The sequence below is a fragment of the Nisaea denitrificans DSM 18348 genome (genome assembly GCF_000426505.1).
GTDB classification, from domain to species: Bacteria; Pseudomonadota; Alphaproteobacteria; order Thalassobaculales; family Thalassobaculaceae; genus Nisaea; species Nisaea denitrificans.
The window spans coordinates 288358-346028 of the sequence record NZ_AUFM01000011.1 but is presented as its reverse complement, the minus strand read 5'-3'; the positions used below and the strand labels follow the sequence as shown (position 1 = coordinate 346028).

54 protein-coding genes (2 of these 54 only partly in view) are annotated in these 57671 nt (G+C 59.6%); 12 read left to right on the top strand and 42 right to left on the bottom strand.

Annotation, left to right across the window (positions count from 1 at the left end; genetic code table 11):
- Positions 1–204 carry the 5' end (the start) of a molybdenum cofactor guanylyltransferase MobA gene (gene mobA, locus K328_RS0102355; RefSeq protein ID WP_245577375.1) on the bottom strand. Its footprint begins 468 nt before the window's first position, so 204 of the gene's 672 nt are visible here — the first part of the coding sequence; it begins with the start codon at positions 202–204; its stop codon lies off the left edge, out of view.
- Complete coding sequence (gene fdhD, locus K328_RS0102350) at positions 152–1045, bottom strand: formate dehydrogenase accessory sulfurtransferase FdhD (RefSeq protein ID WP_028464587.1); 894 nt, start codon at positions 1043–1045, stop codon at positions 152–154. The genes mobA and fdhD overlap by 53 nt, the downstream gene beginning before the upstream one ends.
- Before the next feature lie 169 nt (positions 1046–1214).
- Between fdhD and moaA the strand changes: the two genes are divergently transcribed.
- Positions 1215–2207 (top strand): GTP 3',8-cyclase MoaA, encoded by a 993-nt coding sequence (gene moaA / locus K328_RS0102345; RefSeq protein WP_028464586.1) that lies wholly within the window; start codon positions 1215–1217, stop codon positions 2205–2207.
- A gap of 38 nt (positions 2208–2245) precedes the next feature.
- Here moaA and K328_RS0102340 read toward each other — a convergent pair whose 3' ends face one another.
- The gene (locus K328_RS0102340; RefSeq protein ID WP_051284339.1) at positions 2246–2749 is read right to left on the bottom strand and encodes a hypothetical protein; all 504 of its coding nucleotides are present in this window, start codon (positions 2747–2749) and stop codon (positions 2246–2248) included.
- 155 nt (positions 2750–2904) lie between these two features.
- Here K328_RS0102340 and K328_RS0102335 point away from each other — a divergent pair, with 155 nt between their 5' ends.
- The 3 genes from K328_RS0102335 to K328_RS0102325 all read left to right on the top strand — a co-directional run bounded on the left by K328_RS0102335 (position 2905) and on the right by K328_RS0102325 (position 5042).
- Positions 2905–3663 carry an NAD kinase gene (locus K328_RS0102335; RefSeq protein ID WP_036553066.1) on the top strand — a complete coding sequence of 253 codons (759 nt, stop codon included), beginning with the start codon at positions 2905–2907 and terminating at the stop codon, positions 3661–3663.
- Positions 3664–3704: 41 nt separating this feature from the next.
- Positions 3705–4670, top strand: coding sequence for an arginase family protein (locus K328_RS0102330; protein WP_051284337.1), 966 nt, complete (start codon positions 3705–3707; stop codon positions 4668–4670).
- Between the two features lie 189 nt (positions 4671–4859).
- Positions 4860–5042 carry a hypothetical protein gene (locus K328_RS0102325; protein ID WP_028464582.1) on the top strand — a complete coding sequence of 61 codons (183 nt, stop codon included), beginning with the start codon at positions 4860–4862 and terminating at the stop codon, positions 5040–5042.
- Positions 5043–5072: 30 nt separating this feature from the next.
- Here K328_RS0102325 and K328_RS0102320 read toward each other — a convergent pair whose 3' ends face one another.
- The 6 genes from K328_RS0102320 to K328_RS0102295 form a co-directional block, all read right to left on the bottom strand.
- Positions 5073–5954 carry an N-formylglutamate amidohydrolase gene (locus K328_RS0102320; protein ID WP_028464581.1) on the bottom strand — a complete coding sequence of 294 codons (882 nt, stop codon included), beginning with the start codon at positions 5952–5954 and terminating at the stop codon, positions 5073–5075.
- The gene (locus K328_RS0102315; RefSeq protein ID WP_051284334.1) at positions 5941–6972 is read right to left on the bottom strand and encodes an ABC transporter ATP-binding protein; all 1032 of its coding nucleotides are present in this window, start codon (positions 6970–6972) and stop codon (positions 5941–5943) included. The genes K328_RS0102320 and K328_RS0102315 overlap by 14 nt, the downstream gene beginning before the upstream one ends.
- 4 nt (positions 6973–6976) lie before the next feature.
- Positions 6977–7957, bottom strand: coding sequence for an ABC transporter ATP-binding protein (locus tag K328_RS0102310; protein ID WP_028464579.1), 981 nt, complete (start codon positions 7955–7957; stop codon positions 6977–6979).
- 11 nt (positions 7958–7968) lie between these two features.
- Entirely contained in the window at positions 7969–8904 is a 936-nt protein-coding gene (locus K328_RS0102305; RefSeq protein WP_028464578.1) for an ABC transporter permease, read from the bottom strand.
- Positions 8901–9878, bottom strand: a complete 978-nt coding sequence (locus tag K328_RS0102300) for an ABC transporter permease (protein ID WP_028464577.1) — start codon at positions 9876–9878, stop codon at positions 8901–8903. Before K328_RS0102300 ends, K328_RS0102305 begins: the two co-directional genes overlap by 4 nt.
- Positions 9879–9948: 70 nt before the next feature.
- On the bottom strand, positions 9949–11556 hold the full coding sequence (locus K328_RS0102295; RefSeq protein ID WP_028464576.1) for an ABC transporter substrate-binding protein: 1608 nt from the start codon (positions 11554–11556) through the stop codon (positions 9949–9951).
- 221 nt (positions 11557–11777) lie between these two features.
- Here K328_RS0102295 and K328_RS0102290 point away from each other — a divergent pair, with 221 nt between their 5' ends.
- Positions 11778–12752, top strand: coding sequence for a M14 family metallopeptidase (locus K328_RS0102290; RefSeq protein ID WP_036553064.1), 975 nt, complete (start codon positions 11778–11780; stop codon positions 12750–12752).
- An 84-nt stretch (positions 12753–12836) separates the two neighbouring features.
- The gene (locus K328_RS0102285) at positions 12837–13958 is read left to right on the top strand and encodes an AbrB family transcriptional regulator (protein WP_205620568.1); all 1122 of its coding nucleotides are present in this window, start codon (positions 12837–12839) and stop codon (positions 13956–13958) included.
- Positions 13959–14017: 59 nt separating this feature from the next.
- Here K328_RS0102285 and K328_RS0102280 read toward each other — a convergent pair whose 3' ends face one another.
- The 3 genes from K328_RS0102280 to K328_RS0102270 form a co-directional block, all read right to left on the bottom strand.
- Positions 14018–14200, bottom strand: coding sequence for a hypothetical protein (locus K328_RS0102280; protein WP_028464573.1), 183 nt, complete (start codon positions 14198–14200; stop codon positions 14018–14020).
- Between the two features lie 116 nt (positions 14201–14316).
- Positions 14317–15270, bottom strand: a complete 954-nt coding sequence (locus K328_RS22235; protein ID WP_028464572.1) for an alpha/beta hydrolase — start codon at positions 15268–15270, stop codon at positions 14317–14319.
- Entirely contained in the window at positions 15263–16606 is a 1344-nt protein-coding gene (locus tag K328_RS0102270) for a glutamine synthetase family protein (RefSeq protein WP_028464571.1), read from the bottom strand. Before K328_RS0102270 ends, K328_RS22235 begins: the two co-directional genes overlap by 8 nt.
- A 93-nt stretch (positions 16607–16699) precedes the next feature.
- Here K328_RS0102270 and K328_RS0102265 point away from each other — a divergent pair, with 93 nt between their 5' ends.
- Positions 16700–17977, top strand: a complete 1278-nt coding sequence (locus K328_RS0102265; protein ID WP_036553062.1) for an NAD(P)/FAD-dependent oxidoreductase — start codon at positions 16700–16702, stop codon at positions 17975–17977.
- A 13-nt stretch (positions 17978–17990) separates the two neighbouring features.
- Here the strand turns inward: K328_RS0102265 and ald are convergent, their stop codons facing one another.
- Positions 17991–19109 (bottom strand): alanine dehydrogenase, encoded by a 1119-nt coding sequence (ald, locus tag K328_RS0102260; RefSeq protein WP_028464569.1) that lies wholly within the window; start codon positions 19107–19109, stop codon positions 17991–17993.
- Positions 19110–19288: 179 nt separating this feature from the next.
- On the opposite strand from ald, the gene K328_RS26900 reads away from it, so the two are divergent.
- Entirely contained in the window at positions 19289–19453 is a 165-nt protein-coding gene (locus K328_RS26900) for a hypothetical protein (RefSeq protein ID WP_205620567.1), read from the top strand.
- A gap of 132 nt (positions 19454–19585) precedes the next feature.
- Positions 19586–20752 carry an NAD(P)/FAD-dependent oxidoreductase gene (locus K328_RS22230; protein WP_051284330.1) on the top strand — a complete coding sequence of 389 codons (1167 nt, stop codon included), beginning with the start codon at positions 19586–19588 and terminating at the stop codon, positions 20750–20752.
- Positions 20753–20755: 3 nt separating this feature from the next.
- Here K328_RS22230 and K328_RS22225 read toward each other — a convergent pair whose 3' ends face one another.
- The 11 genes from K328_RS22225 to K328_RS22205 all read right to left on the bottom strand — a co-directional run bounded on the left by K328_RS22225 (position 20756) and on the right by K328_RS22205 (position 35257).
- A complete protein-coding gene (locus K328_RS22225) occupies positions 20756–23131 on the bottom strand; it encodes a transketolase-like TK C-terminal-containing protein (RefSeq protein ID WP_036553061.1) in 2376 nt (791 codons plus the stop codon).
- A 199-nt stretch (positions 23132–23330) separates the two neighbouring features.
- Entirely contained in the window at positions 23331–23954 is a 624-nt protein-coding gene (locus K328_RS22220) for a class I SAM-dependent methyltransferase (protein WP_051284328.1), read from the bottom strand.
- 37 nt (positions 23955–23991) lie between these two features.
- Positions 23992–25845: an ABCB family ABC transporter ATP-binding protein/permease gene (locus tag K328_RS22215; protein WP_051284326.1), complete on the bottom strand. Its 1854-nt coding sequence runs from the start codon at positions 25843–25845 to the stop codon at positions 23992–23994.
- A gap of 222 nt (positions 25846–26067) precedes the next feature.
- Positions 26068–28890 carry a phosphoenolpyruvate carboxylase gene (gene ppc / locus K328_RS0102230; RefSeq protein ID WP_028464568.1) on the bottom strand — a complete coding sequence of 941 codons (2823 nt, stop codon included), beginning with the start codon at positions 28888–28890 and terminating at the stop codon, positions 26068–26070.
- A gap of 198 nt (positions 28891–29088) precedes the next feature.
- The gene (locus K328_RS0102225) at positions 29089–29442 is read right to left on the bottom strand and encodes a HesB/IscA family protein (protein ID WP_028464567.1); all 354 of its coding nucleotides are present in this window, start codon (positions 29440–29442) and stop codon (positions 29089–29091) included.
- 59 nt (positions 29443–29501) lie between these two features.
- On the bottom strand, positions 29502–29903 hold the full coding sequence (locus tag K328_RS0102220) for an SUF system Fe-S cluster assembly protein (protein ID WP_028464566.1): 402 nt from the start codon (positions 29901–29903) through the stop codon (positions 29502–29504).
- Entirely contained in the window at positions 29903–31132 is a 1230-nt protein-coding gene (locus K328_RS0102215; RefSeq protein ID WP_028464565.1) for a cysteine desulfurase, read from the bottom strand. Before K328_RS0102215 ends, K328_RS0102220 begins: the two co-directional genes overlap by 1 nt.
- On the bottom strand, positions 31129–32457 hold the full coding sequence (gene sufD, locus K328_RS22210) for a Fe-S cluster assembly protein SufD (RefSeq protein ID WP_051284324.1): 1329 nt from the start codon (positions 32455–32457) through the stop codon (positions 31129–31131). The genes K328_RS0102215 and sufD overlap by 4 nt, the downstream gene beginning before the upstream one ends.
- A 20-nt stretch (positions 32458–32477) precedes the next feature.
- Positions 32478–33239: a Fe-S cluster assembly ATPase SufC gene (gene sufC, locus K328_RS0102205; protein ID WP_416366111.1), complete on the bottom strand. Its 762-nt coding sequence runs from the start codon at positions 33237–33239 to the stop codon at positions 32478–32480.
- A gap of 37 nt (positions 33240–33276) precedes the next feature.
- Entirely contained in the window at positions 33277–34734 is a 1458-nt protein-coding gene (gene sufB, locus K328_RS0102200; RefSeq protein ID WP_028464563.1) for a Fe-S cluster assembly protein SufB, read from the bottom strand.
- 55 nt (positions 34735–34789) lie between these two features.
- Positions 34790–35257: an SUF system Fe-S cluster assembly regulator gene (locus tag K328_RS22205; protein WP_036553357.1), complete on the bottom strand. Its 468-nt coding sequence runs from the start codon at positions 35255–35257 to the stop codon at positions 34790–34792.
- Positions 35258–35499: 242 nt separating this feature from the next.
- On the opposite strand from K328_RS22205, the gene K328_RS0102190 reads away from it, so the two are divergent.
- Both K328_RS0102190 and K328_RS0102185 read left to right on the top strand, forming a co-directional pair.
- Complete coding sequence (locus K328_RS0102190) at positions 35500–36381, top strand: DMT family transporter (RefSeq protein WP_028464562.1); 882 nt, start codon at positions 35500–35502, stop codon at positions 36379–36381.
- A gap of 131 nt (positions 36382–36512) precedes the next feature.
- Positions 36513–38240, top strand: coding sequence for a hypothetical protein (locus K328_RS0102185; RefSeq protein WP_028464561.1), 1728 nt, complete (start codon positions 36513–36515; stop codon positions 38238–38240).
- Here the strand turns inward: K328_RS0102185 and K328_RS22200 are convergent.
- The 17 genes from K328_RS22200 to pcaF form a co-directional block, all read right to left on the bottom strand.
- A complete protein-coding gene (locus K328_RS22200) occupies positions 38237–39085 on the bottom strand; it encodes a DUF1194 domain-containing protein (protein WP_156901149.1) in 849 nt (282 codons plus the stop codon). The two genes, K328_RS0102185 and K328_RS22200, sit on opposite strands and share 4 nt — an antisense overlap.
- A 52-nt stretch (positions 39086–39137) precedes the next feature.
- Positions 39138–39944, bottom strand: a complete 807-nt coding sequence (locus tag K328_RS0102175) for an alpha/beta fold hydrolase (protein WP_028464560.1) — start codon at positions 39942–39944, stop codon at positions 39138–39140.
- 15 nt (positions 39945–39959) lie between these two features.
- A complete protein-coding gene (locus tag K328_RS0102170; RefSeq protein WP_084608053.1) occupies positions 39960–40544 on the bottom strand; it encodes a peroxidase-related enzyme in 585 nt (194 codons plus the stop codon).
- Positions 40545–40558: 14 nt separating this feature from the next.
- Positions 40559–41962, bottom strand: a complete 1404-nt coding sequence (locus tag K328_RS0102165; RefSeq protein ID WP_028464558.1) for an NAD(P)/FAD-dependent oxidoreductase — start codon at positions 41960–41962, stop codon at positions 40559–40561.
- Positions 41959–42279, bottom strand: a complete 321-nt coding sequence (locus K328_RS0102160; RefSeq protein ID WP_036553057.1) for a (2Fe-2S)-binding protein — start codon at positions 42277–42279, stop codon at positions 41959–41961. The genes K328_RS0102165 and K328_RS0102160 overlap by 4 nt, the downstream gene beginning before the upstream one ends.
- The gene (locus K328_RS0102155) at positions 42260–43378 is read right to left on the bottom strand and encodes an NAD(P)/FAD-dependent oxidoreductase (protein WP_028464556.1); all 1119 of its coding nucleotides are present in this window, start codon (positions 43376–43378) and stop codon (positions 42260–42262) included. Before K328_RS0102155 ends, K328_RS0102160 begins: the two co-directional genes overlap by 20 nt.
- A gap of 6 nt (positions 43379–43384) precedes the next feature.
- Positions 43385–43741 carry an arsenate reductase gene (locus K328_RS0102150; protein ID WP_028464555.1) on the bottom strand — a complete coding sequence of 119 codons (357 nt, stop codon included), beginning with the start codon at positions 43739–43741 and terminating at the stop codon, positions 43385–43387.
- Positions 43742–43744: 3 nt separating this feature from the next.
- Entirely contained in the window at positions 43745–44893 is a 1149-nt protein-coding gene (locus tag K328_RS0102145) for a M14 family metallopeptidase (RefSeq protein WP_028464554.1), read from the bottom strand.
- Positions 44894–45081: 188 nt separating this feature from the next.
- Positions 45082–45384, bottom strand: coding sequence for an alkylphosphonate utilization protein (locus K328_RS0102140; protein ID WP_028464553.1), 303 nt, complete (start codon positions 45382–45384; stop codon positions 45082–45084).
- A gap of 226 nt (positions 45385–45610) precedes the next feature.
- Positions 45611–46243: a LysE family translocator gene (locus tag K328_RS0102135; protein WP_028464552.1), complete on the bottom strand. Its 633-nt coding sequence runs from the start codon at positions 46241–46243 to the stop codon at positions 45611–45613.
- Positions 46244–46264: 21 nt separating this feature from the next.
- Entirely contained in the window at positions 46265–46819 is a 555-nt protein-coding gene (locus K328_RS0102130) for a PAS domain-containing protein (RefSeq protein WP_028464551.1), read from the bottom strand.
- Between the two features lie 747 nt (positions 46820–47566).
- Positions 47567–50359, bottom strand: a complete 2793-nt coding sequence (locus tag K328_RS0102125; RefSeq protein WP_028464550.1) for a bifunctional aconitate hydratase 2/2-methylisocitrate dehydratase — start codon at positions 50357–50359, stop codon at positions 47567–47569.
- 991 nt (positions 50360–51350) lie between these two features.
- Positions 51351–52190 (bottom strand): hypothetical protein, encoded by an 840-nt coding sequence (locus tag K328_RS26555; protein ID WP_156901148.1) that lies wholly within the window; start codon positions 52188–52190, stop codon positions 51351–51353.
- Between the two features lie 66 nt (positions 52191–52256).
- Positions 52257–52667 carry a tautomerase family protein gene (locus tag K328_RS0102110; RefSeq protein ID WP_028464548.1) on the bottom strand — a complete coding sequence of 137 codons (411 nt, stop codon included), beginning with the start codon at positions 52665–52667 and terminating at the stop codon, positions 52257–52259.
- A 42-nt stretch (positions 52668–52709) separates the two neighbouring features.
- Positions 52710–53042: a hypothetical protein gene (locus tag K328_RS0102105; RefSeq protein ID WP_028464547.1), complete on the bottom strand. Its 333-nt coding sequence runs from the start codon at positions 53040–53042 to the stop codon at positions 52710–52712.
- 18 nt (positions 53043–53060) lie between these two features.
- Positions 53061–54569: a 3-hydroxyacyl-CoA dehydrogenase gene (locus tag K328_RS0102100; protein ID WP_028464546.1), complete on the bottom strand. Its 1509-nt coding sequence runs from the start codon at positions 54567–54569 to the stop codon at positions 53061–53063.
- A 5-nt stretch (positions 54570–54574) separates the two neighbouring features.
- Positions 54575–55783: a 3-oxoadipyl-CoA thiolase gene (gene pcaF / locus K328_RS0102095; protein WP_028464545.1), complete on the bottom strand. Its 1209-nt coding sequence runs from the start codon at positions 55781–55783 to the stop codon at positions 54575–54577.
- Between the two features lie 159 nt (positions 55784–55942).
- Here pcaF and K328_RS0102090 point away from each other — a divergent pair, with 159 nt between their 5' ends.
- Positions 55943–56728, top strand: coding sequence for an enoyl-CoA hydratase-related protein (locus K328_RS0102090; protein ID WP_205620566.1), 786 nt, complete (start codon positions 55943–55945; stop codon positions 56726–56728).
- Positions 56729–56765: 37 nt separating this feature from the next.
- Here the strand turns inward: K328_RS0102090 and K328_RS0102085 are convergent, their stop codons facing one another.
- On the bottom strand, positions 56766–57671 hold the end of the coding sequence (locus tag K328_RS0102085) for a patatin-like phospholipase family protein (RefSeq protein WP_028464543.1). 1554 nt of this gene lie beyond the right edge of the window; only the last 906 of its 2460 coding nucleotides appear in the window; its start codon lies beyond the right edge, outside the window; its stop codon occupies positions 56766–56768.

Below are 57671 nucleotides of genomic sequence, written 5' to 3'. Positions count from 1 at the left end.
ATTCAATACCAAACGGCCAACCTGCTCTCTTACACGCTCCAGGACATGCTCGAGGATCGGACGCCCCGCGAGGCACTTCAACGACTTGTCGCCGCCGCCCATGCGTCGGGACTGACCACCGGCCAGCAGCACGCCAACGACATCCCCGCTATCAATTGCCATCGGACACCACACTAGCCTTTCGGCCACTTCTGCGTGGCTCATCCGCAATCGCCGACCAATCGGCATCGTAGATCAGTCGGTCGTCACCGGAGAGAGCGATGAACCGCTTGCCCTTTGCCCGACCGATCAAGGTCAGCCCGGCCTCGCGAGCCAGATCCACCCCCCAGGCGGTAAAGCCGGAGCGGGAAATCAGGATCGGGATTCCCATCTGTACGGTCTTGATTACCATTTCGCTGGTCAGCCGCCCGGTCGTGTAGAAGATCTTGTCGCCGGGCTCGATATTGTTCAGGAACATGTAGCCGGCGATCTTGTCTATGGCATTGTGCCGGCCGACATCTTCCATATAAATCAGAGGCTTGCCTTCCTTGCAGAGGACACAGCCATGAATCGCCCCGGCTTCGAGATACAGACTGGGGGTATTGTTTATCTGCCGGGAGAGGCTGTAGATCCAGGAGGTGCGGAGCACCGCATCGCGCGGCAGGGCGATATCCTCGAACTTTTCCATAAGGTCTCCGAAGACGGTGCCCTGGGCGCAGCCCGACGTCCGAATCTTCTTTTGAAGTTTCTCCTCGTAATTCGTTTCGCGCTCGGTACGAACCACCACAACCTCGAGATCCTCGTCATACTCGATGCCGGTGATCCTGTCGTCCTGGCGCAGCATGTTCTGATTGAGCAAAAAGCCGACGGCGAGATAATCGGGAAAGTCCCCAATGGTCATGGCTGTGACGATTTCCTGTCCGTTCAGGAAGATCGTCAGCGGCCGCTCCATGATCACGGAAATCTCCTGCTCCCGGCCTTCATGATCGAGTCCGGAAACCCGCCGCGTCAGACGCGGGTCCGCGGGTTGCGGGCGGATGAGGTAGTCTGGGATTTCATCGGTCATGCATTAACTATGGGCAGACAGCCGCGCTCAAGCAATCCACATCGCGGTAAATCAGACAGTCGACGCGGGAGAATTTCGGCGCGATATTGAAGCCGGGAACGCCGAGCGCTATATCAGAGTGGATATATCGGTCTCCGAAAATGATCTTGGCGACCTCGAGGGAGAACCAATGCTCGATCCGTTTGGGCGTGACATCAGCTATCTTCGGGTTTCAGTGACGGATCGCTGCGACTTCCGCTGCGTCTATTGCATGTCCGAAAACATGACCTTCCTGCCCAAATCGGACATTCTGAGTCTGGAAGAGCTGGACCGGATGTGCTCGGCCTTTGTCGGCCTTGGTGTCCGCAAATTGCGTTTCACCGGTGGCGAGCCGCTGGTCCGCCGGAACATCATGAGCCTGTTCCGCAGCATGAAGCGTCACCTCGACAGCGGCACGCTGGAAGAGGTCACGGTCACCACGAACGGTAGCCAGCTCGGCCGCTTCGCGCATGAACTCTACGATTGCGGCGTGCGCCGGGTGAATGTCTCGATCGACACGCTCGACCCGGAGAAATTCAAGGCCATCACCCGCTGGGGCAGGCTGGATCAGGTGCTGGAAGGCATCGAGACCGCCAAGCGGGCCGGCCTGAAAATCAAGATCAATGCCGTTGCACTCAAGGGCGTGAACGACGTCGAACTCGGCGACATGCTGCAATGGTGCGGCGATAACGGCTACGACATGACCGTGATCGAGGTCATGCCGATGGGCGATATCGGCGGCGAGGATCGCGTCGATCAGTACCTGCCGCTCTCCATGGTCCGGGCCAAGCTGGCCGAGCGCTTCACGCTGACGGATAACAACTACAAAACCGGCGGCCCGGCGCGCTATGTCGATGTCGGCGAGACCGGCGGCCAGCTCGGTTTCATCACGCCACTGACCCATAATTTCTGCGAAAGCTGCAACCGGGTCCGCCTGACTTGCACCGGCACGCTTTATATGTGTCTCGGCCAGGACGACGCCGCCGACCTGCGCGCACCTCTACGTGCGAGCGAAAGTGACGAGCCTCTGGTCGCCGCGATCGAGGAAGCCATCGGCCGCAAGCCGAAGGGCCACGATTTCATCATCGACCGGCGGCACAACGGCCCGGCCGTCAGCCGCCATATGAGCGTGACCGGCGGATAAACCGGCTCAATACGTGACGAAGCCCTCACTGCAGCTGCTCACTCCAGAACGAAACGGTGCGCGTATGTGCGTCCGTCACTGATCGTCAGTTCAGTGAATCCGAGCATCTTGCAGAAATCGAGGAAATTGAAGATCGACTCGACCTGCAGGTCACGCAGGATCTTGGTGGTCCTCGCCACCCCGGTCATCATCGCCAGAATGGCACGCGCCTGAGCGAGCGTGGTCATGTGATTATCGTAAAGACTGACAATGATGAGCTTGTTGGCGTCATCCCCCTTGGCAAACATTGCCCGTTGCGGCGGATAAGGACGCTCGCTGGCGCTCTTCGCCACGCCCGAGACAAAGGCCAGACGGCTTTCCCTCGTGGCAGCGGGGATCTTTTGTGCGTGCGAGATGTAATGCTCTTCAGTCACGCTTTCCGGATAATAGTATCCTGCGTGCCTCTCCGAGGCACTTGCACCGTGCCCGAGCAGGGTTACAAAAGGCAGCGCCACGACGAGCCAGAAGGCGGCCGAGAAGCAAAAGTGTCGGCGGCGTTTCATGCCATTTTTCCTTATTATTCTTTCTTGCGGCGCCCCATCTTTCCATGGCCGCGCATGGTCGGATCATGCATAGTCCGGCCGGATGAATAAAGCTCGAAGCGAGTTTTCCACTCGCTTATCGCCGCTTTGACCGGCTTTCAATCGGATTGGCCCGGATGAAAATCTGCTTCACCGCCTCTAAAGCACCAGATGCGCAGGACGCGTTCGCCACGCTGACCAAGCGTTACGGTAACCATCCCGCCGGAGATGCCGATGTCATTGTCGCGCTTGGTGGCGACGGCCTCATGCTGGAAACCTTGCGGGATAATTTTGAGAGACCGCTGAAAGTCTTCGGCATGAACCGCGGCACGGTTGGCTTCCTGATGAACGAGTATCTGGAAGAGGATCTGGAGCAGCGCATCGCAGTGGCACAGCAGGTCACGCTGCATCCTCTCCGCATGGATGCCGAAGCCTTGGACGGAACTGTGACCCGGGCCCTGGCGATCAACGAAGTATCGCTGCTCAGACAGAAAGCCCAGGCCGCGAAGATAAGGATCACCATCGACGGGATTGTTCGGCTGGAAGAGCTGGTCTGTGACGGCGTGCTCATCGCAACGCCGGCCGGCAGTACTGCCTATAATCTCTCCGCCCACGGCCCGATCGTGCCGCTCGGCGCCGGCGTCCTTGCCCTCACCCCGATCAGCGCCTTCCGACCCCGGCGCTGGCGCGGCGCATTGTTGCCGCACGAGGCGAAAATCGAGTTCGAGGTCCTGGATCCCGAGAAGCGCCCGACCAGCGCCACAGCGGACTCGACCGAGGTGCGGGATATCGTCCGCGTCCGCGTCCGCGAGGACCGGACCGTTGCCTTGACCTTGCTCTACGATCCCCAGCACAATCTGGAAGAACGGGTTCTGAAGGAGCAGTTCGCTCCCTGAAGCTCGGCCACCCACTGCCTCCTGCCTGACGGAACAATGACATGACCGGAAAACCCGATCTCGGCGCCCTGTTCGGTGCGACGCCCGCTTCTACCTTTCTCGGGCTGGAGCAATGCGACGATCTCGACCGGATTGACGCATCCTCGGCCTTCATCGGCGCACCTGGTGCTACGCCCTATGGCAGCGTCGGTGCCTATTGCCGAAACGCGCCAGACGCGCTGCGGAAAGCCACGTCATCACTGACCGCAAATGTCGACCGGCATAATTTCGATCTGGGTGGACCGGTCTTTCCGGCCGGCACCCGCCGCGCCGTCGATTGTGGCGATCTGCCATTCGATGAAACTGACTTCGCGCGGAACCGGGCAGTCATCCAGGACGCAATCAGGAAGATCGTCGGCAAAAGCGCGGTGCCAATTCTGGTCGGCGGCGACGATTCCGTGCCGATCCCCATGCTGGAGGCTCTTTCGGCCACCGGGCAGACCTATAGCGTGCTGCAGATCGACGCCCATATCGATTGGCGCAAATCCCATATGGATGAGGAATTCGGTCTCTCCTCGACGATGCGCCGCGCATCGGAGATGCCCCATATCGAGCGTATCGTGCAGGTCGGCGCCCGCGGCATCGGCTCCGCCCATTCCGACGACCATGCTGATGCTGTCGCCTGGGGCGCCGCATTCGTGACGGCACACGACATCCACCGGTCAGGTGTCGAGCCTGCGTTGGCATGCATTCCCGATGGCGCGAACATCATCGTCTGCATCGATGTCGATGCCCTCGACCCGTCCATCGTACCGGGTGTAATTGGAAGAACTCCCGGCGGCCTCGCCTATCATCACGTTCTGGATCTGATGACCGGAGCCGCCAGGAAAGGCCGTATCGCAGCAATGGATTTCGTCGAATACGTTCCAGAAGCGGATATTGACGGCCTTGGCGGCCTGGCAACCGCAGGCTTGATTTCAGCAGCCATGGGCATCCTTGCACGACAGGACGCCAGACTCCCCATATAGGCAACATTAACACCAATTATTGCAAATTTTATATAAGCATTTCAGATAGCTGAAAGATAACACCCACGTTTCTTTCGTTGTCGAAATGCATACATCCGAGGTAAATTAACGAATTGGTTACCGAATAGCCCGAATGATGTAGCGGCTAGACTTAAAAATAATATGGCATGAACCTCCTGGGAAAGAGTCATGACCGACTATTGGGACAGTTACGAAACTACGCAGACCAGCGAAGACGATCTCAAGGCCTATGTCGAGGAACGCAAAAAGCGCGCAGCGCAATATCTGCGGACTGCTAAAAAGGCTCAGGAGCACATCGAAAATCTTCAGCGGATCGAAGAAGCGCACCGCAAAGCGCTAGGCGAGAAATAGCCTCCGGACTGGCATTGGTTCGACCGCCTTTTAAACGGGTAGCACATGCCCGCTAAGCCATGCCGAGAATGCATCCAGATCCTCTTTCAAACGGATGAATCCTTCAGTCTTCCTCATCCGGTCCGGGTCCAGATAAAGCCGCCGGTTGATCTCTACCTGAATGGAATGGCGTCCTTCCGACGGCGCGCCATAGCGGCGGATCATTTCCGCGCCCTTGTAGGGATCATTGACTGAAACATCATACCCTCGCGCCCCGAGCCAGCTTGCGACGGCTTCGACGAGATCGGCATCCGCCGTCTCGCCCTCACTATCGCTGACCACGAAGTCCGGCCGCGCTTGGCCGTCATCCACATTCATCGGATTGCCGTAAGGCTTCATGGAATGCCAGTCGACATGCCAGACCGCACCATGCCGTGCATGCAGCCGGTCGAGGCTTTCCCGGACGGCATCATGGTAGGGCTGATAAAAGACCGCGATCCGTGCGGCAACCTCTTCGATAGACAGCGCTTCTGAATAGAGCGGCACATCGCGCAGGATATGCTTGCGGATGAGCCCCATGCCCCGCGCGCTCTTGTCCGTCGGATTGGCTCCATCGGGCCACGGGCCGGCCAGCAGTTCCTCGTCGATATCGTCGACGGCGCGGTTGGCATCTATATAAGTGCGGGGGAACTCTGCCTGCACCAGTCCGATGCCGTGGTCGAGGCATCCTGAAACCAGCTCGTCCACAAATGCGTCCTCGCCGGTCCTGAGCTCCGCCAGGCTGACCGCTGTCACGAAGTCATGCGGGATGGTGCGCCCTGAATGGGGCGAGTCGAACAGGATCGGCACCGCGCCGGAAACCGGGTGGCGTTCTGTCAGAACGCCGTCTACCCGGCGGGTCCGGATCGCGTTCGACGTCTCAGAGGCCATCATTCAGGTGGCAGGCGGAAATCCGCCCGGGCGCAATCTCCCGGAGTGCCGGTTGTTCGACACGACAGCGCTCGATCGCATGCGGGCAACGCGGGTGGAAATGGCATCCCGGCGGCGGATCGATCGGCGACGGGATCTCGCCCTTGACCGGAACGAACTTGCGCTTCCGTGTGTCCAGCCGCGGCACTTCACTGAGAAGGGCTTTGGTGTAGGGGTGGTTCGGCTCGCGGAACAGCTCTTCCGTCGGCGCGCTCTCGACCACGCGGCCGAGATACATGATGACGACCCTGTCACTCAGATGCTCGACGACTCCCAGATCGTGGCTGATGAAGAGATAGGTGAGGTTGAGATCCTCGCGCAGATCCATGAACAGGTTCAGGACCTGCGCCTGGATCGAGACATCGAGGGCGGCGACAGACTCGTCGCAAACCAGGAAATCCGGTTTCACCGCAAGCGCCCGGGCGATGCCGATGCGCTGCCGCTGCCCGCCGGAGAACTGGTGCGGATAGCGCTTTATATAGCTCGGGTCGAGACCGACCCGCAGCATCACGCTCTCGACGTACTCATCAAGCTCTGCTTTCGAGACGATGCCATGCACAAGCGGCGCCTCGCCAATGATATCGCGTACCCGCAGCCGCGGGTTGAGTGAACTCATCGGGTCCTGAAAGATCATCTGGATCTTGAGCTGCACTTCACGGGCGTCGGCCCCTCTCAGCTGCGTCACGTCCTGACCGCGATAGAACATGTGGCCTTCACTCGGCTCATGTACTCCCGCGACGACGCGGCCGAGCGTGGACTTGCCACAGCCGGACTCGCCGACCAGACCGACCACCTCACCGTCGGCAATGGACAGCGATACACTGTCCACCGCGTGCACGGTTTCGTCGCGCACATTGGCTCCCAGCTTCTGGCCGATCCTGCCGGCAAGATCGAGATGCTTCACGAAGCGCTTGGAAATGCCGTCCAACTGGAGGATCGGTGTATCGGTCGCGGCGACGGGCTTGTTCATTTGTGTTGTCATGGGTCTAGACCGCCTCAGTCGCGAGCGGATGATGGCACCGGACCTGTCGGCCCCCGGCAACCTCGGACAGAACCGGCGCGGTCTCGCAAACCGGAGTGGAATAGCTGCAGCGTGTCTTGAAGGCACAACCGACCGGCAGATTGAGCAGTGACGGCGTCATGCCCGGAATTTGCTGCAGGCGCTTGCCGCGCGCGTTCCGGCTCGGTACGGACCCAATCAGGCCCGCCGTGTAAGGGTGTTGTGGCGCGTCCAGCACGCCGTCCACCTCACCGGACTCGACCACGCGGCCGGCATACATCACCGCCACCTCATCCGCGAGCCCGGCAACGACGGAAAGATCGTGGGTAATCCAGATCATCGCCGTGCCTGTCTCCGCACAGAGCTTCTGCACCTCATAAAGGATCTGGCCCTGGATCGTCACATCGAGCGCCGTGGTCGGCTCGTCCGCAACAATCAGTTCCGGCTTGTTCAGCAACGCGATGGCAATCGCAACGCGCTGACGCATGCCGCCGGAGAACTGGTGCGGATAACTCTTCAGCCGCTCTTCCGGTGCAGGAATGCCAACCTGGCCGAGCGCATCGCGGCAGCGCTGGCGCGCTTCGTCGTCGCTCACCTTCTGGTGCGCCTTGATGGCCTCGATCATCTGCGTGTCGATACGCAGGACCGGGTTCAGCGTCATCATCGGATCCTGGAAGATCATGGCGATATTGTTGCCACGCAACTGCCGCATCCGCTCCTGGCTGGCACCGACGAGATTTTCCCCGCGGTAGAGGATTTCCCCCCCGACCACGCGGCCCGGCTCGTCCACCAGTCCAAGAATTGAAAACCCAGTCACCGTCTTGCCGGAGCCGGACTCGCCCACGAGACCGAGAATCTTGCCCTTGCCAACGGAGAAACTGACGTCGTCGACCGCTTTGACTACACCGGCTTTGGTGAAAAAATGGGTCTGGAGATTACGGACCTCGAGGGTCGCCTGATCGCTCATCTGACCTGGACCTACTTCTGAAGACGGGGATTGAGAACGTCGCGCAGACGATCGCCGACGAGATTGATCGTAACGATCGTGAACAGCAGAGCCAGCCCCGGATAGACGCTGATCCAGTATAAACCGCTCATGATGTACTCAAACCCGTTCGCGATCAGCAAACCCAGCGACGGTTCGGTAACAGGCAGGCCGAGACCAAGGAAGGACAGCGTCGCTTCCAGCGAGATCGCATGCGCAACCTGCATGGTGGCGACCACGATCAGCGGCGGCAGACAGTTCGGCAACATATGCCGGAATATGACACGGCGCTTGGACAGGCCTAGACAAGTCGCCGCCTCGATATACTCACGCCGACGCTCAACCAGAGCCGATCCACGCACCGTTCGCGCGTAATAGGCCCATTGCACCACGACGAGCGCGATGATGATCTTGTCGATGCCCTTGCCCAAAGTCGCGAGTAATACCAGAGCCACGAGGATGGCAGGAAAACTCAGCTGTATATCGACGATGCGCATGATCACGGTGTCGACCTTGCCACCGAAATAGGCCGCGCAGAGCCCGAAGGTCACACCGATCAGCAGCGCAATGATACCGCTGCCGATACCGACGCCCAGGCTGATCCGCAATCCGTAGATCATGGCACTCACCATGTCCCGGCCAAGACCGTCGGTGCCCAGCACGGCAGTCACGCCATTCCCCATCTGCTCGCCCGGTTCAAGCTTGTTGTCCATGAACGTGACGGACGCGAGGTCATACGGGTCGGTCGGTGCAATGAGCGGTCCGAATAACGCTATCAAGACCACAACAAAAACGCTGATCGCTCCGAACACGGCGATCTTGTTTTCCATATAATCGGCGACGAAACGGCGGAAGGGCGTTTCGACTTCCACAGCGGACTGGCTGTGTCCCGCTCTACCGTGATCTGCATTTTCCTGAACGGCGCTCATGACTTCATCTCCTGAAGACGAACACGCGGGTCAAGCACCGAATAGAGGACATCGACGATGAGATTGATCACGACGAACAGCACCACGACGAACATCAAATAAGCGACGATCACCGGCCGATCGAGGAAATTGATTGAGTCGATCAACAACTTGCCCATACCAGGCCAGGCGAAAACCGTTTCGGTCACAACCGAAAACGCAACCAGACCGCCGAACTCAAGCCCGAGCACCGTCACCACCGGGATCATGATGTTCTTGAACAAATGAACCCCGATGATCCGTGTATCGCTGAGCCCTTTGGCCCGGGCAAACTTGATATAATCCTGATGCACCACTTCTCTGGTTCCAGCACGGGCCAAGCGAATAACCATCGAGAGTTTGAAAAGCGCGAGATTAACTGCCGGCAAACAAACGTGTGACAGGCCGTCAAGCGTGAACAAGCTCAACTGAATACCGAAGACGTCCACAGTTTCGCCCCGGCCGGAGGATGGCAACCACCCCATGATCACAGCAAAGAACAGGATCATCATGATGCCGACCCAGAAAGTCGGCAGACTGAAGCCGAGTATCGAGGTGGTCATGATGGTCTTGGAAATCCAGGAATTGGCGTTCAGGCCGGCATAAATGCCGAGCGGAATACCGAACACCACCGCGATGAAAAGCGCGGCGAATGCCAGCTCAAACGTGGCCGGCATGCGCTCTGCGATCAGGTGCATCGCGGACTCCTGGAACACGAATGAGTTCCCCATGTCCCCTTGCAGGGCGTTCCCGATGAAGCGCAAATATTGTATGTAGAACGGCAAATCCAGTCCCATGGACTTGATGATTGCCTCACGTTCGGCCTGATCCGCGTCATCCGCGACCAGCATCTCGACGGGGTCGCCCACAAGAAACACGCCGCCGAACACAAGCAGCGACATGATAAGTACAACCAGAGCCGCCTGCATGAGGCGGCGAATGACGAAGACGGTCATTCTTTATCCCAACACCAGCATGTTGAAGAACGCAGCCGGGCTAAAAAGCCCGGCTGCAATCCACATTTCTTTATTCCGGCACGTAGTCAGATGCGAGCGTACGCTCGTCAGTGCGCGGATTGTATTTCAGGCCCTTCTTCGTGGCCCAAGTATTGACCTGGTAGTGGAGAGGAATGATGCCCTGATCTTCTCCAATGCCCATGTCCGTTGCTTTCGCGAGAAGTCCAGCGCGCTTGGTATCATCCACTGTCGCGAGAGCTTCAAGCAACATGGCATCCATTTCGGGGTTGGAGTGACGGCCGCGGTTGGACGCCCCCATACCCTTGGACTTGTCGTGTGTTGCGAGAAGCGACTTCAGCGGCGAGGACGCCTCACCCGTGCCAGAGCCCCAGCCTACCAGCACGAGGCTGAATTCCGGCAGACCCTCCGCACCAGAGGAGGCGCGCTTGAAGAAGATGTTCTTGGTCATGGTCTCGACCTTGGTCGGGATACCATTACCGGTAAACAGCTGACCGATCGCTTCCAGGATCTTCGCGTCGTTGATGTAACGATCGTTCGGACCATGGATGGTTAGAGCAAAGCCATCGGGGTAGCCCGCTTCCGCCAGCAATTTTTTGGCACCGGCCGGATCATAGGCTTCGACCTCGAGATTAGGTGAAACGCCGAAAAATCCTTCCGGCAGCAACTGTCCTGCAGGAATGGCAACGCCTTCCATCACCCGCTTCACGATCGCTTCACGGTTGATCATTTTGGACAGAGCCTTGCGGACACGCGGGTCCAGCAGCGGGTTTTTAATCTTGCTGCCGTCCTTGGCCGTCACAAAAGGTGAGTCCTCGCGGAACTGATCCAGGTGGAGGTAGATCACGCGGTTTGAGATACCGGAGCTAAGAGTAACCCGTGGGTCCTTCTTCAGACGCTCCACATCGATCGTCGGCACGTTGTCGATGGCGTCAACATCACCGGCAAGCAATGCCGCCACGCGGGCCGGCTCTGACTTGATAAACTTGAAGGTCACCTTGTCCCAGGGCTGAGCAATCTCGCCGATATATCCATCGAATTTCTCGAGGATGATATGCTCACCCTTCTTCCATTCAACGAACTTGTAGGGACCCGAACCGATTGTCGCGGTGCCGTCATTGAAGTCCTTCGCCGAGATCCCTTTGTTCTTGCCGGAGCTATCCGTGCCTTTGGCTTCCGATGACATGATCATGACTGTCGTCATGTCGTTTGCCATCAGCGGATACGGCCTTTCGGTGACGATATGCAGAGTCAGATCATCGACCTTCACCAGCTTCTTACCCTTGGTGTAGGTCCGGAAGCTGGAATTGCCGCCTTCATAGCCATCAGCGCGCTCGAAGGAATAAATAACGTCATCAACCGTCAGGTCGGAACCATCGTGGAATTTCAGCCCCTTACGCAGCTTGAATTCCCAAGTGGTGTCGTTGACCGTTTTCCACGACTCGGCAATGCTGCCAAAAATCTGCTGCTTCGAATCGAAGTCGACCAAACGAGAAAAAACCTGTCCGATCATAGCATTGTTCGGTGTCAGGTTGTGGAAATACGGGTCCATTGAGGACGGCTCGGACCGGATACCAATAACGATATCGGCCGCCATCACATTTGCGGTCATCGCGGACAACGCCACGGCCGCCAGGCCTAGCTTGCGCAGTGCCTTCATCCCTGCCTCCTGTTCAATAATCACAATTTGATTTTGCCCCGGCTTGATACCTGCCCGGTGCCATTTTGATCACGGGAGAATGGCCGATAAAATGAGGCGCGGCAAGAGCTCTGGACACGCCAGACCGGGTCCAGGCAACTTGCCGCCGGGAAAGTCTTCGGTTTACCATCATAGATTAATCCGGTTGCCTGCTCGGAGCGCACCGATCAAGGAAGTCGCGTATGTCTGACATCGTCCGGGCAACCGCCCCGATCCACTATCCCGTGGAAATAGAGGCTCCGGACATTTCGGCCTATCGCGACGGCAATCGCGGCGTACCCTATTTCACCACATTCGACTCCGGCATCCCTGGCCCGAAAGTCCTAATCACCGCCCTCGTCCATGGAAACGAGCTTTGCGGCGCAATCGCATTGGATGACCTGTTCCGGAACAACGTTCGACCACGTGTCGGATCGCTTACGCTCGGTTTTTGCAACGTGGCGGCCAACGCTGAATTCCGGACTGATTATCCGGCATTCTCGAGATTCATCGATGAGGATTTCAACCGGGTCTGGGATCTCGATATCCTAGATAGCGATACCCATAGTCTTGAACGGGCAAGAGCGCGCGAAATCCGTCCTATCGTGGATGAAGCGGACTTCCTTCTCGACATCCACTCCATGCAGAACGCAACCGAACCACTTGTCCTGGCCGGACGCCACGAGAAAGGCCGGCTGCTCGCCGAGAGGGTCGGCGCACCGGGCCTGATCGTTCAAGACGCGGGCCATGCTTCCGGCCGCAGAATGCGCGATTACAGCTTCTTCAACGATCCCGAGGACCCTCGCAGCTCCCTGCTTGTCGAATGTGGTCAGCACTGGTCTCGTTCCGCCGCCGATGTCGCAATAGACGTCACCTATCGCTTCCTGCACGCCGTGGAAATGATCGACGACGATCTCCTGGAGCGCCATGTCGGCCTGCCCGCAGCCCCAGCGCAAACCGTCATCGAGATCACGGATGCGATCACTGTCACGACGGATTCCTTCTTTTTTCACGATGACTATGTCGGCATGGAAGTTATCCCGAAGGCGGGCACTGAAATCGGCATCGACGGGGATAAACCCATACAAACGCCGCACGACAATTGCGTCCTCGTCATGCCATCCCGGCGCCTGAGCCTCGGCCTGACAGCTGTCAGACTCGGTCGATTTGTTGAATAGGGACAATGAACTGCTCTAGGATCGCGGTCCTGCCCCGGTATGCAAGTGCCCCGACCTGCGAGAAAGCGTTCGGCGATCGCCGAAGTGAATCAAGAATTGACCGATACCAAGGCGTCCGACACACCTGAATCCGAATCCACAATCAGCACCAGTCCGAAAGAAAAAAAGCCCGGCGGAATCCAGCGCGCTCTTCTTGCGCTCGCCATCGGCAGCGCGGGCGGTTTCCTCTTTGCCTATCTGAAGCTGCCCCTGCCCTGGATGATGGGGGCAATGGTCGCGACGACGGTATGCTCTATTGCCGGTCTGAATATCGGCCTGCCGTCCACCGTGCGCATGGCCATGGTCGCCATTCTCGGGGTGATGCTCGGCAGCGCTTTCTCGCCGGCTTTGCTTGACCATATCGGCAAATGGGCCATCTCGGTGACCGGCCTGCTGGTCTACGGCGTCGTCGCTCTGGTTCTGGTCCTGGTCTTTCTTCGGCGCTTTGCCCGGTACGACCCGGTCACCGCCTATTTCTCATCATCTCCCGGCGGCCTGAACGAGATGGTGATCGTCGGCAAGGCCATGGGCGGCGATGAAAGGGTCATTGCCCTGACCCATGCCTCCCGCATCCTGATCGTGGTGATGATTATCCCGTTCATGTTCCGCATGTTTGGCGACTACCACCCGCAACCCGGCATGCTACCGCCCGGCTCCGGCTTTGACCTGCCGATGCATGAATGGGCACTGATGGCGGGTTGCGCGGTGATCGGACCGATCATCGCCATGCGTCTGAAGCTACCAGCCGCGCCGCTCCTTGGCGCCATGGTGCTGAGCATGGCCGTCCATTTGACCGGCCTGAGCAAGAGCGCGCCGCCCAGCATGCTCATAGCCGCGGCACAGGTCGTGCTCGGCACCGGCGTCGGCTGCCGCTTCGCCGGCACGGCCGTCAGCGAAGTCCTGAAGATCATCCGCACCTCTTTCGGTGCCTCGGTGATTCTGCTGGTTACCGCCGTTGGCGCCGGTTTTCTGTTGCAGGACATCACCGGCCTGCCCTGGTACGTACTGGTGCTCGCCTACGCCCCTGGCGGTCTTGCAGAGATGAGCATGGTGGCGCTCGGCATCGGCCAGGATGTGGCGTTCGTTGCCACCCACCATCTGTTCCGCATCGCCTTCATCGTCATCCTGGCGCCAATCGCCTTCCGGCTGATCCGGCGCTGGTTCTGATCCGCCTGTCGGGACACCCTCCCGACGGGCCGAGTACATCGTGCAATCTGGGGTCAGGTCTACCCCCGGAAACGCACCACGATCTGGGCACGCCGCGCGGCCTCCTCATTCTCGGCATGTTGCGGCGTTGCCTTGAGCCCAAGCTCACGTTGCTTGTACCGGTCAATATCGACCTGGGTCAGATCCATCAGGTCACAAAGCCAGATCGTGAAATTGGCGAAGAGCCGTTCGATCAAAAGCACGGGTTTCCTCCGGAAGCGGCACTCTGGATGTCCTTCATGGATATCTAAGCACCGGCCAATCCCTGAGAAAACCATTCATTCAATTCCAAATCGAGACGGCCCAGCCGTCAAACGAGTCAGGCCTGGCGTTCCAGGAAGCCATCGATCTCGGCCCAGACGGCATGCCGCACCGCATCGCATTCCAGCAGAAGCTCATGCTCGCCCTCGGCAAAACTGACGAGCCGCGCATCCGGCAGCATCGCGGCGACTTCCCGCTGCCCCGCATTGCTGACGATCCGCTCGCGTCCGGCGCTCAGGATCAGCACCGGGATGCGGATGCGCGAAAGATAAGATGGACGCTTGACCAGCCGGATCGACCGAAACGCCGAATAGACCCAGGCGAAAGTCGGCCCGCCTAGGGCAACATCCGGGTTGATCTCGATCTGCTCATGAATGCGATCGAAGCGGGCCCGGTCCGTTGTCAGCGGATTGTTCTCGTATCGCATCTGGCCCGGCACATAAGGCCCTGCTCCGGGAATGAAACAATCCCCCAGACCGAGGCGCACCATCGTCTTTGCCAGACCATAGGCCGCCATTCGCGGCCAGGTTCCGGTGAGGATGTCAGCCATTGGCGCGCACAGGACCGCGCGCTCGAACAGATCCGGATGATCGTGTGCCGCACGCAAGGCCAGGTGCCCGCCCATGGAATGCCCCATGATGACGTGTGGTCCCGGCAAATCCGCGAACCGGGTTATCCGCAGTACTTCCTCGAGATCGTTGAGAAAGTGCTGCATGTCGGGGATATGACCCTTGCGGCGATGCGGCAATAACCGGTCGGAAAGACCCTGCCCGCGCCAGTCGAACGTGATGACGCCATAACCACGGGCACGGAGGGCCGCAATACTCTCCAGCCCCTTCTCGATAAACTCGGTGAAACCGGCCAGCATCAGCACCGTACCCGCCGCCTTCCCCGCTGGGGCGGGAAACCGGGCAATGCGGAGACGGACCCCGTCCGCCATCTCTGGAAACTCGGCAGAGCCGCCGGTGCTTTCGATGGTCGGGACCGGGCCCAGATCACTCACATCAGACATTGAGGAGCAAATACTCCCGCTCCCAGGCACTGATAACCTTCTGATAGGCAGCTGATTCCGCGAGCTTCACCGAGGTGAAGACATCGACGAAGCGCTGCCCCATGATTTCCTTCAGCGGCTTGGCCCGGTTCAGCCGCAACAGGGCGTCTTCCAGATGACGCGGCAGCTTCGCGGCAAGCGCATAGGCGCTTGTATCGATCGGTGCCGAAGGCTCGATCCTCTCTTCCAGGCCGAGATACCCACAGGCCAGAGAGGCGGCCATCGCGAGGTAAGGATTGACGTCCGCCCCGGCGACCCGGTTCTCCACCCGGCGCTCGTTTGGTTTCGAGATCGGCACCCGCAAACCGGTGGTCCGGTTATCAACGCCCCAGTGCATGTTGATCGGCGCGTCGCTATCCGGGATCAGGCGCCGGTATGAATTCACATACGGCGCAAGAAACGGCAGGGCCGCCGGCAGATATTTTTGCAGACCGCCGATGAAGTGCAGGAAGTCCTCGGAATGGCTGCCGTCCTCATTCGCGAAGAGATTCCGGCCGTTTGTGACATCGTAAAGGCTCTGATGCACATGCATCGCGCTGCCCGGCTCGTCCTGCATGGGTTTTGCCATGAAGGTGGCGTAGACGCCGTGATCCAGCGCCGCCTGCCGGACGGTCCGTTTGAATAGGAAGGTCTGATCCGCAAGGTCGAGTGCATCGCCGTGGTTGAAGTTGATCTCCATCTGTGCGGCGCCGGACTCATGGCTCAGCGTGTCGATATCGATCTCCTGCGCCTCGCAATAGTCGTAGATATCCTCGAACAGCGGATCGAACTCGTTCACCGCGTCGATACCGAATGCCTGACGCGCAGTCTCGGGACGGCCGGACCGGCCAATAGGCGGCACCAGCGGGTAATCAGGATCAGGGTTCACCTTGACGAGGAAGAACTCCAGCTCCGGCGCGACGACCGGGCGCCAGCCCTTGTCCGCATAGAGCTGCAGGATTTTTTTCAGCACCATGCGTGGCGATATATCGACCGGACGACCGTCCTGATAATAGGCGTCGTTGATAATCTGGGCCGTCGGTTCCTTGTACCAAGGCACCATCCGTATCGTATCTGCCTGCGGCGCCAGAAAAATGTCGCTGCGCCGAGGATCGAGATCCTTTTCCTCGATATAACTGCCAGTCACGTCCTGACCGAAAATAGCCTCCGGCAGACGCAGACCGCGTTCTCCAATCCCATCCAGAAATTTCGCCGCGGGCAGGATCTTGCCGCGAGGGATGCCGGCATGGTCGGAAACCATACATTCGACTTCCGTTATCCGTCTTTCACTGATCCAGGATTTAAGATCGACTGACATAAATGCTCCGCGAGCCGTTTCAACATAATCATGCGCCTCGCCCGGGGACGACAAGCGTGATAGGGCTCCGATATCTGAAAACGGATAAGCGCAATGACTACCGCAACCTATTACCACGCATTCACATCCGAGGACGAGCGGCGTCCGCAGCTGAACGGCGAAATCGACGCAGATATTTGCATCATCGGCGGCGGCCTGACCGGTGTCTCGGCAGCCCTGCATCTGGCGGAGCGCGGATTCAACACGGTCCTGCTCGAAGCCGGTCGGATCGGCGACGGTGCCTCAGGCCGCAACGGCGGTCAAATCTGCATGGGCTATAGCTGTGGCATGGAGGCGTTCGAACGTGCCGCCGGAATGGATGCGGCGCAGCGCTTATGGGCCATGGCCAACGAAGCCATCGAGGATATACAGGTCCGCATCGCCCGCCACGCCATCGAGGCGGATTACCGCCGCGGCTATATTCACGCAGCCCTGAACAACCGGCAGGAGCGCGGCCTCGAGGAGATGGCCGAGTCCTGGTCAAAAACCTACGGTTTCACCGATCTCAAAATGCTGAACCGCGCCGAGACGGAAGCGGCAACCGGCTCACAACTCTATAGCGCTTCACTGCTGGAACAGGGCAGCGGGCATATGAACCCACTCGCCTACCTCTACGGTCTGGCACGAGCCGCCCAGAATGCCGGGGCCAAGCTCTTCGAGGAAAGCCGGGCCCTCGCTATCCAGAAGGGCGCGACGGTCACAGTCGAAACCGATACCGGCCGCGTCAAAGCGCGAATGCTGGTGCTGGCCGGCAATGCATATCTCGATGCTCTCGTGCCGGAAATCCGTTACCGCGTCGCCCCCGTGCTCAGCGCCGTTGCCGCCACGGCCCCGCTAAGTGCTGATCAAGCCTCCCGCATCCTGCCCGGAGAAGAGGCTGTTGCGGACTCGAATACCGCACTCAACTATTTCCGGAGGACTGTCGATAATCGCCTGCTGTTCGGCGGACTCGCCAGTTATTCCGGTCGGCCCATCACGAATGCGGCGGATGCCCTGCGCCGGTGTATGGCCAAGGTCTATCCGGAACTGAGCGATGTTGTGATCGACCATGCCTGGTCCGGAAAAATCGCCATCACCACCGGCCGGATGCCTGATTTCGGACGGATCGGCAGCAATATCTACTACGCGCAGGGTTTCTCCGGGCACGGTCTGGCCCTGACCGGTTTTGCCGGCAAGATCATCGCAGAAGCCGTGGCGGGCGATGCCGAGCGACTCGATATGTTCGCCCGGCTGCCGAACCTGCGCTTTCCTGGAGGCCCTGCCCGGACAGCCCTGCTTGCCCTCGGCATGGCCTGGTTCAAGATGCGGGACCTGCTCGGCCTATCGAAATAGACCGAGCTGGCTCCTACAATCCCAGCGCCTCCTGCGGCCTCTTGAAACCCATACCGTGCGAGTCCGCGACAGCCTTGTAGGTGATCTCGCCACGGTGAACGTTCAGCCCCTGCATCAGATGCAGGTCATCGGCAAGTGCCTGGCGGTGTCCCTTATCTGCCAGAGCCAGCACGAACGGCAGCGTGGCATTGTTCAGCGCAAAGGTCGATGTCCGCGCAACGCCTCCGGGCATGTTAGCGACGCAATAATGAACCACATCATGGACCATGTAGGTCGGCTCCCGATGGGTCGTCGCGCGTGAGGTCTCGAAGCAGCCACCCTGATCAATCGCCACATCAACAAGGACGGAGCCACGCTGCATCTTCGCGACCAGCGCATCCGTTACCAGTTTCGGCGCGGCAGCCCCCGGGACCAATACAGCACCGACCACCAGATCCGCGGCTATCACATGCTCTTCGATCGCATCCACCGTCGAATAGATCGTGTTCAGCATCGGCCCGAACTGGAGGTCGAGTTCATAAAGCCGCTCAAGACTGCGGTCGATGACCGTCACCTTGGCTTCCAGCCCCATCGCCATACGCGCCGCGTTGGTCCCGACCACACCGCCGCCGATGACAACGACATTGCCCGCCGGAACACCCGGCACACCGCCAAGCAGGGTTCCGCTGCCGCCTTGCGCCTTCTCAAGGCAGTGGGCGCCGGCCTGTATCGCCATCCGCCCCGCAACTTCGCTCATCGGCGCCAATAGAGGCAGGCCGCCGCGGGCACCGGTGACGGTCTCATAAGCGATTGCTATCGCCCCGCTCTCGATCAGGCCCTTGGTCTGTGCCAGATCCGGCGCCAGATGCAGATAGGTGAAAAGGATCTGTCCCTCGCGCAGCATCTTGCATTCAGCTGCCTGCGGCTCCTTCACCTTCACGATCATGTCCGCCTTGGAGAACACCTCATCCGCAGTTCCCGCGATTTCGGCACCGGCGGCGATATACCGGTCATCATCGAGACCGATGCCATAGCCGGCATGGGTCTCGACAAGAACCTTATGACCATGATGAACCAGCTCCCGGACGCTGGACGGGATCAATCCGACCCGGTTTTCATCCGACTTTATTTCTCTGGGCACGCCAATCAGCATGGTGTCCTCCCTGATTGAGATTTGAGGCAGTTTCCCGACACTCTGTCGAACTCGCACTCCACCCTGTCAAGTTAGGGATACTAGCTCAACGATAGCTGGTCTTTTCTTGCCACAATACGGTCACGATTGATCACGAGAATTTCTTTTGCAGAACGTCGGACGGCTCCTAGGCTGTTCACATGAAGGTGTCTCTGTTCGTCTATATTGGACAGCAGAGTGACACGGGGGAGAAGGTCATGGCCATCGAAGCTGGAAATCTGAAACGCTCTTGCGTCGTTCTTGGCGCGATTGTTTTCAATGTTCTGGTCTGGCTGACCGCGGCACTGCCGCATCTGGTGATTTAACCAGAGTCGCATTTGATCCGGCGATCCGTTTGTTCGTGAACAATGGATGTTTACGCTGGTACGACACGGGCACTGGAAGTGATCCACGATCGGCACTAGGATTCCGGCTCTGAGTTTGCCGGAGAATATCTCATGTACCGCCATATCATCGTCGGCCGTGGCCTGATCGGCTCCGCAGCCGCGCGCCATCTTTCCTCCTGGCAGGATGGAGTCGCCGTCATCGGCCCGGATGAACCTGCGGACAGGCAAACTCACTCAGGCGTATTCGGCAGCCATTACGACGAAGGCCGCCTGACCCGGATTTTCGATCCGGAGCCCGAATGGTCGATTACCGCTGCCCGCTCCATCGGCCGCTATCCGGAAATCGAAGCCGAGAGCGGCATCACCTTCTTCACCCCCGCCGGGTTTCTCAAAATCGTCGGCTCGGAAGACCCCGTTATCAAACCGGCCGTCACACTCGCACGGGAGAATGGCGGGAACGCCACCGTGATCGGCGCAAACGAGATGCGCGAGCTCTATCCATTCCTCTCGCTACCCGACGATTGCGCGGGCATCCGGGAGACGGAGACCGCCGGCCATATCAGCCCGCGCGCTTTGGTCAAGGCGCAGACGACAATCGCCAAAAAACAGGGCGCCGAGACCATCAACGCCGCCGTCACAAAGATCGATGTCCAGAGCAGCCATGTCAGCGTCACCACAGATGACGGACAGACCCTTACGGCAGAACGGGTCCTGGTCGCGACCGGCGGCTACACGACAGCCATGAAGCTGCTGCCGAGGCCGCTGGCTACGACGGTCTATGCCCGCACCATCCTGCTGATCCGGGTCACAGAACCTGCTGCCGAGGCATTGCACGGCATGCCCACCATCATCGACCGGTATGCAGGCTCCTACATCCTGCCTCCTATCCGGTACCCGGACGGGCATCTCTATGTGAAAATCGGCATCGGAACGGAAGCCGATGCTCAACTGGCAACCGTCGACGACCTGACAGACTGGTTCAAATCCAAGGGCTCAGAGCGCAACCGGCTGGAACTTACGGACGTCTTCGAGGGCGTCATCCCGGTTCTGAAGGACTGCCCTGACCGGCACACGGATACCTGCGTGACCACCTTCAGCACCTCGGGCCTGCCATATATCGACTATGTCGCCGGCGACCGACTTGCCGTTGCCATCTGCGGTAACGGCAAGGGAGCTAAAGGCTCGGACGACTGGGGGTACGCCGCCGCCCGGCTGCTCGAAGGCAGCGATTGGGACCATCCGGTTCCACGCTACAAGCTGAAAGCGGTGTTTTCCTGAGACTCAAACAGCCATCGGCGTTCCGCGCGCCTTGTCGACACAGGCTGCCGCCACCGCATCCATGATGGCTTCGGCGTCGATGCCATGCGTCTGGTAAAGATCCGGCAGATCGCCGGACTGGCCGAACGTGGTGACACCAAGAGGGAACAACCGACGGCCAAGCGCGCTGCCGATCCAGCTCAAATTTGCCGGATGACCATCCTGCACGGTGATGATCCTGGTTTCCGGGCCGAGCCCGCCCATCAGTTTCTCCAGATGCGGAACAGGGGCGTCCGGACGGCGCACGCGCGCCTGCCAGTCAGCATAGAGCCGGTCCGCACTGGTGACCGCGAGCACACCGACACCCGGCAGCTCTTCCTCCAGCATCTCGCGGGCCTGCAGCACTTCCGGAACCACCGCACCTGTATAGACGATCACGGCCGGTGCCTGCGGGTCCGGCTCAAGCAGCCAGTAACCACCAGAGACAATGTCGTGCCTGAGATCGGCGGTCATCTCCCTCTCGGGCTGTTCCTGCGGCCGTGTCGAAAGCCGGAGATAGACCGCCCCGCCATCATCCGCCTGCATGTAGTTGAAGCCCCAGGCCATGATCTCCGCCACCTCGTCCGCATAGGCTGGCTCGAAGCTCAGCAGGCCAGATTGGCCCATGCCGATCAGCGGTGTCGAAACGGATTGGTGCGCCCCACCTTCCGGAGCGAGCGATATCCCGGACGGGGTTGCCACCACCATGAAGCGGGCGCCCTGGTAGCAGGCGTAGTTCAGTGAATCGAGACCGCGCGCGATGAACGGATCGTAGAGCGTACCGACCGGCAGCAGCCGTGTGCCGAATAGCGGCCCGGATAAGCCGAGCGAGGCCAGCATCAGAAACAGATTGCTCTCCGCGATACCGAGCTCGAAATGCTGTCCGCCACCATGCCGCAGCCATTTCTGCGCAGACGCCACCTTCTCGTCCCGGAAGACGTCGTTCCGCATGTCGAGGCTAAAGATACCGCGCTGGTTCACCCAGGGGCCGAGATTGGTCGAGACCGTCACGTCCGGCGACGTGGTGACGATGCGAGAGGCAAGCGCAGAGTTGCCCCGCGCCAGCTCGTTCAGCACGGCGCCAAAGGCCTGCTGCGTCGATGTCTTCGCCGCGCGCTTCAGCACGATGCTCTCCGGCAACTCGACCTTGGCTGCATGATGGATCCGTGATCCGCCCCGGTTGAAGGAAACACCGGCGAGATAGTCCCGCACCTCTTCCGCAGGCATCTCGAGACTGGCGAACGGGTCCCACTCATCCCCTTCCGGCACTCCCATATGAGACCGGAACAGCTCCATCTGGTCCGGCGTCATCAGGCCCGCGTGGTTGTCCTTGTGTCCGGCGAGCGGCGTGTTGAAGCCCTTCACCGTGTAGGCGATGAAACATTGCGGGCTATCGTCTGAAACTCCGTGGAAAGCGTCCAACACCGCTTCCATGTCGTGCCCGGCGAGGTTGGTCATCAAAGCATGCAGGGTCTCGTCGTCATGATCGTCGAGGATCGACTTGATGCCCTTGACCCCGTGCAGGTCGCGCTTCAGATGATCCCGCCAGGTCGTGTCACCGCCGGCCTGCCCCTTGAAGGTCAGGGCGCTGTAGAGATCGTTCGGACAATCATCGATCCAGTTTCGCAGCACCTCGCCGCCGGGCTCCAGGAACACACGCTCCAGCTTCTTGCCGTATTTCAGCATGTTGACGTTCCAGTCGACCGTGCCGAAAAACTGCCGGATCTTCTGGAACAAGCCATCCGAGACCACACCATCCAGGCTTTGGCGATTGTAGTCGATCACCCACCAGAGATTCCGGACGTCGTATTTCCAGCCCTCCAGCATAGCCTCGTAGATATTACCCTCATCCAGCTCCGCGTCGCCCATGACAGCGATCATGCGGCCAGCCGGCTGCTGCTGCAGGCCCTGATCCTGCACAAGGTGATGCAGCCGCACATAATCCTGCACCATGGAGGCGAACAACGTCATGGCCACGCCAAGACCGACAGAGCCCGTGGAGAAATCCACCTCGTCACGGTCCTTGGTCCGCGAGGGATAGGACTGCGCCCCGCCGAGTGCCCGGAAGCTCTCCAGCGCGGACTGGTCCTGCCGGCCCAACATGTATTGGATAGCATGGAAGACCGGGCTCGCATGCGGCTTCACCGCGACCCGGTCCTGCGGTTTCAGGACGTCGAAATAGAGCGCCGTCATCAGGGTCGAGACAGAAGCGCAGGAGGCCTGGTGCCCGCCAACCTTGATCCCGTCGCGGGAGGGCCGGACATGGTTCGCGTTATGGATCATCCACATGGCGAGCCAGAGAACTTTCTTCTCCAGCTCACGCAGGGTTTCGATCTTGTTCTGTGGCTCTACCAGGCCCATTGCGGCCTCCTGAAAACGGATGATATCGGGAGGACTATGGGGTTCGCATAATAAACCGTCGATAGACGGACGGAAATTCGCAAGGATCGTTCCGATCCCGTTATCGGGCCACCTGATCTTCCCGATCAAAGCCGCAGTTTATTATGATCACTGCCGCTGCCGTTTTGATCCACATATGGGCGGGCCGTGAATCAGCCCCCTACTTTACCGTTTCGCATTCCAGCACAGCGACAACTCCGGGATAATCACGCCCAACTTTGGTGAATAATGCCTGCCACCAATCCGGCTGCCGCACTGTCTCGTGTGCGTTGTCCCCGTTTGGAAGAATGGCTCGCGCCGGATAGCACGCGATGGCGGCGTAAACGAATTTCCGGGATAGGCTGAATAGTTCATCGATAACCCAAGGCAAATCAGCTTCGGGGATATGTTCAAGGACATCGGTGCAAACAACACCGTCCGACGCAGTCTCGGGAAGGCTCGAGAATGACGGTACACCCGGATCGTATAGCCTGATCTCCGAGACGCCCCAAAACTGTTGAACAGTGCCGGTTTTTCCATTCTGATCGCGCAACTGGACGGAGTGATATTGCCCTCCCTTGCCACAACCATAATCCAAAACGGTTGTAGCATCGTGCATGTTGATCAGCTCCCGTATTCGGCCGATATGAGACAACAACTGCTGCCCCGGATACGCTTCTTCGGCGCATACATGCGCAATAACGCCACCCTCATCACGTTCAAATCCTTCTGCGTGCATTGACCTATAGAGCTCTAGCAACGCCGTATAACGAGAACTAGGTTTGGCGCGGCTATAAACTGTCATGGTTCCGTTCACGATTCTTGATCAACCCCAGAAAGCCTTAGGCATTGACCTCGGCCACGTCCAGTTTTTCAATCGCCTGCTGATCTTCCGAACTTTCCCGCATTTGCTGCCGCCACATCGCCGCATAAATTCCATCCTGCGAGAGCAGCAAATCATGATTGCCGCGCTCGGCGATCTCGCCGTCGCGCAGCACAATAATCTCATGCGCATCAACCACGGTCGAAAGCCGGTGGGCGATGACCAGAGTGGTGTAGTCCTGGCTGACCTCGGAGAGGCTGTTCTGGATCGCCTTTTCCGTCTGGCTGTCGAGCGCCGATGTCGCTTCATCGAACAGGAAGATCTTCGGCTGTTTCAGCAATGTCCGGGCAATTGCGACACGTTGCTTTTCACCACCCGACAGTTTCAGGCCGCGCTCACCAACCGTGCTTTCATACCCGTCCGGCAGGCTTACGACGAAATCATGAATCCGGGCCAGACGGGCAGCCTCCTCGATTTCGGCTGTGCTTGCATCGGGCCGGCCGTAGGCGATGTTGTAATAGATCGTATCGTTGAACAGCACAGTGTCCTGCGGAACGATCCCGATAGCCCGCCTCAGGCTCTCTTGCGTGACTGAGCGGATATCCTGACCGTCGATCAGAATCGCGCCATCGTCGATATCGTAAAAGCGGAACAGCAGCCGGGAGATGGTCGATTTTCCGGCACCGCTGGGGCCGACCAACGCAACGGTCTTGCCTGCCGGTACATCGAAGCTGATCCCCTTCAGAATGCCGCGTTCGGCCGAATAACCGAACTTCACGTTATCGAACCGAACCGCGCCTTTCTCGACCACAAGATCTTTCGCGTCCGCTGCGTCCTCGATCTCCGCCTCCTCATCGAGCAGCAGGAACATCTGCTGCATGTCTGTCAGGGACTGTTTTATCTCGCGGTAAACAAAACCGAGGAAATTCAGCGGCATATAGAGCTGGATCAGGTAAGTATTCACCATCACGAAATCGCCGACCGTCGCCTTACCGGTCGCAATATCGCCGCCCGCAAGCGCCATGACGACCATCAGCCCGACGGCGATGATCCCGCCCTGACCGACATTGACCAGTGACAGGCTGGTCCGGCTTTTGACGGCCGCGTCCTCGTAGCTCCGCATGGAGCGGTCGTAGCGCTCCTCCTCATGCGTCTCGTTGCCGAAATATTTGACCGTCTCGTAGTTCAGCAGGCTGTCGACCGCGCGGGTGTTCGCGCGGTTATCCATCGTGTTCATCCGGCGCCGGATCTTCAGCCGCCATTCCGTCACCAGCATGGTGAAGGTGATGTAGGAAAAGATGGTTCCAAAAGTGGCGATGGCATAGCGGAAGTCGAACATCCACCAGAGCACACCGCAGACCAGGAAGATCTCGAACAGCGTCGGCAGGATGTTGAAGAGCATGAAGTTGAGCAGGAACTCGATGGCCTTCGTGCCCCGTTCGATCACCCGGGTCAGCCCGCCGGTCTGGCGATCCAGATGGAAGCGCAGCGACAGCCGGTGCAAGTGCCGAAACGTCTTGATGGCAACAGCCCGGATCGCTCGTTGGGCGACACGGGCAAAGAAGAACTCGCGCAACTGGGCGAAGGCCTGCTGGCCAAGGCGCGTCATGCCGTAAGCAACAATGATCCACAACAGGACGGTGAAATCGAACTTGTCACCCGAGATCAGGTCGACCGCTTCCTTGTAGAGGATCGGGACATAGACCGACGCCGCCTTTGCCAGAACAAGGCAGGCAATTGCCACCACCACCCGCGCCCGCATCTCGAACTGACCTTTCGGCCAAAGATAGGGCAGCAGGGATTTTATCGTATCAAGGTCGGCAGTCGCCGGCGGATCGGACTCGGTCAGATTAGCGGTCGGTCGACGTGACATAAAACTTCCTGTCGGGCAGCGCCGGGTGGCGCACCCCGCTTATTGCTTTGTTCGATAAATATGGAACTATTGGCTGCGGACACAAGGCAAATCGACAGGCTGTGCCTGTGGCGCCTGTTCACACTGGCTGGAAGCTTCGCAGCTTTGGCTGACGAAGGAGTATAACCGGAACCGCCCACCGGGATGGAAGGCTGAAATATTTTCCGTTGAGCCTCTTGCCGCTCAGCCGCTGTTGCGGAGCCCTGCTGCGATCCCGTTGATCGTAAGCTGGATACCACGCAGCACCTTCGGGTCCTCCGCATCACGGCGATAGTCGCGGAGCAGATTGACCTGCAGGTGGTTCAGCGGATCGAGATAGGGGAAACGGTTCGAGATCGACCGTGACAACAGAGGGTTCCCATCGAGCAGGGTTTCATCCTGCATGATCTGGAGCAGAGCCTCGATGGAGGCTTCCCTTTCATCGCGAATCCGCTGGAAAATCGCATCCCGCAATTCCCCGTCTTCAACCAGATCGGCATAGCGCGATGCGATCGCGATATTGGTCTTGGACAGAACCATCGCCATGTTTGAAAGCTGCGCCTTGAAGAACGGCCACTCCCGATACATCGCCCGAAGGCGGTCCAGTCCATCATCCGGATGTGCTTCCAGCCATGACTGGAAGGCACTTCCGAAGCCGTACCATCCGGGCAGCATCAGGCGGCATTGCGACCAGCTGAAAACCCAGGGAATGGCACGCAGATCGGCTATCTTTCCGAGTTTCTTCCGGGACGCTGGGCGCGAGCCGATGTTGAGAGTGGCAATTTCATTGATGACCGTCGAACCCCAGAAATACTCGTCGAAGCGCGGGGTTTCATAGACCAGCGCGCGATAGGCCTTGAAAGCGCTGGCCGAGAGCTCTTCCATGGCCTCCAGAAATTCAGACGGAACATCGTCCCGATCCGGCCGCAACAGCGAGGCTTCAAGGCATGCGGCGGCAAGGATCTCCAGGTTTCTACGCCCAAGATCCGGGTTCGTGTACTTGCTGGAGATGATCTCGCCCTGCTCTGTCAGGCGGATATGACCGTCCACCGCACCGGCCGGCTGGGCCAGAATGGCTTCGAAACTCGGACCGCCGCCGCGCCCGACAGTGCCGCCACGGCCATGAAACAGGCGCAGCCGGACATTGTGATGCCGGAACAGCTCGATCAACGCGATCTCGGCCTTGTAGAGCTCCCAGCCGGACGTCAGATAGCCGCCGTCCTTGTTGCTGTCGGAATAACCAAGCATGACTTCCTGAACGCCGCCAAGATCATCCACCAGAGCGCGATAGGCCGGGATTGACAGGAGCCGGTCCATGATGCCGACGCAATTGCGCAAATCCTCAATGGTCTCGAACAGCGGGACGATATTGACGGCGCTTCGGCCTTCCGGCGTGACGAGGCCGACCTCCTTCAGAAGGATTGCCAGTTCAAGCAGATCCGAGACGCTCTGGGTGTTGGAGATGATCGCGGTGGTAATCGCACGCGGTCCATAGCGCCTGTGTGCCGCCGAAGCAGCCCTGAAGATCGCCAGCTCCTTCTCGGTTTCCTCCGAATAGTTCTCGAATGGACGCAGGAGCGGGCGGAGATTGCCCAGCTCCGATGAGAGCAGAGCAACCCGCTCATCCTCTTTCAGAGCCGTGTAGTCGGGCACCGCCCCAACCGCCTGCAGCAGATCCCCCACGGTACGGGCATGCACCTCCGAGTTTTGCCGCATGTCCAGGGTGGCAAGATGGAAGCCGAAGCAATCGACTGCACGCCGCAGGCGGCGCAGACGCCCTTCGGTCAGTTGGCGAGAGCCATGCGCGACCAAAGAGGCATGCACAATGTCCAGGTCCGCGCGCAGGGCTTCAGGGCTCTCATATTTGACGAATGCGGAGCGCTCTTCGCTCGCCACGGGCGGTATTCCGTGCGCGGGCAACACATCAGTCGGCAAAGGCTCCTTCACGGCGTCCAGCGTTGCCGCAACCCGGCTGCCGATACCCGAGAGCGCACGGCGATAAGGCTCCAGCACGGTGTGTTGCGAGACGTCGTCCGCGTTGACCGCAAGTGCGGCCAGCTCCTCCGATACCGATACGATACGCAGCGAGAGGGAGAGCTCGTCCTCCAGCTTCTGAAGCTCCGACCTATAAAAGCCGAGCACGCGCTCGCTCTGCATCTGCAGGGTGCGCTCTACGACAGCAGCAGTTACGAACGGATTGCCGTCCCTGTCGCCGCCGATCCAGCTGCCGATACGCAGGAAAGACGCCAGCTCGACGGGCTGCTCGCTCCCGTCCATGGTCGTATCCATGGCGGAAATCCGGTCTTCGAGACGGCAATAGAGACGCGGCAACTCCCGAAAGAATGTGTAGTCGTAATATGTCAGGCCGTTTTCGACCTCATCCGCCACATCAAGCCGGCTCTGGCGTAGCAGATTGGTCTGCCAGAGCGTGAGGATCGCCCGGCCGAGCTTGGCGTCGATATCCTCCGCCTCTTCCGCCGTCCACGGTCCCCGTTCCAGCTTGGCGATGAGATCGGCGACAGCCATCTCACGGCGCATCGTGCTCTTGCGGCGCACTTCCGTCGGATGCGCTGTCAGCACCGGGCTCACCAATGCGTTCCGGAAGAAAGCTTCAAGACCGCCGGCCGAAAACCCGGCTTCGGCAGCACGGCCGAGTGCCGCTTCGATCGTTCCTCCACGGGCGGCTGAACCGGCAATGTCGTGTGCCCGGTTCCGGCGGGTGTGATGAAGGTCCTCGGCGATATTCGCGAGGTGCGAGAAGTAACTGAATGCCCTAATCACCTGTACCGACTGGTCCGGGTTCAGACGCTCGAGAATGCTCTCGAGTTCCTGCTTCGCCGTCAGTTCGTCATCGCGATGAAAGCGGATCGAGGTCTGCCGGATATTCTCGATGATATCGAAAACATCCTGACCTTCCTGCTCCCTGACAGTGTCGCCGAGCAGGCGCCCCAGGAGCCGGATATTCTCGCGCAGCGGCGCGTCCTTGCCGTCTTCAACCTTGGAATCCAGACGCGTCTCATCGGGCATCGCGACCTCACATCTTCAAATGACGTGCGCCTCTCTCGAGTCCGGGCCGTGTCGCACAGGCCTTTGTTCGCGAGCGCAGCATTCTGATTATAGGGGAGGCCTATACGGCACGTCGGTCAAGGGATCTTTGCAGCGCAAAGACCGAGAATATCCCGCACGGACTCAGCCTATGGGAAGCTTACTGGAAGGACTTCAAACTCAGGAAGCGACGTTGAAGCTCTCGCCACAGCCGCAGCGGCTTTCTTCGTTCGGGTTATTGAAGACGAAGCCCGAATAATATTTGTCTTCCTGGAAATCCATTTCGGAGCCGAGGATGAACATCACGGATGTCGGGTCGACAAAAATGGTGACACCCTTGTCCTCGACCATGTCCTCGAATTTTTTCCGCTCTTTGGCGTACTCGACGAAATAGCTGAGGCCGGAGCATCCCTTGGCTTTCACGCCAACGCGCAGTCCAAGAACACCGTCCTCGGGTTTTGCCGCCATCAGGGACTTGACCCTTTCCGCGGCAGCGTCCGTCAATGTGATCGGGGCTTTACCGGGCTGAAACATGTTGTCTCTTTCCTCTGTCTAGCCTGTCGTCATTATATAGTGATGATCTGGATCAAATTCTAGAACATGTTGAGTGCGAGGCGGGCCTCGTCGCTCATCCGTTCCGGTGTCCAGGCCGGCTCCCAGCTCAACTCTACCTGCACCCGGCCAACACCTTTGACGCTGGCAGCTTTCTCACCAACATCAATTGGAAGCTGTCCGGCAACCGGACAGGCCGGCGCTGTTAGCGTCATCAGAATTTTGACATCGCCATTATCCTTGATATCGATCTCGTAGATCAATCCCAGCTCGTAGATATCGACCGGGATTTCCGGATCGTAGACTTCTTTCAATGCGAGGATGATCTCATCTTCCGTGGCTACACGCACGCCTTCGGCAAGCGGCTCACCCACTTCGGCAACGATGCCTTCTTCCGGCGGCGGGATATCCAGAAAGTCATGCATTCCGGGTCCAGGCTGCATCACGAAAAGATCTCCCTCACCTTTTCCAGACTGTCGACGAGTGCGTCGATGTCCTGACGGGTGTTGTAAAGGCCGAGACTGGCCCGGGCCATGGCCGGCACATCGAACCGCTCCATCAAGGGCTGGGCGCAATGGTGCCCGGCGCGCACCGCAACACCGGCCTGGTCGATGATCGTCGAAATATCGTGCGGATGGGCGCAATCCATGACGAAGGACAACACACTCGCCTTGCCCGGCGCCGTGCCAATCAGGCGCAGCCCCTCGACAGAGGCCAGACGCTGGGTCGCGTATGTCAGCACGTCGGCCTCATGCGCACCGATTGCCGACATGCCAATGGCATTAACATAGTCGACCGCAACCCCGAGACCGTATGCCTGGACGATCGGCGGCGTTCCCGCCTCGAACTTGTGCGGCAGGTCCGCCCAGGTCGATTTCGCAATCGTAACCGTGTTGATCATGTCGCCGCCGCCCTGCACCGGCGGCATTTTCTCCAGCAACGCTTCCTTACCGTAAAGGATACCGATCCCGGTCGGACCGTAGAGCTTGTGCCCGGAGAAAGCGTAGAAATCACAATCGATATCGACCACGTCAACCGGCATATGTGTGACGCCCTGCGCCCCGTCCACGACCAGGATCGCACCGGCCCTGTGGGCCAGCGCGGCGATCTCCTTCACCGGCAGGACGGTCCCGAGTACGTTCGAGACATGCGGCACGGAGATGATCTTCGTCCGATCCGTGATCAGAGCTTCCAGCGCGGAGAGGTGAAACGCCCCCTCCTCGTCGACATCGGCGGCCTTGAGCACCAGCCCCTTCTCGTCCCGAATCATCTGCCACGGCACGATGTTGGAGTGATGCTCCATCGTGGTGATGATGATCTCGTCGCCTTCCTCAAGGAAGGCACGGGCATAGGATTGTGCAACGAGGTTAAGCGCGTCGGTGGTGCCACGGGTATAGACGATCTCGTGGCTGTGCTTGGCATTGATGAAGGCCTGAACCTTCTCACGCGCGCCTTCGTAACGCGCTGTCGCGAGCTCACTCAGATAATGCAGACCGCGATTGACGTTCGAATATTCCGCCTCATACATCCGCGTCACGGCTTCAATTACCTGACGCGGCTTCTGAGCCGACGCTGCCGAGTCGAGATACACCAGCGGCTTGCCGCGAACTTCCGTCGACAAGATCGGGAAATCCTGCCGGATCAGGTCAACGTCGTACCCTGCCTCGCTCATGACGCCGCGTCCTCTCTTTTCGCGCGCTCCGCCAGCCAGTCGGTAATTTTCGCACCGAAGGCCTGGGCAACGGAATCCATCCGGATTTCTTCCAGCGCATCGCGGAGGTAAGCCTCGATCAGCATATTGCGGGCGTCGTGTTCCGCAATGCCGCGGGCTTTCAGGTAGAAGAGCTGATTATCATCAAGTTCGCCCACCGTTGCGCCGTGGCTGCACTTTACGTCATCGGCATAGATTTCCAGCTCCGGCTTGCTGTCGATTTCCGCCTTGCGGGACAGCAACAGGGCCCGGTTCATCTGGTAACCGTCAGTCTTCTGCGCCGGGCGCTGCACCAGGATCTTGCCCTGGAAGACGCCGCGTCCGTTTTCGTCCAGAACGCCCTTGTAGATTTCGCGCGACTGGCTGTTCGGCTTGGCATGCTCGATGAAGGTTGTGTTGTCGAGATGCTGGTTGGCCGCCGCCATGTAGACGCCGTTCACCGCATAAAGGATCTCGGAGCCGTCAAGCTTGCCGCGGATCTCGTTCCGGGCCAGCTTGGAGCCGCAGGAAAGGGCGAAGTTGTCGTAGATAACCTTCTCGCCGCACGTCACATGGGTCATGGCCACGTGATAGGCCGAACGGGCCTCATTCTGCAGCTTGTAATGATGGAAGATCGCCTCGTCCTCGACCGTGACATGGGTCACGGAATTGGAAAAATAGCTGCCCTCGCCCACACCGACATGGCTTTCGACCAACGTCGCCTTGGCGTTCGCACCAACCCAGACAACATTGCGCGGCGCGAAAGCAACCGGCTCGTCACCGGCGGTGCCAATGGAGATGATGTGGATCGGCTTTGCGATATCGGCGTTCCTGGCGACCTCGATCAGCACGCCGCCGGTAATCCCGGCCGTGCTGAGGGCCGCAAGCGGCAAGCCGTCGATAGCGCTCTCGTCCTGGAGCGCATGTTTGACGGCTCCGCCGTCCCGTTCCATCGCCTTCGACAGGGGCGTGATCGCCAGGCCGACAGGCAGATTGTCGAGCGCCGACCGGCTTTCGTCGAGCCGGCCGTTCACCAGGACGATCTCAATCCCCTTGATGTCCGCGACGCTGTCGCGCGGAATCTCAACTGGTTCCAGATCAGCCGACGGCGCCGCGAAGGCAAGGCCGCCGAGTCCGCGAAGGCTGGTATACTTCCAAGCTTCCGTCCGGTTGGTCGGCAGGCCGAGGGTTTCGAATGTCTCCGCACCCGCAGCTGTAACCGCCCCGAACCAGTCCGGCGCACCGTCAACGTGCATCGCGCTGAAAGCCTTCAGCAACGCATTGTCATTTGCCATATCGTTCGGCATGTCTCGTTCTCCGAACCTGTTCAGGCAGCCTTGCCGGTGAAATCGGCATAGCCCTTTTCCTCGAGCTCAAGCGCGAGTTCCTTGCCGCCCGAACGCTGGATCTTGCCTGCCGCCATGACATGCACGAAGTCCGGCTGGATATAGTCGAGCAGGCGCTGATAGTGCGTGATCAGCAGCATGCCACGATTCTCGTTGCGCAGCGCGTTCACGCCGTCGGCAACGATCTTCAGGGCATCGATATCAAGGCCGGAATCGGTCTCGTCCAGGACGCAAAGGGTCGGCTCAAGTACCGCCATCTGCAGGATCTCGTTCCGCTTTTTCTCACCACCGGAGAAGCCGACATTCACGGCGCGTTTCAGCATGTCGTCGCCCATTTCGAGCGCCTTCGCCTTCTCGCGTACGAGCTTGAGGAACTGCATCGCGTCCAGCTCTTCCTCGCCGTGATACTTGCGCTTGGAATTCAGCGCTTCACGCAGGAATGTCATGCCCGGAACGCCCGGAATTTCCACCGGATACTGGAAAGCCAGGAAGACGCCTTCATTAGCGCGTTCGTTCGCTTCCAGCTCGAGCAGATCCTTGCCGTCGAAGGTTACTTCACCTTCGGTCACCTCATAGCCGTCGCGGCCAGCCAGCACGTATGACAGCGTGCTTTTGCCAGACCCGTTCGGGCCCATGATCGCATGCACTTCGCCGGGCTGGATGACGAGGTCGATCCCTTTCAGGATTTCCTTGTCTTCCTCTTCCAGTGAGGCGTGCAGATTCTTGATTTCCAACAGGGCCATATCTCTCTCCGAGCGTATTATTTGATATTCCGGCGCGTCAGCCGACGCTGCCTTCAAGACTGATACCGATAAGTTTTTGAGCCTCGACGGCGAATTCCATTGGAAGCTCTTTCATGACTTCCTTGCAGAATCCGTTGACGATGATCGAGACCGCGTCCTCTTCCGAAAGACCGCGCTGAGAACAGTAGAAAAGCTGGTCCTCGCTGATCTTCGAGGTCGTCGCCTCATGCTCGATCCGGGCAGAGGGATTGCGGGATTCGATGTAGGGCACCGTGTGGGCGCCGCACTGATCGCCGATCAGAAGGCTGTCGCACTGGGTGTAGTTGCGGGCGCCTTCGGCCCCCGGCAGCACCTTCACCAACCCGCGATAGGTATTGTCCGCCTTGCCCGCACTGATGCCCTTGGAGATGATCGTCGACTTCGTGTTCTTGCCGATATGGATCATCTTGGTGCCGGTATCGGCCTGCTGGGCATTGTTGGTAATGGCGACGGAATAGAATTCACCGACCGAATTGTCGCCCTGCAGGATGCAGCTCGGGTATTTCCAGGTAACGGCGGAGCCGGTTTCCACCTGGGTCCAGGAGATCTTCGAGCTATCACCACGGCAGGCACCGCGTTTGGTCACGAAGTTGTAGATGCCCCCGGCACCGGTATCATCGCCCGGATACCAGTTCTGCACCGTCGAATACTTGATCTCCGCTTCCTTCATCGCGACCAGCTCAACCACGGCGGCATGGAGCTGATTCTCGTCACGCTGCGGGGCTGTGCAACCTTCCAGATAGGAGACGTAGGAGCCCTCTTCGGCAATGATCAGGGTGCGCTCGAACTGTCCGGTGTTTTCCGCGTTGATGCGGAAATATGTGGAGAGTTCCATCGGGCAGCGCACGCCCTTCGGGATGTAGACGAAGGAGCCGTCGGTGAAGACGGCGCAGTTCAGCGTCGCGAAGTAGTTGTCGGAATACGGGACGACCGAGCCGAGATACTTCTTCACCAGCTCCGGATGCTCCTTGATGGCTTCCGAAATGGAGCAGAAGATGACGCCGTATTCGGCGAGTTTCTTGCGATAGGTCGTCGCGACAGACACGGAATCGAACACCGCGTCCACCGCAACCACGCCGGCCAGAACTTCCTGCTCTTTCAGCGGAATGCCGAGCTTCTCGTAGGTCCGCAGCAGCTCCGGATCGACCTCGTCCAGGCTGTTTGGCCGGTCCTTGATCTTCGGCGCGGCGTAGTAATAGATATCGCTCAGATCGATGGGTGTATACTCGACCTTTGCCCAGTCCGGCTCTTCCATGGTCTTGAAATGCTCGTAGGCCTTCAAGCGCCATTCCAGCATCCATTCCGGCTCTTCCTTCTTCGCCGAAATGAAGCGGATCACCTCTTCGCTGAGACCCTTCGGAGCCATCTCGGACTCGATGTCGGTGACGAAACCGTACTTGTATTTCTCGGTTCCGAGCTGCTCGACCTGTTCGATTGTCTCGACAGTTGCCGCCATGATCGTGTTATCCCGCTATCTTAATCGCTCGTTCAAATGCACTCGAATTCGTCCGTCAGCGGTCAGCCGTCACTGGCTGACGCGTCCCCGCCTCGGCGGGTTGCAACGGAAACATTTCCGTCGGGTCCAGGAGATCAGCCAGAGTGACATCCTCCAGCGCCCGCCTCACGGCGAGATTCACCCTGTTCCAGTTCCCGCTTATTGGGCAGGAGTTACTGACCTCGCACTGGCCGTCGCTGTCATCCACGCAAGCCGTCAGCGCGATCGGGCCGTCAATGGCCTGCACAATATCCGCGACAGTCACCTGCTCCGCCGTCCGGTCCACTGAATAACCACCGTTCGCCCCGCGATGCGAGGTTACGAGCCCCACGCCGGCAAGGATCTTCAGCAGCTTCGAGACAGTCGGAAGCGGTATCGCCGTTGTTTCGGACAGTGCCGCAGCAGTCCGTACACGACCGGGGTCCCGGGCCATCTGACCCAGCACCACAACCGCATAGTCTGTCATCTTGTTCAGTTTCAGCATCGCACCGTCCATAAAGCGGACTAAATTCGTACCGATTAATTAACCCGGCTGGCGGGGAAATCAACACGAAACTCTGAAACCGGTGATTTTTTTTGAAAGATTCTAAATCCGGACCGGCACTGAGACCGGGGATACATTAGGGAAGACCCCGGCGAGGAAATGTCGCAAGATGCCGACCACTTGCCGCCGGGCATCTCCAGCCAGCGATATGATCTGCATCAAATCCCCAAAGAAGCCCTCCCATGTCCACGACGAACCAGCCTTCTCAGCCCCTGCTCGCGGTCCTCTGGATGATGGGCGCTCTTGCCTCTTTCACCTCGATGGCCGTGGCTGCGCGCGAGCTGACCCAGGAAATTTCGGTTTTCCAGGTAACCTTCATGCGTACGGCGATCTGTCTCGCCCTGCTCAGCCCCTATGCCTGGAAGCTCGGACTTGCCGGTCTGAAAACGCCCCGAATCAAGGAGCATCTCGGCCGCAACATCATTCATTTCGGTGGCCAGATCGGCTGGATCTTCGGGGTCAGCGTGCTGCCTCTCGCTGCTGTCTTTTCGCTTGAATTCAGCTCGCCTATCTGGACCGCAATCCTGGCCGCCATTTTCCTGAAAGAGCGTCTGACGCGGGCCCGCGTCGCTTCAGTAACCCTCGGCTTCGCCGGCATTCTGGTCATCCTGCGCCCCGGCTCCGAACTGTTGCAGCCAGCCTCTTTCGCCGTGATCGGCGCCGCAATCTGCTTCGCGAGCACCTATGTTTTCACCCGGGGCCTCGCTTCCACCGAAAGCGCTTTCAAGATCATTTTCTACATGAACCTGATTCAGCTTCCGATGGGGCTGGTGCCATCGATCCCGCTTTGGATTACGCCATCTGTGGATCTATTGCCGTTTGTCGCCGTACTCGGCATCTGCGGTATCAGCTCTCACTATTGCATCGCCAGAGCCATGGCTCATGCCGATGCCACGATCGTCAGCCCGCTGGATTTCCTGCGCCTGCCACTGATCGCGGTTATAGGGTTCAGCTTCTATCAGGAGCCCTGGAACCCCTTTGTCTTGATCGGCGGGGCGATCATATTCTCCGGCAACCTCCTCAATATTTGGGCCGAGCAAAAGACACACAAACGCACGGTGTAATTTGACCTGCTGTTCTCTGGTAGATTTAAAGGAGCCAGATCACTTCATTTCCTTCTAATCTGGAAACGTCTTTATTGATCATCAATTTCCCAATAAAATAGTTGGAAAATCGAAAAGGGTAATCGCGCCGAATGCCTCGCAAGAAGACCTTGGAGATCCTGACACTCAGGGAGGGATCGTGGGCTATCGAAAGCGCCGCTGACGATCTTGAGACTGCGCAGAAAGCTGCGCTGCAGTTTCTCGGCAAGCCCGGCGTCATGGGCGTGCGCGTGCTCAAGGAGTCCGCCGGCGATATCGGCACCCCCGCTCCAGGCGATATTCTGTTTGAGAAATTGCGTTCCACGGGTGGCGCCGACCGTATCGCTATCGGTGAACCCAGCAGCTTGGCACCGGTATGCGAGGATATAGAAGACCTGTTCCACGGAGGCGGGCGTAATTCGATAAACCGGCTGTTCCGGGCCTATCTCGACAAGAATATCGTCACCGCAACCGAGGTCATGCACAACGCCCGCGAAATGAAACGGGTCATGGATTTCGAGAGCATGCTGCCCTCGGCGATCTCAAAGATCGCGCAGATCCAGTCCCGCAGCGAAGAAGGCCCCACGATGGGCGAGCGCCGGGATACGCTCTTCGGTTTTGCCGAACGACTCAACAATCGAGCCAAGCAGGCCGAAAGCCTCGATCTCCCATCGCTTGCGAACGTCGAAATCAATGAAGCGATCCATCAGATCAACAAGAAATCTAACGGTGAGGCTCCCGGCTATCTGTTCCGGGTCGCCGCCAGCCGGGAACTTATCAATGTCCGGAACTGGTGGGGCAAATTCGCGATGTCCGTCGACTGGGCCGGTGCCTGCAAGTCCGATCCGGCGCTTGCCAATCTTGACTGGTTCATCAGCGATGCGCTGAGCAATGCGTCGGTCCTGCAGGATCTGCTCGGCGATCAGGATAGCCTTGCGGACGCGCTGATCTCCCTGATCGAGATTGCCGATGGCGTCCGTTCAATCGATACGGAGAAGGCCCAGGACGCGACCACGACCGAGGCAACCGCCGCCAAGATCAACGGCCTGTTCAAAGACTCCAAACTGCCGGAATCCAAACTCGCCGTTATGGAGCGGGTATGCCGCCAATTGCAGGGCAGCGGCTCGCTCACCAAGGATGGCGCCGAGGAGCCGAAAGTCTTCCGGGAAATGCTGCAGAAGCTGATCCCGGGAACAGAACTGACAGGTGGCCCGGAGATGGCCGAAGCCATCACTCATCGGCAGTCCCATATCATCAACAAGGGCGGTGAAGGCGGCCTGAAGGCGGCGACAGCCAGCGTCCTGCCCGCACTCCGCGACCCGGGCCGCAAGGCGGGCTATCTGCTTTCCCTGATAGAGAGCGATCTCGGCAAGGACCTGTTGAAGGAAGAGATCGAGCAGCATCTGAACGGCTTGTTCATGACCCCCGGCTCCGTCCACCAGATCGTGCGTGCCGGTGCCCCGAACAAGAAGATGGAAAAGATCACCTCCATCTTTTACCGGATTCAGAAATCAAACCTGCCCGATTCACGCAAGGCGCAACTGACGCAACATCTGGACGAATTGCTCGCAAGCTATGTGGTCGACGGGAAGATCCTCGACCGGTTGGACGATCCGAATAAGCCCCTGCATATTCGAGCCTTCATGCTGGTCAGCATGTGCCAGCCGGAAATGCTCCCCAACGGCAAGGCCTCAAAACTCGCGCGGGAAATCATCGTCAAACATCTGCGCCGCCCGAATTTCGAAACCGAGCTGGTCGCGCAGGTTCCGGACGAAGCGAAGAAAGAAAAGATCCTGCGGGACTTCCATGTGCAACTGCACCGAAGCGGTTTCTTCAACTAGTCGTCACTTCTGTTGAGGAATTCGTGGAGCTGCTGCTCCCCGATATCGCACTCATAGGGCTTTGCACTTCCCCCCATTTGCACAGGCACGGCCAGGACAGGTCTTTCAGGTGTCAGCCCGGCAACCTCCAGGATCATCTTTCGCCTGACGGCGGCGGCAAAGGACCGAATCCCCTTGGCGACGATAACGAAAGCACCGCTGCCGCCAATCACGCATTCCTCATAGTAAACGTCCAGATCGACCAGCTTCGGAAATCCGTAAGGTGATGGTCGCTCATTGAGGATCGGAAGCGCGTTGATAGTGATGCCATTGGCAATTGCCAGATCGCGCGCCTCGTCGACCTTGGCGCCGGTGTTGTTAGGCCCGTCGCCCGAGATATCGATCACCTGCCGCTCAGCGAAAAACCTTGGATCACGGAACCAGTCGGTGGCGAATTTGAGCATGTTTCCGATAGAGGTGCGCCGCCCTGCCATGTGCGGCCGGACGTTGAGATCCTCAGCCACGGCATAGGCAGCTTCATGGCTGTCGATCAGGCTCCAGTCGACGACAACCCGCTGATGATCGCCGCCGGCCCATTCGACGTAGCTGAGAGCGATCCTGCCGGTCTGGCCGGACAGGATTGTGTTGATGACGGTCTCGTCCTTCAGCGCCTTCACATAGCCGTCGCGCTGAAGGTCGGATTCCCAAAAATCGATGGAGCCCGAAACGTCAACGGCCAGCAAAAGCTTCAGATCGACGAGTTGGGGCGGGTTTTGCGCGAAAGACGATACTGGTGACAGAACAGCCGAGAGCAGCGCCCCGCACATAATCCTACGCCAACCACCGACAAGACCTGAGAGCGGCATATCAGACGACCTCCGCCTGTATTAGCGCGCACATCCCGCCCCGGAGGCAAGCCTATGATGCGAAGAAGTCCCTCAAGAGCGCGTTATAGGCCTCCGCTACTTCGAGGTAAGGCGCATGTCCGGCACCGTCGAGCCGGACGTGGCGTCCGGCCGGATAGAGCGCGGCCAGATCTTCCGACTGGCGCCCGGAAACTACCTTGTCACCCGCGCCGGAGAGCAGCAGGACCGGGCACTTGATGCTGGGTGCAATCGGCCTCGTGTCCGCGTGGTGCAGCATGGTTGCGCAGGTGCGCAACCCGGGCGCGGTAACCCCGCCGGCGATCTCCTGAACCTGGGCACGGATGTCGCCTGGCGTACCGTCGGCAACCATCATGCCAGAGCGGGCGGCCGCATATTTCGCACTGCCTTCCGTTTCCAGCGTGGCAATCCGTGTCGCATAGCTGCCGGAAATTGGCTCGCTCGCCGGGGCCGCACTGCCCGAATGTGTGCAGGAAAGCACCATATGCTGCACCCTATCACCCGCCTCAGCGGCAGCCGCCTGAGCCACCACCCCACCCATGGAATGACCGATCACGGAGAATTTCTCGACTCCAAGATGATCGAGCAGCGCCAGAGCCAAAACCGCGAATGCAGTCTGGTCCGGACCGACCACCATGGTCTGACCGTAGCCCGGCGCATCCCAGCCGATGATATGGAACGCATCGGACAAGTCCGCATACTGGGCTTTCCACGTCCGCGAATTACCGCCCAGACCGTGCAGAGCCAGGACCACCGGCTTGCCCTCTCCAGCTCCTGCTTCTCGGTAGGACACGCGCCCGGCCGGCGATTCAACGAGTCTGACTTCAGGTTCCATAGTCATGGATCAGTCCTCCGATTAACCGCGGGCGGATGCATGGTACTCGGGATTGGGCATCAGATGCACGGCGCTCGCGACCCGGTTCGACATGTTGAAAAACCCGGCGACATTGGCGATGTCCCAGATATCGCGGTCGGAAAAGCCGGCATCGCGCAGGGATTGACGGTCCGCTTCGGCCATGTCGTAGGGCGCGCGCGTCAGCTTCTCGACGAAGGCAACCATCGCCCGCTCGCGCGCATCGAGATCGGCATAACGGTGGTTGAACACGAGGCCTTCACCCAGCTCCGGGCGTCCGGACAGGTCCCGCACCGCCGCACCGTGGGCCACCAAGCAGTAATAGCAATGGTTCACCGAAGAGACGACGACCGCGATCATCTCCCGCTCCAGCTTGCTCAGGCCGGACGGGCCAAGCATCAGCGTGTTGTACAGCGTGGTGAAACCGCGCAGGTGCGTGTCGTCAAAGCTGTAGGCCTTGATCACGTTCGGCACCATCCCGAGCTTTTCCAGGCAGAGTTCCCAGTATTTCCGGGTTTCGTCGGACAGCTCCTCGATATTCGGTACCGGCAGCCCGACTTCCAGGGCATGCACTTTTTCTTCAGACACGTCTTTCCTCCAGGTTAGTCCGCGCCATCCAGCGCCGCCAGTTCGCCGACGGTCACCGGTTTGATGGGTGGACGGATACGGTAGTAACCGATTGCATCAGGCTCCTTGCCATGCGCGTCGGCCAGAATCTCAGTCACGGTCAGGCCGCACATCCGCCCTTGGCACGGCCCCATGCCCGCACGCAGGAAGGCTTTCGCCTGGTTCGGACCGGGCGCCCCGTCGGCAACGGCGCCACGTACTGCGCGCGCGCTGACTTCCTCGCACCGGCAGACAAGGACATCGCCATCAAGCTTGCCGATCCAGTCTGGCGGTGGGTACATCGCGTCGAGCAGCGGCCGCACTGCCATTTGCGCCCGCAGATTATCGCGCGCTTTGACGATCTCGATATCGCCTGACGGCCGGTTCACCGCACCGAGCTCTTCAGCGATCTCCAGCGCCGCAATGCGCCCCGTATTCTCCGCCGCCGGCGCTCCACCAATACCGCCGCCATCACCGGCGACGAAAACACCCGGCACGCTGGTCTCCCCGCGGTCGCTCAGCATAGGATGAAAGCATCGTTGGGCCGCGTTCCAGCGATGCTCGCACCCGATCAGGCGGGTCAGCTGCGGGTTCGGCACCACACCCTCATGCAGAAGCAGGGTGGTCGCTTCGATTTCGACGGTCTGGCCATCGCTCGTGCATCTCACCCGCTCGACAGAGTCGGCTCCAAGCGCTTCGAGGTTACGCACATGGCGGTAGACCGGTATCCCGGACGACGCCAGCGCCTGCATCAACCGGCGGCCCTTCAGCAATGTGCGCCAGCCTAACAAGGCCTTCGGCAGATGGGGCAAGCCGCGCGTCATGGCCCCCGCAGGGGTTGTGTCAAGCACGGCGGAAATCGGTATCCCGGCAGCGTGGCACTGCACCGCGAACAGCAACAGAAGCGGCCCGGACCCGGCCAGAACCAGTGGCGCCTCCGGATAAAGGCCGGAGGATTTCAGCATGGTCTGCGCGGCCCCGATGCTCATCACACCCGGCAGCGTCCACCCCGGAATAGGCACCGGCCGTTCCATGGCGCCGGTCGCGAGCAGAACGGATCGCGCCTGCACCTGGCGGGTCACTCCGTCCCATGCAACAAGGGCCGTCTTGTCGCCCGTCTCCGGGTTATCGAGATGCCACACCATGGCTGACGGCCAGTAATTGGCTCCGGACGCGCGAAACCGTTCGGCCCTTGCAGCGCCGGCAGCATAGTCCGGGCCGAGAAACACGAGGTTGTCCGGCCGCTCCGACACATTGCATTCGATCGCACGCCAGATTTGCCCGCCCGGCTCCGGCTGCTCGTCAATCAGCAAAACCGACAGTCCCGTTTCCCGAGCCGTCGCCGCGGCCTCCATGCCGGCGGGACCGGCACCGATAATGGCAAGATCGATGCGTGTCATTGCCCGCCCTCGTCAGCAAGATCTTCTGGCAATCCCGGCGCGCCTTGCTGACGGCGCACAGCCATGCCGTCACGCACCTCGACCAGACAGCCCTGGCGGTTCGCCACGCCGTCGATCTCGATCAGGCACTCGAAGCAGACACCCATCATGCAGTAGGGCGCCCGCGCCGTGCCGGATTTCGGCGTGGTCCGGGAATGTTCGATCCCGGCGCCCAGCAGGGCCGCCGCTACGCTGTCGCCGGAATTGGCCGTTAGGGCCTCGCCATCGAATGTGAAATGCACCGCACGGGCGCGCGGGTCAGGCAGCCGGCGAAACATTGAAACGCTCCGGAGAGAAGGCGGCGAACCGATCGTTGAAACCGCCATTGAGTATGGTTGGCGCAAGATCGAGCGCGTGCGCCGCCGCCAACGTGACGCCGCTGTGGCAAGAGATGCTGAAGGCGCCAGGCGCCGTCTCGGACTCGCGATAGATCGGGAAACCGTCCGGCGCCATCACCCGGAGTGCGCTCCAAGTCCGCACCACGCGGACATTTTTCAGGATCGGGAAATACCGGACGACGTTCCGCGCAATCTCACCCAGCTTGGCCGGATTGATCGAGGTGTCGTAGCCCGCATCCTCATGGCTGTTGCCGAAATTGATGGTGCCGTCAGCGGTCTGTCGGGCATTGACCAACAGCATCGGCATGACAGGCTGCATCCGCTCGGTGATCAGGATATGACCCCGGTTTGGGTTCACCGGGATGTCCAGGCCGACCATCGGGGCGAGCCATTTATTGGCAATACCGGCGGCGATCACCAGCTTGCCCGCCCGGAATTCTCCGGCCTCGGTCTCGGCCCGGAAGCCGTCGCCGTCCCTGGCGATCGAAAGGGTCTTTGCCCCACTGACATAACGCACGCCGAGTTGCCGGGCAGCAGCATGCAGGCTGTGCAGCAGGTAGAGCGGATTGACGTGCCCATCATGCGGACTAAAGCTGGCGCCGGTTACTTCCGGGCCAACCAGCGGCATGATCTTGCGCACCTCGTCCGCATCGATCATGCGGCGATCGTTCTCGCCGACGCCGGGCTGGTTATGCATCCGGCGGATCTCGTCCTCGTTCTCCCGATAAGCATCCTCACCGAGGCAAAGTTCAAGACCGCCTTCCTGCTTCAGTTCGATATCCCGGCCATTATGCTCCAGCATGCCGTCTGCGAAGCCTTGGTAGAGATCCTTCGAGCGGCGGGTCCAGCTGGCATAATCCGGCATGCCGTCGCCCTTGCCCTGCACCCAGACCAACCCGAAATTCCCGCGCGAGGCCCGGAAGGCCACGTCGCCCTCATCGAGGATCGTGACCGTCGCACCCTCGCGGGCAAGCCCGTAGGCAACGGCGGAGCCGACCAGCCCGCCACCGACAACGATGACATCGGAACTGCCCGCCATCTCGGGTCAGTCGAGCAGAGTTTCGAGATCGGCTTGCACCGCCTTGTCGAAGCCGATCACGCGGATCTCGCCAAGATCGATGACCGGACGTTTGACCAGCGAGGATTGGCTGGCCAGCAGCGCCGGCGCACTGTCGGCATTGACGCTTTCCTGAATGGCCGGGTCGAGCTTGCGCCAAGTCGTGCCGCGCTTGTTCACTACCTTCTCGACACCAAGCTCCGCGATCCATTCCGCCGCCCGCTCCTGCGTCAGGCCACCCTTCTTGAAGTCATGAAAATTGTAGGAGACACCGCGCGCATCCAGCCATTTCCGGGCCTTCTTCACCGTGTCGCAATTGGCGATACCGTAGACCGTGATTGTCACGTTTCAGTTCCTTTCCATGCGGGGTGGCAGATCGTCCACCACCGCCAGCAGCACATCGACCAGACTGCGGCCGAGAATCTTGGAGCGCTCGCCGTCCCAACCATGCACCGGATCGGGCTGATTGTCCGCATCCTTGAACGGCATCTCCAACGTCATGGACAGTGCGCCCAGCCGGTTCGCGATATGGCCGGTTGAAGTTGTGAGGTTACCTTTGCCCGGCGCAGCCTTCGGATAGCCGTGCACGGTCTGGAAATCCGGGTTCATCGCCGCATAGGTTTGCTGGAAACGATCCAGCATGGCGACATGCGCGTCGGTGATCCCGGGCACGCCATAGCTTCCGGCGATGAAATTATACGGGATCGCTTCGTCCCCGTGCACATCGAAGGAGAGATCGACGCCGAGCCGTTCCATCGCCTGCAGAACGGCCAGCACTTCCGGGCTTTTCTCAGCACTCGGGGACGCCCATTCGCGATTGAGGTTCACGCCCAGCGCATTGGTCCGCAGATTGCCGCGCCGCGTGCCGTCCGGGTTCATATTTGGCACGGCGTAGATCACCGCCTTATCCAGCAGCGCCCGGCTGGTGCCGTCAGCAGGATCGAGCAGCCGTTCGATGAACCCTTCCATGTACCATTCGGCCATGGGCTCGCCCGGATGCTGGCGGCCGAAAACCCAGAGCGCCTTCCGACCGTCCGCAGCTTCGCCGATGGTCAGCATATCGATGGTCTGCCCGTCATGCGTCTCGCCGAGCACCTCGGCAGCGCAGCGCTCGGACTGCTGGGCGGCGGCGATCAGATCCTCGTGCCGCTCCATCGAATAGGGTACGAAATAGGCGTACCAGACATAGTCCGCCTCCGGCACGTGCCGGATGGTCAGCTCTGAGCCGTCATAGGATGTCGGCACCCGGAACCAGGTATCCCGGTCGTAAGACGCGCAGGCCCGGTAATTCTCCCAGCCCTTCGGATAGCTCGACCCGCCGGCATTCAGGATGCGCATTTTCACTCCGCGCCCGGCTGCACCGGCAAGGCGGAAATGGAACCACTGGTAAAAGTCGGACCCGGTATCCGCGGGAATCCGGAGCTGGATGTCGTTCGGATCGTCGGCGGAGATGACTTCTATATTGCCGCTGTCGAACGCTGCGTCGATACGGAGCATGGGATCTCCCGAAGAAATGAGATGTGGAGGGTAATAGTGCGGCAAGCGTTTGGAAAGACGGATCGGAGAGACTGATTTGTGCAGCGCAGGAACGAAAGGGAATGGGGTCCGCGTGTAAAAAGCTGCTCACCGCGCCCCTTACATCGTCATCACGGCGAAAGCGGGGAAGAAGACCTCTCCCCCGCACATCAGCGCTTGCGGACAAACTCCGTCCTGAGCACCAGCCCCTTGATCCCTTCGTACTTGCAGTCGATTTCCTCGAGATTGTCCGTCAACCGGATCGACTTGATGACCGTACCCTGCTTCAAGGTCTGCCCGGCGCCCTTCACTTTCAGGTCCTTGACCAACGCGACCGAATCTCCGTCAGCGAGCACATTGCCCGCCGCGTCGCGCACTTCGTTCGCTGCGGCCTCCTCCGCCGCAACCTCGGAGGCGGGGCGCCATTCGCCGGTCGCTTCGTCATAGACGTATTCGTCATCCTGGTCGGACATGGTGGTCTCTTTCGGGAACGGAAATAACGCGGTTCCTTATACGCGCCTGCTCTGTCGATTCAACACTGTCACCACCGTCCCGCCACCCCACGATCATCATCCCGGCCAGAGTACCGGGACCCAGACGATCATAGGATCGCGCCTCCGACTCTAGGGCCCCGCTTGCGCGGGAATGACGATTAGGGAAAGAAGATAGAGAGGTCCCTGGAAATCCGCTGAAATCACCCTACGGCTTCATCAGCAGATATCCGCCCGCCGCGACGAAGAAAGCCCCCGCCAGCGTCTTAGCCTGATCCCGGTAAGCGAACCCGTTCGCCGTCACAGCCAGCCGATGCGCCGACAGGGCATAGACCACCTTTACCCCGCCAACGGAGACCGCCGTGATGGCGGAGAGCAACGCGATATCCACTCCGGACAAAGCCCCGAGATGGACGAAAGTCGGCAGCAGGCTGGCATAGAAGAAGATCGCCTTGATATCGCCGAGAGTGAGCAGCAGGCCGGCCGCGAAACTCCCGACCAGACCGGCGCGCGTGCTCCTGGGCACAGGCGCACTTTCGTCGGGGGACGCTTTTGCACGCTGCCGCAGGATCAGCCCCACACCGAACCAGATCAGATAGAGCCCGGCCGCATATTTGATCAGGACGAACAGCGCGCCGAGTTGGCTCGCCAGCGCGGCCATGCTCAGGATCGCCATCGTCATGAAAATCAGGTCGCCCGCCACGATCCCGGCGGCAACGGCCATGCCGTGCCGAACCCCGGACAAGGCAGAGCGGGCAACCACCAGCGCGACGCTGGAGCTCGGCAATGCCGCCATCGCTGCAAGGACGAAAAACAGCGTAAGGGCACCGACCAGGCTCATGGACTCACTCAACTCTCGGGCTCACTCGGGCGATCCTGAAATTTTCCGTCCGGATTCCGGCGGATCGGACGGCCCGGGGGCAACGTCCCGAATTGACCGATCTCGCGACGACGGCAGGCTCGGATAGTCGATCACCGTGATGAGCTGATCGACCTTTCTGCCGCCGCATCCGACGGGAACCGTGATCGACTCGAATGCAACCCACGCATTGTTTAACGCCCAGATCATCGAGCCCTTCCTGAAGGTCGGGACCCCGCGCTCTCTCGTCTCCCGATATCGCGCCAACATCGCCTCGGCCCCGATCTTGTATGCGGATTTGGACACATATTTGCGGCTCAGATCCCGGCCGACCGCGCTTGCGATCTCGGTCCCGACAATACGATGAAAGAAATCCCGGCCGCCATCGATCACTTCAACGATCTGCACATGGCCGATCCATGGGAGCAGGCTTTCCGGCGTGAAATGCACCCGGTCCGGCACGGGAGCACCGTCGCAGCAATCCCCCCAAAACCGCCTGAAGGACAGCACGAGCGGGCTGGTAATTTCCTGTTCCGTGACGATATCCGACTTCGCCATATCAGCTCCGCTGCCCAATCTTGCGGGAGCTGCCGTTTCCGGAACGCGGCCCACTATTTCCGAAGCAGGTTTGCAACAATCAGCCGACCATAATGACGTGAAATGAAAAATCTATAATTCTACGATAGCGTTTTCCCGTTGCTCTGCAAACCTAGGTATGTAGAGCGTCTGGCAGTGGGAGCGTCCGGCCATCATCATCGGCAGTTTTCAGTCGCTCAGGAACAAGGTCGATCTGGAAGCCGCGGAAAGGTTCGGCGTACAGGTCGTGCGGCGCGGCACCGCGGCGGCTCGATGTTCGTCGAGCCGGGCTCGGCCATCACCTATTCGCTCTATGCGCCGGGCGAGCTTGTCGGCGCATGGATTTCGCCGCCTCCTACGTCTTTCTCGACGCCTGGGTGCTGCAAGGGCTGAAGGGATAATCAGCGAAGAGAAAATGGCCGTGGCGGCAACACTCGCGACGGAGAAATTCGAAACCGTGGAATGGCTCCACCTCGTCCCGTGACCGACGACACAAGCCGCATCCCCTACATCACCCAATCCGTCATTCCGGCCGGAGAGCCGGACCCCAGGCGATCACAGAACGGCACGTGCCAATTCTGGGTCCCGCATCAAGTGCGGGATGACGAATTAGGGGAGATCGTCACTGTCGGTGCGACGCCGGATCACAACGCCTCGCTAAGAGAAGTTGTGATCCGAAACACCGCGCCTTCGGAATTCGCCCGAGAGCGCCTTAATCCCGATGGCGCCTTAGTAATGCGCCGACTGGGTATCCTGCGGCTTCTGCAGAGGCGGGGCGAATTTGGTCAGGTTGATCCCCTCGACCGCCGCCTTGTACTCATCGATGTTCGGTGTTCTTCCGAGGATCGCGGAGAGCACGACGACCGGAGTCGAGGCGAGCAGAGATTCGCCCTTCTTCTCCTTGGAATCCTCAACCACCCGACCCTCAAAGAGGCGCGTGGACGTGGCCAGAACCGTATCCCCTTTTGCCGCCTTTTCCTGGTTGCCCATGCAGAGGTTGCAGCCCGGCCGCTCGAGATAAAGGATGTTCTCGTAGTCGGTGCGGGCCGTGGTCTTCGGGGCATTGTCGTCGAATTCAAAGCCGGAATATTTCTGCAGGACTTCCCAGTCCCCCTCGACCTTCAACTCGTCGATGATGTTGTAGGTTGGGGCGGCGACGACCAGCGGGGCTTTGAACTTCACTTCGCCGCTCTGCTTTTCCAGATTGCGCAGCATCTGGGCGACGATCTTCACATCGCCCTTATGCACCATGCAGGAACCGACAAAGCCGAGATCGACCTTTTTCTCTGCCTTGTAGTAGGAGATGGGCCTGATTGTGTCGTGGGTATATCGCTTGGACACATCGATATTGTTCACATCGGGGTCGGCAATCATCGGCTCATCGATCTGGTCCAGGTCGACGACGACTTCGGCGAAATACTTGGCATTATCGTCCGGAGCAAGGGCAGGTTTCTCGCCGGATTTGATCTCCGCAATGCGCTGATCTGCCTTGTCGATCAGGCCTTTCAGGACCTGGGCATCATTATCCATGCCCTTGTCGATCATGATCTGGATGCGGCTCTTGGCGATACCGAGGGACTCGATCAGGGTATCATCCTGGGAAATACAGATGGATGCTTTTGCCTTCATCTCGGCGGTCCAGTCCGTGAACGTGAAGGCCTGGTCGGCCAGCAGCGTTCCGATATGGACCTCGATGATCCGTCCCTGGAAGACGTTATCGCCGAACTTTTCCAGCATTTGCGTCTGCGTTGCATGGACCACGTCACGGAAATCCATGTGATCCTTCATGGTTCCCTTGAAGGTGACCTTCACGGATTCAGGGATCGGCATGGTCGCTTCGCCTGTCGCCAGAGCAAGCGCGACAGTTCCGGAGTCAGCGCCGAACGCAACGCCCTTGGACATCCTGGTGTGAGAGTCGCCACCAATGATGATTGCCCAGTCGTCGATCGTAATGTCATTCAGCACCTTGTGAATGACGTCGGTCATGGAGTGATAGACGCCCTTCGGATCGCGCGCCGTGATCAGGCCGAACTTGTGCATGAACGCCATCAGCCTAGGGGTATTCTCCTGCGCCTTGAAATCCCACACAGAAGCCGTATGGCAGCCGGACTGATAGGCACCGTCCAGGGTCGGCGAAATGACTGTCGCAGCCATCGCCTCCAGCTCCTGGGAGGTCATCAGGCCGGTCGTGTCCTGGGAGCCGACGATATTCACCTTCACCCGAACATCGGAGCCGGCATGCAACACGGTGCCAGGAGTGACGCCCACGGCATTTCTGTTGAAGATCTTCTCGACGGCCGTGAGGCCCTGACCCGGGTGGGAGACTTCCTTGGAGGGAGCGAAGGCGGATTTCAGCTCGATCCCGAGAGTCTCGCACGCGAGGGTCTGCAGTTTCTTGCCGAAGACGACCGCGTAGGAGCCGCCAGCCTTCATGAACTCCATTTTCTGCGGCGAGAAGGATGACGACACATCGACAAGCTCTTCGTCGCCCTCTTCGTTATAGAGTTTATGGTCTTTCGTATCGATCTTGAGAACGGTCCCCGTCTCGACGGAGTATTTCTGCTCCAGAATCGGGTTACCATCGTTGTTCAAAATCGGCTTGCCGCTGGAATCCAGCTTTTTGACCCAGTTCTTCAGGTCGATCCCGACACCGCCGGTAACGCCCACAGTCGTCAGGAAAATCGGCGAGATACCATTCGTGCCGGCGACAATCGGGGCATAATTCACAAACGGGACATAAGGGCTGGCTGGTTTGCCGGTCCACAAGGCAACGTTATTGACCCCCGACATCCGGGAGGACCCCACTCCCATTGTCCCCTTCTCGGCGATCAGCATCACTCTCTTGTCAGGGTGCTGCTTTTGCAGTTCCTGGATTTCTCCCTGAGCCTTCTCGGAGATCATGCACTTTCCATGCAGCTCCCGATCCGATCTGGAGTGTGCCTGGTTGCCGGGAGACAGCAGATCGGTGGAGATATCGCCTTCTGCGGCGATGTAGGTAACGACCTTGATCTCTTCGTCAATGTCCGGAAGCTTGGTGAAGAATTCCGCGTCCGAATAGCTGACAAGGATATCCTTGGCGACTGCATTCCCGGCTGCGTACGCCTCCTTCAGGCGATCGGTATCCGCGTCGTAAAGCAAAACCTGTGTTTTCAGGACTTCCGCGGCTGAGTGCGCGATAGCTTCATCATCGCCCAGAGCCAGATCGAGCAGGACCTCAACCGAGGGACCGCCCTTCATATGGGACAAAAGTTCAAAAGCGAAGGTCGGCGAAATCTCTTCGACGACCGCTTCACCAAGAATGATCTCTTTTAAAAATTTCGCCTTTTCGCCGGCGGCACTCGTCGTTCCAGGCAGAGTATTGTAAACAAAGAACTTAATGGAATCTTCCCGGTACTCGTTACCGGTATCTTTTATTTGCGCTATGAGCTCTTTTACAAGTGCCCCATCCTCAATAGGCTTGGGGTGCAAATTCTGGGTTTTCCGAGTTTCAATCTCAGCCAAGTAATCTGTGTACAAGCTCATGATGGTCCCGACGCATTTGTGTTTGATGTAATTTGAACGCCGGGCAGCAAAAGCTTCTGGCGATCCGGCGCAAAGCTTACTGGTCGCATGATTAATTCAGCGCAGATTGGCTTGCAAGGTGTTTCTGACTGGTTAACAAGGCGGGAGAATTGCAGTGAATCCGCCGTCGAGAGCAGCGTGCTGGTGGCTTCATTCGTCCATAGGGTCAGCGTTATGGAAACCGCCCCGCCGCTCGACTAATCAGACCTCACCGAAGATGAAGCCAATCGCAGGATATCGGCCCCACTCGCACCCGGCGCCGGATAAACCAGAGCGAAAAAACTCCGGCACGTCCCGACCTCGTCAAATATCACGATACGGTCCGCGTGTTCCGCCACGCGACCGTGGACAAGTTCGACAGCGAGTAATTGCTCCGCCTCACTCCATAACCGGCGCAGGCAAGCAACACCGCCCTCCCCTCTTTTCGTCATCCTGGCCGGAGAGCCGGGACTCAGACGATTATAGGACCGCGCGTGCCATTCGTGGGTTCCGCATCAAGTGCGGGGCGATGGGGTATTAAAGTAGTGTGTCCCCTTAATTATGCCCTAGCGCTCTTCGCCCCCAAGCCGACTGGCAGTCGCCGCACCCGCCATCTCCTACATCGTCATCCCGGCCGGAGAGCCGGGACCCAGACGATCATAGATCGGTGCGCGCCATCCCAGGATTCCGCATCAAGCGCGGGATGACGGTTTGAGAGACCCGACAATTAAGTCGTCTGTCCCCTTAACCTGCAAATTAAGTAGCGTGTCCCCTTAATTCTGTGTCCCCTTAATTCGGGAGTCCGATACGGGGACACACCACTCAATCCAACCGGTCCGGCTGATTAAACGGCGTGTCTCCTTTATTGAAGAGGTTGGGCTAATTAAGTAGCGCGTCCCCGCAATTGCGTCGCAATTGGTGTCCCGGCAATTGAGCACTCAATTGAGGTCTGCGTCCCAGGAATTCCCTATGGTCAGTTTTCGCACTTTCCTTGTGAAAAACACGCTTTCATCCAGTCCAACGCATCCTGAGCAATTTCCGCCAACTCCGGATCGGTTCTATTCGCCGCAATATCCGAAGAAATTCTAGGATCGAAAAGCATTCTCAGAAGGAGAACTTCCGGTCCGCCCAGATAGTGCTTAAACGGCAATGAGAGAAGGCTCACGTTTTTGAATGTTCTGTTGCTTGAAAGAAAAAAACCATCAAATGTGAGTATTTTTGTGCAGTCCAAGAAATTTTTCCGGTTCAGCTCGCCAAAATACATGACCGCAACTTCACTCAAAACCTCACTCCCTCCTGACGACATCAAAAATGCGCAACTATCTCCAAATTTAACGTCCTCTGGCATTTCGATATTCATTTTCTTCATTAAATTCATAAATCGATGGAAGTTATTTTCTCCCGAAAACACATAATTTATGTCTCCATCACCCTCAGTGTTCTCAATTACGAGCTCTGGTCCTCGAACACCTTTGTAGGGACTGCCAATTACAAAACTAAAATCCTCAATATAGGACCTTATAATCGAACCGCGCTCACTTTCCGACGATGACCGCGGAGAGAACTTAACGACAATTCTATTTTTACTTAATTTTGCAATTTTGTGTTTTTTAACAAAATCGGAAAACTCTGCGCCGTTGTTTGTTTGATGCCGGAACATTTTAACAATATTTCCCATCTCAACATTCTCAAGATCGTCGAGATAGGAGCTGGCAGGCGCCCCGAGGAATTCACGCTCAGACGCGGCAACACTGGAATGATAAAAAAATACAAATACTAATAATATAAACGACATAACAGACTTCAAAATCACAAACTCTCTCCTTCAGATCGTTCTATTGAACAGAGACCTTCAGCCTCCGTGAATATCCACTCGTGCTCAAACAATATTGTCCGCTCGTCCGGATTGTAGTTCATAATTTAGCACCAGCTCATCCCCCGTCTTCCCGCGTATCCCCCAGTTCGCCATTGGCGTCTCGAAGATCGTGATCTCCACGTCCTCAACCGGGATACCCAGCTCCGCAGGCACCCGCTGCATGATCCCATGCAGCAGCGCCTTCTTCGTCTCCGGCGACCTGCCCTCGAACATGGAGATCTCGATCACCGTATAGGCGGCGCTGCGGTCTGCCGGGCGGATGAAATCCTCCGGCTCCAGCGGGATGAACCGGTGGAAGCGTTTGTCGTCGGGGAGTTTCAGGAATTCTGTGCTGCAGCCATGCAGGATGTCGGACAGCGCCGCGCGGTGGCGGGCGAGATGCGCGCGTTCGCCGTAGATCTTATATTGGGCCATTGTCAGCTCCGGGGGCTGGCTCCGGGTATCCGTTCCGGGGGATTACTTCTCGTCTGAATCCGGCAGCCGGGACTCGACGCTTTCGCGCGCGGCCTTCGCGGCGGCATCGGACGCCCGGCCCTGCCGCCTGACGCGCCATGAGGTGTAGATATACATCACCCCGCCGAAGACCAGGCCATAGACAACGGCCCGGTAGACGTCCTCGCCGGTAAGTTCCGTATTCGGGCCGAGCCAACCCTGATACTGGGCGCCGATCATCACCAGGGTCAGCACGACGCCGTTGAAGACGCCGCGCCAGAGCGGCCGCTCCAGGATGAAGGGTTTGCGTTCTTGGCCTTCGGTCTCTGGGGTCCCGGTATCGTTCTCGCCGCTCATGGCGTTTCCTCGCGTCTCTTAATTCGGGGTTTTGATATCCAGCCCCAATTGTGCACGGCGGCGCAGCCAGACGCTAGGCCGATACCGGTCGTCGCCGCTGACGGCATGCATTGCCGCCATGATGACGAAGGCCCGTTCGACGCCGAGATCGGCGATAATCTCCAGCGGGCCCAGCGGATAGTTGAGGCCGAGCTTCATGGCGAGGTCGATGGAATCCGGATCGGCGATCTGGATCTGGGCCATCTCGCAGCCGAGATTTCCGACCATGCCGCGGATGCGCTGGCCGATGAAACCGGCCGAATCCGCAATCGCGGTGACCTTGCGGCCGTTCTTCTGCAACGCCGCCGAAACCGCGTTCAGCGCATCGGCTGACGCCCCCGGCGCGGACATGATGGTGACCCGCTTGGAGGTATCGCCGGTCACGTCGATGGCGACAAGGCGGGTGTGGTCGATGCCCATGCGGCTGGCGAAGGTGCTGCAATCCTCACCGAACAAAGCCGCGACGATGGGCGAGCTGCCGTCATCCGTGGCGTCCAGCGTGACACCTGCCAGCAGATCGTCCAGCTCCGGCGCCTCGGCCGCGCAATAGACCTGCACCGCAGGCGCGGCCGTGGTTTCGTGATCCGGGCTCGGCGCGTCGATCTCCTGGCCCTTTTCGTCATAGCGGAAATGGCCGATGCCGGTCTTCCGGCCGAACCGGCCCGCATCGAACAGCGCCTTGTGCAGCGGTACGGTGCGCAGGCGCGGGTCGTAGCTGTATTGCTCGTGCACGATCATCGAGACGGGGTAATTCACGTCGATCCCGGTCAGATCCATGAGCTGGAACGGGCCCATCCGGAAATGCCCGCAATCGCGCATCACCGCATCGACCTGCGCCGGGGTGGCGACGCCTTCATGCACCACGGCAAGGCCCTCGGTGGTGAAGGCGCGGCCGCCGAAATTGACGAGGAAGCCCGGCGCGTCCTTCACCTTGACCGGGGTGCGGCCCATACGCTCGCCGAGCGCACAGAGACCGTCCATCACCCATTCCTCGGTCGCGGGACCACGGATCACCTCGACGAGGCGCATCAGCGGGACGGGATTGAAGAAGTGGAAACCGGCAACCCGCTCCGGGTTCTTGCAGACCCGAGCGATGGAGCCGATCGGCAGCGAGGAGGTGTTGGAGGTCAACAGGCAGTCGTCGCTGACATGGCTTTCCAGCTCGGAGAATACCTGCTGTTTCACTTCAAGATTCTCGAAGATCGCCTCGACCACCGTGTGGCAGCCGGCGAAATCCGCGAGTCCGGAGGCGACACTGACCTTCGCCGCCATGTCGGCGACGGCATCCGCCGTCAGCTTGCCCTTCTCGACCAGCCGTTCCAGGCGTTTGATCACCTGCTCGCGCCCAGCGGCGGCGGAGCCGTCCTTGGCGTCGAACAGCACCACGTTCATGCCGCCCTGCAGGGAGACCTGGACGATCCCCTGCCCCATGGCGCCAGCGCCGATCACGCCGACGGTGAAATCGGCGCGCTTCGCATCGAATGCCATTTTGATCAGACCTTCTCGATGATGGTTGCCATGCCCTGGCCGACGCCGATGCACATGGTGCAAAGCGCGTATTTGCCGCCCTTGTCGTGCAGCTCCTCGGTCGCCGTCATCAGCAGACGGGCACCGCTGGCACCGAGCGGATGGCCGAGCGCGATGGCGCCGCCATTCGGGTTCACACGCGGATCGTCGTCTGCAATGCCGAGTTCGCGCAGCGAGGCCAGCACCTGGGCGGCGAAGGCTTCGTTCAGCTCCAGCACGGCAAGATCGTCGACCTTGAGGCCCGCACGCTCCAGCACCTTGCGGCTGGCCGGGATCGGGCCGACGCCCATGATGCGCGGCTCGACGCCTGCGGCGGCACCGGTGACGATGCGGGCACGCGGGGTCAGGCCGTGCCGCTTGGCGGCTTCCTCGGAGCAGACGATCATGGCGGCGGCGCCGTCATTCACGCCGCTGGCGTTACCGGCCGTGACGGACCCACCTTCCTTGCGGAACGGGGTGCCGAGCTTGGCCAGCGCCTCTGCCGTGGTGGAGGGGCGCGGATGCTCGTCCGTGTCCACGATGGTTACTGCGCCCTTGCGCCCCTTGATCTCAACCGAAGCAATCTCGCGGGCGAGACGGCCATTCTCGATCGCGGCACCGGCGCGCTGCTGGGAGCGGAGCGCGAAGGCGTCCTGATCGTCACGGCTGATCTGGAACTGCTGGGCCACGTTCTCTGCCGTCTCCGGCATGGAATCGGTGCCGTATTGCTTTTCCATCTTCGGATTGACGAAGCGCCAGCCGATGGTGGTGTCATAGATCTCGGCATTGCGGTCGAAGGCGCTGGTCGCCTTGCCCATGACGAACGGCGCGCGGGACATGCTCTCGACGCCGCCGGCAATGAAGAAGTCGCCCTCGCCGGAGCGGATGGCGCGGGCGGCGGCATTCACAGCTTCCATGCCCGAGGCACAGAGCCGGTTCACCGTGGCGCCTGGAATTTCCGACGAGAGCCCCGCCAACAGCAGCCCCATGCGGGCAACGTTGCGGTTGTCTTCGCCTGCCTGATTGACGCAACCGTAATAGACATCGTCCACGTCGTTCCAGTCGACCGAGCCGTTCCGCGCCATCAGCTGCTGGATCGGATGCGCCGCGAGATCGTCCGCGCGCACGGCAGAAAGGCTGCCGCCGTAACGGCCGATAGGTGTGCGGATTGCGTCGCAGATGAAGGCTTCGGTCATGATGGCGGCTCCCAAATCGATTTTTTGCGAAACTGAATTTCGCAGCTTATTGTCGGTGCAGTATGCACAGCCTAATATCCCGGTCAATTTCCACTCGGGAAGCATAATCTTGCCAATCGCGCGGCTCAGCGCGGCAGTCAATCAAAGGGGGAAGTATCCGTGTCCGTCGTCATTCTCGATCATCCGCGCGACCGCGAAGAGAACGATCACATCGCCGTGGTCCGTATCAACCGTCCGGACGCGCTGAACGCGCTCAATCTGGAAGTCCGTCAGGAGCTTGCCCGGGTCTTCCGGGAGCTGACCGAGGACGACGATGTGCTCGCCGTGGTGCTGACCGGCGACGAGAAGGCGTTTGCCGCCGGTGCGGACCTGAAGGACATGGCGGACCGGACCACGGTCGAGATGTTCCACCGCAAGACGGAACGGCTCTGGCAGAACATCGCCGACTATCCGAAACCGGTGATCGCCGCGATCAACGGCTACGCGCTCGGCGGCGGGCTGGAACTGGCTATGCATTCCGACATGATCGTGATCGGCGAGACGGCCCAGGTCGGCCAGCCGGAAGTCCGCGTCGGCATCATGCCGGGTGCCGGCGGCACCCAGCGCCTGACCCGCGCCGTCGGCAAGTTCCAGGCCATGCGGCTCTGTCTCACCGGCCGGCCCATCGACGGCAAGGAAGCCTTCGCCATCGGCATCGCCAGCCAGGTCGTGCCGGACGCCGAGGTGTACGAGACCGCCTACAAGATGGCGAAGGACATCACCCGGATGCCGCCGATTGCCGTGCAGCAGATCAAGTCGGCCATCATTCGCGGGCAGGATGCGTCGCTGGAAACCGGCATGGCGCTGGAGCGGGCCATGTTCCAGGGCCTGTTTGCCACCGCCGATCAGAGCGAGGGCATGCATGCCTTCATCGAAAAGCGGCGCCCCGACTTCAAGGGCGAGTAACACTCATTCAGGAGCGGCGGGCGGCGGTACCGGGAGGTTAGGTGCCGCCATCCGCCGATCCCCACGCCACCCCAAGAAGATCCTTGAGGCGCGCGCCCTCGATCATATCCGCTCCGATGGCATTCCCCAACTCACGATAGGCCTCGAACTGCGCCGGGTCGAAGAACTGGTCCGATGTCGGCTCATGGGGGAAAGCAGGGTGATCCGCCTTATATCCCCGGGTTTCCAGACTGAGGCCATCGATCATGGTCGCTTTCACATAGATCAGAATGCCGGTCTCCTTGCCGGCCCCGGCTTCGACTTCCGGATAAGTAACCGTGCCGATGATATAGCCGTGGTCGGCCCGTTTCGCATCGACCGGAAAGCCCGTTGGATGCTTCGGGACGAGACTGGAGAGACGATTGCGCCAATGGCCGTAGCCATCGTCGTCCCTTGAAGCCGCCTTGCCGGTCTGCGCCTCATAGGTCTCCCGGCTCCAGAAGGGGCGGCCGAAATTGATCTCCACGCCGAAATCCTGACTTACCCGCCGGACCGTATTCTGGACATCTCCGAAGCCGAATGCCGGGTCGGCACCCGCATCGGAAATCAGGATCAGTTTGCAGCGGCGGCGGACGAGCTCGTAGATCGCCAGGTTTTCGAAATGCCCACCGTCACTGAGCTGGAACCATTTTCCATGCCGGTCAAACGCCGAGGGGCTGAGTTCCACCTTCATATTGTCAAAATGGTTTGGCTTTCCGGCAAGCGGTGCCAGCGTGTCATATGCCGCATTCCGCACCGTGTAGCCCAGCCGGATATTCAACAGATTCATCAGCCAGGAAACCGCCCGGTTCCGCGTCTGGCCGGTTCCCGCCCAACCAGCGTTCGGGTGCGCGGCGGCCCCCGAGATCGTCATCGCGGTCGCAAGCGTCATGTCGCCGCCGGAGAAGTCCCCGGTCGGATGAAA

Coding starts and splice junctions, on each gene's coding strand:
- fdhD (WP_028464587.1), bottom strand. CDS start 1,045: ATGACCGATGAAATCCCAGACTACCTCATCCGCCCGCAACCCGCGGAC.
- moaA (WP_028464586.1), top strand. CDS start 1,215: ATGCTCGATCCGTTTGGGCGTGACATCAGCTATCTTCGGGTTTCAGTG.
- K328_RS0102340 (WP_051284339.1), bottom strand. CDS start 2,749: ATGAAACGCCGCCGACACTTTTGCTTCTCGGCCGCCTTCTGGCTCGTC.
- K328_RS0102335 (WP_036553066.1), top strand. CDS start 2,905: ATGAAAATCTGCTTCACCGCCTCTAAAGCACCAGATGCGCAGGACGCG.
- K328_RS0102330 (WP_051284337.1), top strand. CDS start 3,705: ATGACCGGAAAACCCGATCTCGGCGCCCTGTTCGGTGCGACGCCCGCT.
- K328_RS0102325 (WP_028464582.1), top strand. CDS start 4,860: ATGACCGACTATTGGGACAGTTACGAAACTACGCAGACCAGCGAAGAC.
- K328_RS0102320 (WP_028464581.1), bottom strand. CDS start 5,954: ATGATGGCCTCTGAGACGTCGAACGCGATCCGGACCCGCCGGGTAGAC.
- K328_RS0102315 (WP_051284334.1), bottom strand. CDS start 6,972: ATGACAACACAAATGAACAAGCCCGTCGCCGCGACCGATACACCGATC.
- K328_RS0102310 (WP_028464579.1), bottom strand. CDS start 7,957: ATGAGCGATCAGGCGACCCTCGAGGTCCGTAATCTCCAGACCCATTTT.
- K328_RS0102305 (WP_028464578.1), bottom strand. CDS start 8,904: ATGAGCGCCGTTCAGGAAAATGCAGATCACGGTAGAGCGGGACACAGC.
- K328_RS0102300 (WP_028464577.1), bottom strand. CDS start 9,878: ATGACCGTCTTCGTCATTCGCCGCCTCATGCAGGCGGCTCTGGTTGTA.
- K328_RS0102295 (WP_028464576.1), bottom strand. CDS start 11,556: ATGAAGGCACTGCGCAAGCTAGGCCTGGCGGCCGTGGCGTTGTCCGCG.
- K328_RS0102290 (WP_036553064.1), top strand. CDS start 11,778: ATGTCTGACATCGTCCGGGCAACCGCCCCGATCCACTATCCCGTGGAA.
- K328_RS22235 (WP_028464572.1), bottom strand. CDS start 15,270: ATGTCTGATGTGAGTGATCTGGGCCCGGTCCCGACCATCGAAAGCACC.
- K328_RS0102270 (WP_028464571.1), bottom strand. CDS start 16,606: ATGTCAGTCGATCTTAAATCCTGGATCAGTGAAAGACGGATAACGGAA.
- K328_RS0102265 (WP_036553062.1), top strand. CDS start 16,700: ATGACTACCGCAACCTATTACCACGCATTCACATCCGAGGACGAGCGG.
- ald (WP_028464569.1), bottom strand. CDS start 19,109: ATGCTGATTGGCGTGCCCAGAGAAATAAAGTCGGATGAAAACCGGGTC.
- K328_RS26900 (WP_205620567.1), top strand. CDS start 19,289: ATGAAGGTGTCTCTGTTCGTCTATATTGGACAGCAGAGTGACACGGGG.
- K328_RS22230 (WP_051284330.1), top strand. CDS start 19,586: ATGTACCGCCATATCATCGTCGGCCGTGGCCTGATCGGCTCCGCAGCC.
- K328_RS22225 (WP_036553061.1), bottom strand. CDS start 23,131: ATGGGCCTGGTAGAGCCACAGAACAAGATCGAAACCCTGCGTGAGCTG.
- K328_RS22220 (WP_051284328.1), bottom strand. CDS start 23,954: ATGACAGTTTATAGCCGCGCCAAACCTAGTTCTCGTTATACGGCGTTG.
- K328_RS22215 (WP_051284326.1), bottom strand. CDS start 25,845: ATGTCACGTCGACCGACCGCTAATCTGACCGAGTCCGATCCGCCGGCG.
- ppc (WP_028464568.1), bottom strand. CDS start 28,890: ATGCCCGATGAGACGCGTCTGGATTCCAAGGTTGAAGACGGCAAGGAC.
- K328_RS0102225 (WP_028464567.1), bottom strand. CDS start 29,442: ATGTTTCAGCCCGGTAAAGCCCCGATCACATTGACGGACGCTGCCGCG.
- K328_RS0102220 (WP_028464566.1), bottom strand. CDS start 29,903: ATGCAGCCTGGACCCGGAATGCATGACTTTCTGGATATCCCGCCGCCG.
- K328_RS0102215 (WP_028464565.1), bottom strand. CDS start 31,132: ATGAGCGAGGCAGGGTACGACGTTGACCTGATCCGGCAGGATTTCCCG.
- sufD (WP_051284324.1), bottom strand. CDS start 32,457: ATGCCGAACGATATGGCAAATGACAATGCGTTGCTGAAGGCTTTCAGC.
- sufC (WP_416366111.1), bottom strand. CDS start 33,239: ATGGCCCTGTTGGAAATCAAGAATCTGCACGCCTCACTGGAAGAGGAA.
- sufB (WP_028464563.1), bottom strand. CDS start 34,734: ATGGCGGCAACTGTCGAGACAATCGAACAGGTCGAGCAGCTCGGAACC.
- K328_RS22205 (WP_036553357.1), bottom strand. CDS start 35,257: ATGCTGAAACTGAACAAGATGACAGACTATGCGGTTGTGGTGCTGGGT.
- K328_RS0102190 (WP_028464562.1), top strand. CDS start 35,500: ATGTCCACGACGAACCAGCCTTCTCAGCCCCTGCTCGCGGTCCTCTGG.
- K328_RS0102185 (WP_028464561.1), top strand. CDS start 36,513: ATGCCTCGCAAGAAGACCTTGGAGATCCTGACACTCAGGGAGGGATCG.
- K328_RS22200 (WP_156901149.1), bottom strand. CDS start 39,085: ATGCCGCTCTCAGGTCTTGTCGGTGGTTGGCGTAGGATTATGTGCGGG.
- K328_RS0102175 (WP_028464560.1), bottom strand. CDS start 39,944: ATGACTATGGAACCTGAAGTCAGACTCGTTGAATCGCCGGCCGGGCGC.
- K328_RS0102165 (WP_028464558.1), bottom strand. CDS start 41,962: ATGACACGCATCGATCTTGCCATTATCGGTGCCGGTCCCGCCGGCATG.
- K328_RS0102160 (WP_036553057.1), bottom strand. CDS start 42,279: ATGTTTCGCCGGCTGCCTGACCCGCGCGCCCGTGCGGTGCATTTCACA.
- K328_RS0102155 (WP_028464556.1), bottom strand. CDS start 43,378: ATGGCGGGCAGTTCCGATGTCATCGTTGTCGGTGGCGGGCTGGTCGGC.
- K328_RS0102145 (WP_028464554.1), bottom strand. CDS start 44,893: ATGCTCCGTATCGACGCAGCGTTCGACAGCGGCAATATAGAAGTCATC.
- K328_RS0102140 (WP_028464553.1), bottom strand. CDS start 45,384: ATGTCCGACCAGGATGACGAATACGTCTATGACGAAGCGACCGGCGAA.
- K328_RS0102135 (WP_028464552.1), bottom strand. CDS start 46,243: ATGAGCCTGGTCGGTGCCCTTACGCTGTTTTTCGTCCTTGCAGCGATG.
- K328_RS0102130 (WP_028464551.1), bottom strand. CDS start 46,819: ATGGCGAAGTCGGATATCGTCACGGAACAGGAAATTACCAGCCCGCTC.
- K328_RS0102125 (WP_028464550.1), bottom strand. CDS start 50,359: ATGAGCTTGTACACAGATTACTTGGCTGAGATTGAAACTCGGAAAACC.
- K328_RS0102110 (WP_028464548.1), bottom strand. CDS start 52,667: ATGGCCCAATATAAGATCTACGGCGAACGCGCGCATCTCGCCCGCCAC.
- K328_RS0102105 (WP_028464547.1), bottom strand. CDS start 53,042: ATGAGCGGCGAGAACGATACCGGGACCCCAGAGACCGAAGGCCAAGAA.
- K328_RS0102100 (WP_028464546.1), bottom strand. CDS start 54,569: ATGGCATTCGATGCGAAGCGCGCCGATTTCACCGTCGGCGTGATCGGC.
- pcaF (WP_028464545.1), bottom strand. CDS start 55,783: ATGACCGAAGCCTTCATCTGCGACGCAATCCGCACACCTATCGGCCGT.